The sequence below is a fragment of the Vreelandella titanicae genome (assembly GCF_014697095.1).
Lineage (GTDB): Bacteria > Pseudomonadota > Gammaproteobacteria > Pseudomonadales > Halomonadaceae > Vreelandella > Vreelandella titanicae.
The window spans coordinates 4,535,911-4,593,581 of sequence record NZ_CP059082.1 but is presented as its reverse complement, the minus strand read 5'-3'; the positions used below and the strand labels follow the sequence as shown (position 1 = coordinate 4,593,581).

Annotated in this window: 42 protein-coding genes (1 of these 42 running past the window's edge); 34 read left to right on the top strand and 8 right to left on the bottom strand. The window is 52.3% G+C overall.

Features of this window, described 5'->3' with window-relative positions; translation table 11 throughout:
• From HZS52_RS21105 to HZS52_RS21000, 22 genes are all read left to right on the top strand, one after another.
• Positions 1-1,292 carry the 3' portion of a DUF4214 domain-containing protein gene (locus tag HZS52_RS21105; RefSeq protein ID WP_190373598.1) on the top strand. 1,048 nt of this gene lie to the left of the window's left edge, so the window shows 1,292 of its 2,340 coding nt (coding positions 1,049-2,340); the start codon falls outside the window, past its left edge; its stop codon occupies positions 1,290-1,292.
• Between the two features lie 156 nt (positions 1,293-1,448).
• Positions 1,449-3,203: a type I secretion system permease/ATPase gene (locus HZS52_RS21100; protein ID WP_089690579.1), complete on the top strand. Its 1,755-nt coding sequence runs from the start codon at positions 1,449-1,451 to the stop codon at positions 3,201-3,203.
• Between the two features lies 1 nt (position 3,204).
• Positions 3,205-4,584: an HlyD family type I secretion periplasmic adaptor subunit gene (locus HZS52_RS21095; RefSeq protein WP_159176459.1), complete on the top strand. Its 1,380-nt coding sequence runs from the start codon at positions 3,205-3,207 to the stop codon at positions 4,582-4,584.
• Positions 4,584-6,035: a TolC family outer membrane protein gene (locus HZS52_RS21090; protein WP_089690583.1), complete on the top strand. Its 1,452-nt coding sequence runs from the start codon at positions 4,584-4,586 to the stop codon at positions 6,033-6,035. The genes HZS52_RS21095 and HZS52_RS21090 overlap by 1 nt, the downstream gene beginning before the upstream one ends.
• A gap of 10 nt (positions 6,036-6,045) precedes the next feature.
• Entirely contained in the window at positions 6,046-7,422 is a 1,377-nt protein-coding gene (locus tag HZS52_RS21085) for an undecaprenyl-phosphate glucose phosphotransferase (RefSeq protein WP_089690585.1), read from the top strand.
• Positions 7,423-7,434: 12 nt separating this feature from the next.
• Positions 7,435-9,285 (top strand): DUF6311 domain-containing protein, encoded by a 1,851-nt coding sequence (locus tag HZS52_RS21080; RefSeq protein WP_190373597.1) that lies wholly within the window; start codon positions 7,435-7,437, stop codon positions 9,283-9,285.
• 8 nt (positions 9,286-9,293) lie between these two features.
• Positions 9,294-10,253, top strand: a complete 960-nt coding sequence (locus HZS52_RS21075) for a glycosyltransferase family 2 protein (RefSeq protein ID WP_051052147.1) — start codon at positions 9,294-9,296, stop codon at positions 10,251-10,253.
• The gene (locus tag HZS52_RS21070; protein ID WP_022519996.1) at positions 10,228-10,611 is read left to right on the top strand and encodes a GtrA family protein; all 384 of its coding nucleotides are present in this window, start codon (positions 10,228-10,230) and stop codon (positions 10,609-10,611) included. The genes HZS52_RS21075 and HZS52_RS21070 overlap by 26 nt, the downstream gene beginning before the upstream one ends.
• 47 nt (positions 10,612-10,658) lie before the next feature.
• The gene (locus HZS52_RS21065) at positions 10,659-12,098 is read left to right on the top strand and encodes a mannose-1-phosphate guanylyltransferase/mannose-6-phosphate isomerase (protein WP_039860171.1); all 1,440 of its coding nucleotides are present in this window, start codon (positions 10,659-10,661) and stop codon (positions 12,096-12,098) included.
• Positions 12,099-12,415: 317 nt separating this feature from the next.
• Complete coding sequence (locus tag HZS52_RS21060) at positions 12,416-13,567, top strand: glycosyltransferase (protein ID WP_223827985.1); 1,152 nt, start codon at positions 12,416-12,418, stop codon at positions 13,565-13,567.
• A gap of 49 nt (positions 13,568-13,616) precedes the next feature.
• Positions 13,617-13,868, top strand: a complete 252-nt coding sequence (locus tag HZS52_RS21055; protein WP_089690594.1) for a hypothetical protein — start codon at positions 13,617-13,619, stop codon at positions 13,866-13,868.
• Complete coding sequence (locus HZS52_RS21050; RefSeq protein ID WP_190373596.1) at positions 13,861-16,815, top strand: glycosyltransferase; 2,955 nt, start codon at positions 13,861-13,863, stop codon at positions 16,813-16,815. Before HZS52_RS21055 ends, HZS52_RS21050 begins: the two co-directional genes overlap by 8 nt.
• Entirely contained in the window at positions 16,799-17,650 is an 852-nt protein-coding gene (locus HZS52_RS21045) for an ABC transporter permease (protein WP_223827984.1), read from the top strand. Before HZS52_RS21050 ends, HZS52_RS21045 begins: the two co-directional genes overlap by 17 nt.
• A 92-nt stretch (positions 17,651-17,742) precedes the next feature.
• Positions 17,743-18,945, top strand: coding sequence for an ABC transporter ATP-binding protein (locus HZS52_RS21040; RefSeq protein WP_190373594.1), 1,203 nt, complete (start codon positions 17,743-17,745; stop codon positions 18,943-18,945).
• On the top strand, positions 18,932-19,732 hold the full coding sequence (locus HZS52_RS21035; RefSeq protein ID WP_009288100.1) for a hypothetical protein: 801 nt from the start codon (positions 18,932-18,934) through the stop codon (positions 19,730-19,732). Before HZS52_RS21040 ends, HZS52_RS21035 begins: the two co-directional genes overlap by 14 nt.
• The gene (locus HZS52_RS21030; protein WP_089690598.1) at positions 19,729-20,757 is read left to right on the top strand and encodes a glycosyltransferase family 4 protein; all 1,029 of its coding nucleotides are present in this window, start codon (positions 19,729-19,731) and stop codon (positions 20,755-20,757) included. Before HZS52_RS21035 ends, HZS52_RS21030 begins: the two co-directional genes overlap by 4 nt.
• Before the next feature lie 637 nt (positions 20,758-21,394).
• Positions 21,395-24,805 (top strand): DUF4214 domain-containing protein, encoded by a 3,411-nt coding sequence (locus HZS52_RS21025; protein ID WP_190373593.1) that lies wholly within the window; start codon positions 21,395-21,397, stop codon positions 24,803-24,805.
• A 130-nt stretch (positions 24,806-24,935) separates the two neighbouring features.
• The gene (locus tag HZS52_RS21020; protein ID WP_190373592.1) at positions 24,936-25,688 is read left to right on the top strand and encodes a SapC family protein; all 753 of its coding nucleotides are present in this window, start codon (positions 24,936-24,938) and stop codon (positions 25,686-25,688) included.
• Positions 25,689-26,002: 314 nt separating this feature from the next.
• Positions 26,003-27,673, top strand: coding sequence for a DUF4214 domain-containing protein (locus HZS52_RS21015; protein ID WP_190373591.1), 1,671 nt, complete (start codon positions 26,003-26,005; stop codon positions 27,671-27,673).
• A gap of 122 nt (positions 27,674-27,795) precedes the next feature.
• Positions 27,796-28,377 (top strand): hypothetical protein, encoded by a 582-nt coding sequence (locus HZS52_RS21010; RefSeq protein WP_190373590.1) that lies wholly within the window; start codon positions 27,796-27,798, stop codon positions 28,375-28,377.
• 91 nt (positions 28,378-28,468) lie between these two features.
• A complete protein-coding gene (locus HZS52_RS21005; RefSeq protein ID WP_022519984.1) occupies positions 28,469-28,681 on the top strand; it encodes a DUF6447 family protein in 213 nt (70 codons plus the stop codon).
• A 387-nt stretch (positions 28,682-29,068) separates the two neighbouring features.
• Entirely contained in the window at positions 29,069-30,589 is a 1,521-nt protein-coding gene (locus HZS52_RS21000; protein WP_190373589.1) for a M14 family zinc carboxypeptidase, read from the top strand.
• A gap of 192 nt (positions 30,590-30,781) precedes the next feature.
• Here HZS52_RS21000 and HZS52_RS20995 read toward each other — a convergent pair whose 3' ends face one another.
• Entirely contained in the window at positions 30,782-37,000 is a 6,219-nt protein-coding gene (locus tag HZS52_RS20995) for a DUF4347 domain-containing protein (RefSeq protein WP_190373588.1), read from the bottom strand.
• A 913-nt stretch (positions 37,001-37,913) separates the two neighbouring features.
• Here HZS52_RS20995 and HZS52_RS20990 point away from each other — a divergent pair.
• Complete coding sequence (locus tag HZS52_RS20990; protein WP_190373587.1) at positions 37,914-38,459, top strand: phage tail protein; 546 nt, start codon at positions 37,914-37,916, stop codon at positions 38,457-38,459.
• Between the two features lie 63 nt (positions 38,460-38,522).
• Positions 38,523-38,843 (top strand): DUF6916 family protein, encoded by a 321-nt coding sequence (locus HZS52_RS20985; protein WP_190373586.1) that lies wholly within the window; start codon positions 38,523-38,525, stop codon positions 38,841-38,843.
• Between the two features lie 20 nt (positions 38,844-38,863).
• Here HZS52_RS20985 and HZS52_RS20980 read toward each other — a convergent pair whose 3' ends face one another.
• From HZS52_RS20980 to HZS52_RS20970, 3 genes are all read right to left on the bottom strand, one after another.
• Positions 38,864-39,364, bottom strand: coding sequence for a GNAT family N-acetyltransferase (locus HZS52_RS20980; RefSeq protein ID WP_223827983.1), 501 nt, complete (start codon positions 39,362-39,364; stop codon positions 38,864-38,866).
• 85 nt (positions 39,365-39,449) lie between these two features.
• Positions 39,450-39,980 carry a FlgO family outer membrane protein gene (locus HZS52_RS20975; protein ID WP_035538611.1) on the bottom strand — a complete coding sequence of 177 codons (531 nt, stop codon included), beginning with the start codon at positions 39,978-39,980 and terminating at the stop codon, positions 39,450-39,452.
• A 64-nt stretch (positions 39,981-40,044) separates the two neighbouring features.
• Positions 40,045-40,710, bottom strand: a complete 666-nt coding sequence (locus tag HZS52_RS20970; protein ID WP_240550038.1) for a hypothetical protein — start codon at positions 40,708-40,710, stop codon at positions 40,045-40,047.
• 210 nt (positions 40,711-40,920) lie between these two features.
• Here HZS52_RS20970 and HZS52_RS20965 point away from each other — a divergent pair, with 210 nt between their 5' ends.
• The 3 genes from HZS52_RS20965 to HZS52_RS20955 all read left to right on the top strand — a co-directional run bounded on the left by HZS52_RS20965 (position 40,921) and on the right by HZS52_RS20955 (position 44,796).
• A complete protein-coding gene (locus HZS52_RS20965; protein WP_317890272.1) occupies positions 40,921-41,931 on the top strand; it encodes an OmpA family protein in 1,011 nt (336 codons plus the stop codon).
• 652 nt (positions 41,932-42,583) lie between these two features.
• On the top strand, positions 42,584-43,501 hold the full coding sequence (locus HZS52_RS20960; RefSeq protein ID WP_027959601.1) for an HAD-IIB family hydrolase: 918 nt from the start codon (positions 42,584-42,586) through the stop codon (positions 43,499-43,501).
• 74 nt (positions 43,502-43,575) lie between these two features.
• Complete coding sequence (locus HZS52_RS20955) at positions 43,576-44,796, top strand: glycosyltransferase family protein (RefSeq protein ID WP_009288458.1); 1,221 nt, start codon at positions 43,576-43,578, stop codon at positions 44,794-44,796.
• Positions 44,797-45,431: 635 nt separating this feature from the next.
• Here HZS52_RS20955 and HZS52_RS20950 read toward each other — a convergent pair.
• Both HZS52_RS20950 and htc2 read right to left on the bottom strand, forming a co-directional pair.
• Positions 45,432-47,048, bottom strand: coding sequence for a methyl-accepting chemotaxis protein (locus tag HZS52_RS20950; protein WP_190373584.1), 1,617 nt, complete (start codon positions 47,046-47,048; stop codon positions 45,432-45,434).
• Positions 47,049-47,551: 503 nt separating this feature from the next.
• Positions 47,552-49,168 carry a methyl-accepting chemotaxis protein Htc2 gene (htc2, locus tag HZS52_RS20945; RefSeq protein WP_190373583.1) on the bottom strand — a complete coding sequence of 539 codons (1,617 nt, stop codon included), beginning with the start codon at positions 49,166-49,168 and terminating at the stop codon, positions 47,552-47,554.
• 199 nt (positions 49,169-49,367) lie between these two features.
• Here htc2 and HZS52_RS20940 point away from each other — a divergent pair, with 199 nt between their 5' ends.
• The 7 genes from HZS52_RS20940 to HZS52_RS20910 all read left to right on the top strand — a co-directional run bounded on the left by HZS52_RS20940 (position 49,368) and on the right by HZS52_RS20910 (position 55,025).
• Positions 49,368-50,234 (top strand): MBL fold metallo-hydrolase, encoded by an 867-nt coding sequence (locus tag HZS52_RS20940; RefSeq protein ID WP_190373582.1) that lies wholly within the window; start codon positions 49,368-49,370, stop codon positions 50,232-50,234.
• A gap of 29 nt (positions 50,235-50,263) precedes the next feature.
• Positions 50,264-50,731, top strand: coding sequence for a YeeE/YedE family protein (locus HZS52_RS20935; protein WP_190373581.1), 468 nt, complete (start codon positions 50,264-50,266; stop codon positions 50,729-50,731).
• Positions 50,732-50,754: 23 nt separating this feature from the next.
• Complete coding sequence (locus HZS52_RS20930) at positions 50,755-51,174, top strand: DUF6691 family protein (protein ID WP_190374952.1); 420 nt, start codon at positions 50,755-50,757, stop codon at positions 51,172-51,174.
• 127 nt (positions 51,175-51,301) lie between these two features.
• Complete coding sequence (locus tag HZS52_RS20925) at positions 51,302-52,003, top strand: response regulator (protein WP_190373580.1); 702 nt, start codon at positions 51,302-51,304, stop codon at positions 52,001-52,003.
• A complete protein-coding gene (locus HZS52_RS20920) occupies positions 52,000-53,319 on the top strand; it encodes an ATP-binding protein (protein ID WP_190373579.1) in 1,320 nt (439 codons plus the stop codon). The genes HZS52_RS20925 and HZS52_RS20920 overlap by 4 nt, the downstream gene beginning before the upstream one ends.
• Positions 53,320-53,346: 27 nt before the next feature.
• Positions 53,347-54,012: a c-type cytochrome gene (locus HZS52_RS20915; protein ID WP_190373578.1), complete on the top strand. Its 666-nt coding sequence runs from the start codon at positions 53,347-53,349 to the stop codon at positions 54,010-54,012.
• The gene (locus tag HZS52_RS20910) at positions 54,009-55,025 is read left to right on the top strand and encodes a c-type cytochrome (RefSeq protein WP_190373577.1); all 1,017 of its coding nucleotides are present in this window, start codon (positions 54,009-54,011) and stop codon (positions 55,023-55,025) included. The genes HZS52_RS20915 and HZS52_RS20910 overlap by 4 nt, the downstream gene beginning before the upstream one ends.
• 576 nt (positions 55,026-55,601) lie before the next feature.
• Here HZS52_RS20910 and HZS52_RS20905 read toward each other — a convergent pair.
• Both HZS52_RS20905 and dsbG read right to left on the bottom strand, forming a co-directional pair.
• Positions 55,602-55,895, bottom strand: a complete 294-nt coding sequence (locus tag HZS52_RS20905; RefSeq protein WP_022519796.1) for a GIY-YIG nuclease family protein — start codon at positions 55,893-55,895, stop codon at positions 55,602-55,604.
• A gap of 977 nt (positions 55,896-56,872) precedes the next feature.
• The gene (gene dsbG, locus HZS52_RS20900) at positions 56,873-57,655 is read right to left on the bottom strand and encodes a thiol:disulfide interchange protein DsbG (RefSeq protein ID WP_190373576.1); all 783 of its coding nucleotides are present in this window, start codon (positions 57,653-57,655) and stop codon (positions 56,873-56,875) included.
• Positions 57,656-57,671 lie beyond the last annotated feature (16 nt).

The following is a 57,671-nucleotide window of genomic DNA, read 5'->3' as shown; positions in this document are numbered from 1 at the left end:
ATGAAAACTCTTCTGGTATCTACGCCTCTACCGATGAACAGGTAGAAGCGCTGTGGGGCGACCTGGAAAGCGCCTTTGCTGAAGGCACCAAAGGGGATGTGGCCAACGACCTAGTCGGCGCCGTAGGGGAATTCGTTGCTGAACAAGACGGCAACATCCTTGGTTTAACCGATGTTTATCTGGTGGGGGAGCGGGGCGCAGTGCGTACCGAAGAGACCAACCTGGGTAACCTGACTGCCGACGCCAACCTCTGGTACGCCAAACAGCTGGATGCCGAGGTACTGGTATCGTTTAAGAACGGCGGTGGTATTCGTGAGCCGATTGGTGATGTCGTGGTGGAAGGAAGCGATAGCGAGCCCAGCTATCAGGTGCCGGGCGCCAACCCCGCTATCGGCAAGCCGGAAGGGGGTGTATCCCAGCTGGATGCAGCGTCATCGCTACGCTTCAATAACGACCTGACCATCATTACCGTCACGCGTAGCACGCTATTGGATATCCTGGAGCATGCGGTAGCAGCGTCAGCGCCGGGTGTCACTGCTGGTCAGTTTGCCCAGGTGGGCGGTATCCAATACAGCTTTGATGTAAGTCAACCCGCTGGCGAGCGCATCCAAAATGCGGTAATCGTTAATGAGGATGGCAGTGCAAACGATGTACTGGTCGCCAATGGCCGCTTGGTAGGTGATGCTGAAGAGAGCATCAAAGTCGTTACCTTAGGCTTTTTGGCCGATGGCGGCGACGGTTATCCGTTAGATGAAGGCAGCTATCAAGACCGCGTGGATCTTATGGACGCGTTTGTAGATGATGGCCAGTTTACCTTCGCCGATAAGGGCACTGAGCAGGATGCCTTTGCTGAATACATGGCCAGCATGTTCAGCGAAACGCCATTTAGCGAAGAAGAAACCCCTGCCAGCGAAGACCTGCGCATCCAAAACCTTGATGAGCGTAGCGATGCAGTCTTCAGCGCGCCTGTTGACCCACTATTGCGCCTTTACGATGCTGCCTTTGATCGCGATGCGGATGGTAAAGGGTTGGGGTACTGGTTGGAAATTAAGGAGACTACTGGTTTAGGTGATATTGCCAACAGCTTTATTGCGTCAGCTGAGTTCAATAGTCAAAACGGGAATCTAGAAGACGACGCCTTTATTGAACTGATGTATTCAAACGTACTCGAGAGAACGTCTGATTCGGCAGGTAAAGAGTTCTGGTTGGATCAGTTGGATAATGGTGCCGAGCGAGGCGCCGTTATGGTTGGTTTTACCGAGTCAGATGAGAGCATGATGCTGTTTGGTTAACGGTTTATTTGCAGACATTGGGTTGGGTATAGATAAGCTCGACCCCCTTCCTGACAGTTTTTACTCTCATAACGCCCCTACCCTAGGCAGGGGCGTTTCTGTTATGCTGCCGCGATAATCTTCGCGTGACTTCTTTGATTCAACGGTGATCCCTCCATGGCAAAGCAACAGGAAGCAACGGATCTACAGCGTGCATTAAGCGCCTGTAAGGGTTCGTTTGTATCGGTGGGCTTTTTTAGCATGTTCGTCAATTTGCTGATGCTAGTTCCCCCCATGTACATGCTCCAAGTGTATGACCGCGTGCTCACCACGCAAAGTCTCGATACGCTGATCATGTTGACGCTCGTCGTCGTATTTCTATTTATGGTGATGGGCGGGCTTGAACTGGTACGTTCAAGGATGTTGGTGAGGATAGGAAACCGTTTAGATACCACTATCAATCAGCGCCTCTACAGCGCCATGTTTCGACGTAGCATAATGTCCCCTGGCAGCCAAAGTGCCCAGCCACTTAATGACCTGACCAGCTTGCGACAATTTCTTACCGGAAATGGCCTGTTTGCTTTTTTTGATGCCCCTTGGGTGCCGGTTTACCTAGGTATTCTGTTTATTTTCCACCCCTGGCTCGGGGTGTTTGCTACCTGTGCGGGTATTATTTTATTTGCGCTAGCGGTGGCTAATGAGAAGTCTACAAAAACCTTGCTTGCTGAAGCTAATAGTGAACAGATTCAAGCGCAAAATCTAGCCAACTCTAACTTACGTAACGCTGAAGTGCTTCATGCAATGGGCATGCTGCCTGGCATTATGGGGCGCTGGTCAAAGCGCCATCATGAGTTTCTTGCTAAGCAGTCGCAAGCAAGCGATCGAGCAGGCGCGTTAACGAATACATCTAAAGTGATGCGCTTACTGTTCCAGTCATTGATTCTTGGCCTGGGTGCGCTCTTAGTGCTCGAAGGTGAAATGACCCCCGGTATGATGATTGCGGGTTCTATCCTTATGGGACGTGCGCTGGCCCCTATCGATCAAATGATAGGTGGCTGGAAAGGCTTTGTATCGGCGCGTGGTGCCTATGGCCGGTTAAACGAGCTTCTAGTACAGATTCCAGGCGAACAGCCCCACATGTCGCTGCCTGCTCCACAAGGTGTTGTTGATATAGAAAACGTAGCTGCTGCTCCTCCAGGTACGCGTATGGCCACCATCCGAGGCATCAATTTTAGTGTCGCTAAAGGTGAGCATGTTGGCATCATCGGCCCTAGTGCGGCAGGCAAATCAACGCTTGCCCGCGTGTTGCTGGGGATATGGCCAACACAGGTGGGCGACGTAAGGCTTGATGGCGGAGCAATTAATCAATACAACCGTGACGAGCTAGGGCCTTATATCGGCTATTTACCGCAAGATATTGAATTGTTCGATGGCACCATCAGCGAGAACATTGCCCGGTTTGGCAATGTTGACCCAGAGAAAGTCGTTGCAGCCGCCAAAAAAGCAGGCGTTCATGAAATGGTGTTGGAACTGTCAGATGGGTACGACACGATTATTGCCTCAAATAGCGGTGCACTCTCTGGTGGTCAGCGCCAGCGCTTAGGGTTAGCACGCGCCTTATATGGTAACCCAGTGTTGGTAGTGCTAGACGAGCCAAATGCCAATCTCGATGACGCTGGTGAACGAGCGCTGAGCCAAGCCATTGCTCAATTAAAAGCAGAAGGTACAACGCTATTTGTAATAAGTCATCGAACTAGCGTACTAAAAACAATGGACAAGCTTTTGGTCATGAAAGAAGGCCAAGTCAGTATGTTTGGCCCCCGAGACCAAGTACTTGCCCAGTTTGCCAAAAAGCCACGCCCTCAAGTAGGCCAACAGGGTTCAGCTCGCCTCTCCGCCATTTCAGGTGGTCGTGGTAGTGAGGAGTCGTAATATGAGCAGTCACAAAGATCAGCTCCCAGCCAAAAGCGAAATTGATGTAACGCCACAAGGCCCAGCTACCATTGAAGGTGAGGCTCAAGAGAAGTTACCAACCAGTGATAAAGGCTATCGTAAGCTCGGTTACGCTATTCTAGGTATAGCGCTTGGCGGGTTCGTATTGTGGTCTGTGACAGCTTCATTGGCGGTAGCTGTGGTAGCCCCAGGTAATGTATCCATGGAGTCGTTTAAGCGCACGGTGCAGCACCTTGAAGGTGGCATTGTGCGAGAGCTTTTGGTGGAAGATGGGGACAAAGTTGAGGCTGGGCAGCCGCTGGTGATATTGAGCGATACTCAGGTGCGCTCGCAGCTTGAAATTGCTCAATCTCAATACTATATAAACCGAGCGATGGAAGTGCGCTTACTAGCAGAACAGCAAGGCGCCGAAACGCTTGAAATGCCCGAAGAGCTGATGTCGGTGGATAACGATAGGATCCAACAGGTAACGGCTGTTCAGCAAAGTTTATTCCATGCGCGCCGTCAATCGCTGCTCAGTACACTAGACTCAATGGATCAGCAGATTATTCAAATGCAGGAGCAGATTGATGGTCTAGAAGCGCGTGAAAGAGTTAATAATCAGCGTATCAGCTCGTTGCGTTCAGAAGCGGAAGACTTCCGTTCGCTGTATCGCGAGGGGCTGGGCGATAATCAGCGTCTGCGTGAACTCGAACGACAAATACTGCAATACCAAGGTGATAATGCAGAGTTTCAATCTAATATTGCTCAGCTTCGTTCGCAAATCAGCGAAAACCGTATGCAAAAAGAGATTACTCAGCAGGAATTTCAGGCCGAAGTAGGTGAACAGCTGCGCAATGCTCAAGCGCAAATAGCGGAAGCGGAGGAGCGCATTACCTCGCTGACCGACCAAGTCAATCGAACCGTTGTGAGCGCCCCAGTTTCGGGTACCGTGGTGGGCCGCCAAGTTCATACAGTCGGTGCCGTTATTCGACCTGGGGATCCCATCATGGAAGTGGTTCCGTCAGATGACGGCTTTGTGGTGGAAGCGCGTGTTCCAACGCGTGATATCGATAACCTATTCATAGGCCAGCTTGCTGAAATTCGTTTTTCTGCTTTCAACCAGCGGCTAACAAATATAATTGATGGTGAGATTATTCACATCAGCGCCGATAGTTTCGAAGATGAGGCGACCGGTCAGAATTACTATAAAACGCGCATTCGGGTAACTGACGAAGGAAAAGAGGACATGACGGAGCAAATGCACCTGCTTTCAGGTATGCCTGCTGAAGTCATGATCCGTACTGGTGAGCGTACTTTTGCTAGTTACATCGCCAAACCAGTTACTGACATGCTATCGCGCGCTATCCGGGAGGATTAATGACACGGACGACACCTTTTAACCTGAGTGCGCTTGTACTTGCAGTTGCGTTGCTTAGTCAGCCGGCATTGGCACAAAGCGATGTTACCGCAGATGATCAAGCGCTTACTGAACTAGAAGCGTTGGCTAATTCGGAGTCACAACCCCAAACGCTGCCATCACTGCCTGAGCTATTTGCCCGGGCACTGCGTCACGACTCAGACCTTACTCGTCAGCGATACGAGCTAGATGCTACTCAAGAAGAAGTACCTATGGCCCGCTCACAGCTGCTGCCCCAAATTAGCGCAACTGGAGGGTATTTATGGCAAGATTCTACAAATATCCAAACCGTTGGTGATGAAGATTTGGGTCAACCCGCAACAAGGCCCGGCGAAATTGATGAAACTTACTATCAAGTTCAGCTACAGCAACCACTTTTCAGCCTAGAGCGCTGGAGGAAAATGGATGTTGCCAGTGCTCAGGTAAGTGCTGCTGAACTACAGCTTGCCGTTGTAGAACAAGAGCTGGCGATACAGGTAAGCGAAGCTTATGTAAAAGCCTATTTAGCTGCACAGCGTTCTGGGCTGCTGGAAGCCCAGCAAAAGTCACTTGATCTGCAAGTCCGCCAAGCAAGTCGTGCGTTTGATTTAGGGGTGGGGAATCGAGTAGACCTATTGGAAGCCCAATCCAGGTATGATCAGGCGGTATCCGATGCTGTTGAGGCAGAAAACGAGCTAGATAATGCTTTAAGCGAATTAGAGCGCCTCACTGGCGTGATGCCCGAATTTCAAAGCTCTGCGCCTGGCGAACTTACGACGGTTACCCTCAATAATGATATTGGTGATCCCGAAGCGTGGATCGCCCGCACTAATCAAAACTTGAATGTCCTATATGCTAGCGAAGAGCAACAGGTCGTCCAGGCTGATAGTAGCGTCAGGCGCTCTGGTTACTACCCCGAGCTAAACCTAAATCTTAGTTATTCAGATCGGGTCAGTGACGATGAACTGAGAGAAAGCGAAGACTACCGGGCGAGCGTGGAATTAAGCGTACCTATATATCGTGGTGGCTACACTAATGCCAGCGTTCGGCAAGGTGAAAAGCGTATAGAGGCAGGGTTGGCTGCTCTCGATAATGAACGCAACCTTGCGATCCAAGAGGTGCGGCAGCGTATCAGAGCACTTAACGGTGGCGAACGTCGCTTGGAGGCGTTGAATCAAGCTATTTCATCGAGTCAACTGTTTTTAGATGCCGCCGAACGAGGTGAACAATTAGGACTACGCGATCTTGTCGATGTGCTTGATGCTCGTGCGAGTCTTTATGATCAGCGTATTCAGTACGTTGATACCGTGGGTAATTATGCCTTGGATACGCTGGCGCTGCATGCTGCAGTCGGGAGCTTGGAAAGCGATGACTTGGCTCGCATTATGGCGCTACTGGCCTCAATGTCCACGTCAGCGCAGGTAGCTCGGTAGCCATCATACTATGGCCGTTATAAAAACAAGCCAAGGTAGTGAGTGGTTGCGTCGCGCGATGCGTTGCTTTGATGCGGGTATAGCCACGTTAGTAGCATTGGCTACTCTTTGGCTGATGCCCGATATCGACCACGATGGCAATGACTACCTTTTCTTGATACTTATTGGCAGCCTATTGCTACCCGCTGTAGGTGAGCTATTCGGGCTTTACCAGCCTTGGCGTGGGCGCAGCCTTTACACCATGCTCGGTATTTATCTTGTGACCTGGATAGCGACTATTGCCCTGCTCAGCCTATTGCTTGTTGCCATTAAAGGCACACAGAGTTTCTCTCGTTTGTGGATGGGTGTTTCTGCATTATCGGTGCTAGCAGTGGGCAGTGTAATGCGTACGTTGCTGTACGGATACTTGAGGCGCCTGCGCGCACAAGGGCATAACTTAAAGCGAGTGCTGTTAATTGGTAAAAAGGATAATATCGCCCTATTAGAAAAAAAAGTCATTGAAACACCCCATGCGGGGTATGTAGTGGTAGGTCATTATATTGATGAAGACGACACGACTTTTTTTCACAAAATGGCTGCTTTCGCCCAAGAGAACATTTTTCAGCGCAATTTTGACGAAATATGGATAGGTTACCCCCTGGTTCAAGGTAATCGCGTGCGCCACTTAATGCGTCTGCTTGCCGGTATTCCCTCTAGTATTCGCTTTTTCCCCGACTTACCTGATATACGCTTGTTGAACCACCGTATTACGCAGGTGGCGGGCCTCTACTCATTAGAACTTAATTACACCCCGCTTAGTGGCTCCATGCGTTTTATTAAAGCACTGGAAGACCGCGTGCTAGGTCTAGTGCTCTTTGTGCTTTTTAGCCCGATAATGTTAGCGGTTGCAGCGGCAATTCGTTGGCAAATGGGTGGGCCGGTATTATTCAAGCAAGAGCGGCATGGCCTAGACGGAAAACGCTTCAAAATTTATAAATTTAGAACCATGCGTCTGCACAAAAGCGATACAACGCAGCAGGCTGCCTACGATGATGACCGTGTAACGCCATTGGGGCGCTTTTTACGACGTACCAGCTTAGATGAGTTTCCCCAGCTTTATAACGTACTACAAGGCCGAATGTCGCTTGTTGGCCCAAGGCCCCACGCCATGGATCACAACGACCACTATAAAGACCACATTGATATCTACATGCAGCGTCATCGCGTCAAGCCGGGTATGACAGGTTGGGCCCAGGTAAACGGCCTGCGGGGCATCACGGACGACGTCAAGTTGATGGAAAAGAGGGTAGAATACGATATTTATTATATAGAACGGTGGTCGTTGGGGTTTGATCTCAAAATACTCGCCATGACCATCACGCATGGATTTGTGAATCGACAGCCTTAGAGTAAGCGACCAATGAAGACGACAGGGACGTGGCGCTGGTGGTACGAAAAGCACGGGGCGATCACGGCAGTTGGTGCTGGCATTCTATCAGCACTGTTAGCTGTTTATTTTTACCGTGGCATGCTGGACCCTCGCGATGCTGATTGGCTTTTACACGAAGGTGACTCTTTTCAACATTACATTGGTTGGCAGTTTTTCCGTCAGGAGCCGTGGGGTTGGCCCCTAGGGGCCGTGAAAACGCTAGCCACTGAACTATCCACAAGTATTGTCTATACTGACTCAATACCGCTTTACGCTATTCCTCTAAAATTGTTCCACCACTGGCTGCCCGACACTTTTCAATATTTAGGGCTAGCCATTGTCATTAACTATTGTTTGAACGGTTTAGTAGCTTGTCGGTTACTACTGAGCGTCGGTGTTCCCGCCTATGCAGCGCTAGCTGGCGCATTGCTCATCAGCAGCTTGCCCATCGTTATTTTGCGCGGTATCGGTATTCAAGGCCACGAAGCCTTAACTGCGCATTGGATAATTCTAATCGCCATTGAGCTTACGCTGACAACCGAAAAACAACGCCTCAAGGGGGCCGTTTGTTGGCTGTTACTGCTCACAGTGGCTGTTTTGATGCATTTCTATCTTTTTTTTATGGCAGGCGTGTTTTGGGCGGTTTGGTGGTTATCGATTAGCTATAGGGTGGTGAAAGGGGCGATTGATGCAAGAGGCAAGCCAGTACGACAGCATATGATGAGCGTGCTCTACAGCTATCAAGCGTGGTGGCTGATGGGGGTGGCGACACCCTGCATTATCCTCGTTGTGATGTGGGGGGCAGGCTACTTTCATTTAGATAGCCAAAGCGCCGCGTCGGGTGGCTACGGCTTTTATTCCGCTGAATTACTGACGTTTTTCAATCCGCGTTCATCGGCATGGTTTTTTAACGACAATTTTACGTCACTATCAGTGCTTTTTCCCGGCTGGCAGCCCGCTAAAGAAGGTCAATACGAAGGTATGGCCTATGTTGGCGCAGGTGTTTTGCTGCTGTGGTTAGCGCTGATAGTCAGCACCTGGTTTAATTGCGGGGTAAATCTAGCAAGCGTTAATGCAGTAAATAATGATGGCTACCATCAAGAAGCGTTAGTTGATCACCGCTGGCTACCAGCTTGGATAGCCTCCGTTGGCCTGTTTGCATTCGCTATGGCTGGAGAAGTATCGATAGGCCAAGGCAGTATTCCGCTCTATTACGACATGTTGTTTGAGCCGTTCAAAGATTATCTACGGTCAAGCGGTAGAATGGTATGGCCGCTACTTTACTTACTATTGGTTATTACGTTTATCCAGCTTGCCCAAAATATGAGAGCATGCTGGCTGTTACCGTTGCTGGTTCTAGCCATGGTGGTGCAAAGAGAAGATTTGCGCGAGCTTTACAGTTTCATGCGCAACAAGGTTAAAAATCAAGTCGAAGCCAGTCGTGTTGACCCCCGTGCTTACGACGTATTGAAGGATGACGAGTTAAGTCAGGTATGGGCATCACACGACAGCTTGATCGCCTTTCCAGCACATGACCTTGATGCCATTAAACCCTACTTGTGGTTGGCAGCAGAATACCATCTCTCGATCAACGTTGCCTACCTTGCCAGGGCAAATCAACAAATCATCGACGCAGCAACACAAACTTATCGCCGCCATTTGGCACAAGGTGAATTGCCCGAAGGGCATGTGTATTTGATAACCGACCACGAGCTCTCGCAACAAGCGTGTCGATTAGCCAGCTGGGCCTGTGTGACGCATGAAAACGTCACCATTCTATGGCAACCCGTTGCGGTTTCGTCAGGCCGTTACTCACCGTTGTCATCACAAGCCACCCAATAAAGGTTCGCATGGACGTTAATACTCCCCCTCTCATTACGCTTGTCGTTCCAGTGTTTAACGAGGTCGATACCGTAACGACCTTTGTTCAACGAGTGCACAGCGTGCTGGCCGACGCTCCGTGGCAGTGGCGTATTTTGATGGTTGATGACGGTTCAACAGATGGAACCCAGCGCGAGATAAAACGGCTATCTGAATGCTACGAAAGCGTTGGGTTTATTGCGCTAAGCCGCAATTTCGGTAAAGAAGCAGCGCTCTCGGCTGGCTTGCTCAACGCACATGGCGATGCGGCGGTGCCCATTGATGTGGATCTCCAGGACCCGCCCGAACTCATTCTGGAATTTGTCACGATTTGGCAGCAGCAGCGTGTCGATATGGTTTACGGTATTCGCAGCGAGCGCCCTGATGATACGGCCGCTAAGCGCCATTCGGCCAGTGGCTTCTATCGGCTTTTTAACCGTATTACTGAAACGCCAATCCCTGAAAACGCTGGTGATTTTCGTTTGATTGATCGTCGCATGATCGAAGCCCTGCGCTCAATGCCGGAGCGTAACCGCTTCATGAAAGGGCTCTATGCCTGGGTCGGTTATCGAAGTATTGGCGTTCCCTATCGGCGTCCCGCACGGCTGAAGGGAGAATCTAAATTTAATTATTGGAGATTATGGAACTTTGCCTTAGATGGCATGTTTAGTTTTAGTACGCTGCCGCTGCGCATATGGTCGTATATTGGCGGGCTCATCGCCTGCTTGGCGTTTATCTATATTATCATCATCATTAGCCAAGTGTTGTTTCTCGGGCGCGATGCGCCAGGCTATGCATCATTGATGACAGCTGTTTTATTTTTTGGCGGTATGCAGCTGCTCTCTATCGGTATTTTAGGTGAATACATCGGCCGTCTTTTTATTGAAAGTAAACAGCGGCCCTTATACATCGTGGCGGACACCAGTGACGAATACACCTCCACTCGCTGAACTATGGCAGATGCTGCGCTTCGGCCTTATTGGGCTAGCGGCATCAATGACCCATATCCTGGCGGCAGCGTTGATGATAATGGTATTCCCAGCGCTTCATGAGTTTATCGTCAATGCGCTGGCCTATAGCGTCGCCTTTGGCATCTCATTAGCAGGCCATCAGCGGGTTACTTTTCGTCGCAGTGCAAGTCTATGGCGCTTTACCGTCATGTCTCTCGCTGGATTTAGTATTAACAACCTAGTGCTAGCGGGTGCCTTAGGGGTGGGGGTAACCGGGCTTTGGGCCATCGCCACGGCGGTGGTAGTCGCTGCTGTGGCAAGTTACGTGCTAGCACGGTGTTGGGTATTCACCCAGTAATACCAGCCCCTTTTTTGATGTTTGTAAAATACGTTTTCGAGGAAAATATGGTTATACCGGTGATTTTATCTGGCGGCTCTGGTTCGCGCCTTTGGCCTGTATCGCGTGAGCATTATCCAAAGCAGTTTCTGAATTTGCATAAAGACAACGTCAGTTTGCTTCAGGAGGCGGCGCTACGTCTAAAAGGTGTCACCAACGCAGGTGACCCCATCATCGTATGTAACGAGGAGCACCGTTTTTTAGTTGCTGAGCAAATGCATCAACTCGGCTTTAAGAAGAGCCAAATCATTCTGGAGCCCTGCGGTAGAAACACAGCTCCCGCATTAGCGCTTGCCGCATTAGCAGTAGCCAAAACCGACCCGGAAGCCGAGTTACTGATAATGCCTGCTGACCATGTCATTAAAGACGTAAAGGCATTTGCTGACGCCGTAGAAAAAGGCCGCTTACTGAGTCAGCAAGATAAGTTGGTAACCTTCGGTATTGCGCCAACCTCGCCGCACACAGGCTATGGCTATATAAAACGTGGGCAGGCGCTGGAGGGAGGTTTTAGCGTTGAGGCCTTTGTCGAAAAACCTGATCTAGGGGTAGCAGAAAGCTACTTAGCCAGCGGCGACTATCTATGGAACAGTGGCATCTTCTTGTTCAAGGCTAGCAATTATTTAGCTGCTCTCAAAGCTTATGCCCCCGACATTTTGACCAACTGCCAGGCCGCTTATGAGCAGCGCTCAGAAGACATGGACTTTCTGCGTGTTGCCGAAGAAGCCTTTGCACAGTGTCGCAGCGAATCCATTGACTATGCTGTAATGGAGCATACTAATCAGGCGGCCGTTGTGCCCATGTCTCCAGGGTGGAGTGACATAGGCGCCTGGGACGCGCTCCACGAGCTGCGCTCCAGCGAGGATAAAGAGAACGGCAACGCAATACATGGTGATGTAATGCTCCATGAAACCAACGACAGCTTGGTATATAGCGAATCTCGCTTAGTGGCGGCAGTGGGGGTTAATAACCTGATCATTGTCGAAACAGACGACGCAGTGCTGGTAGCCGATCGTCGTCAGGCGCAAAATACCAAATTAATTGTTAATGCCCTTAAGGCAGCGGGACGAAAAGAGTGTCAGTCGCATCAGCAGGTTTATCGCCCCTGGGGGCATTACCGCACCATGGTGTTAACGGATAGCTTTCAGGTCAAAGAAATTGTCGTTAAACCAGGTGGCCAACTTTCGTTGCAAATGCACCATCACCGTGCCGAGCATTGGGTTGTGGTTCAAGGCACTGCCCAGGTAACCCAAGGCGAAGGTCATGGGGACGTCTCTAATTTACATAGTTTCCTGCTTTCCGAAGATGAATCCACCTATATACCATTGGGAACTGTACATCGCCTGGAAAACCCTGGCGTGATTCCTCTCAAACTTATTGAAGTGCAAACGGGATCCTACCTTGGGGAAGACGACATTGTGCGTTACAACGACAAGTATGGGCGAGAGTAGAAGGCGGGCGAAAGCATGTTCTTTACACAATCCGTCGGTGTGTTTGCCAGAACTATCGCAGTTGGAAATGACTTCTCTTGCAGTATTCGATAACGAGCGCTAGGGCAGGTTGAAGCGAAGGTCTTTCGCCCAAGGACGGTGAAAATAGCGCTCAAGAACGCGTTAACAACGCCCTCAAGGATCTCTGTCCTCAACACAGCGATGTGCAAATCACCAACGGCACTAGCTCTGGTTGTTTGCCGTATTCACTGGAGCTAGTGCCATGCTTACTTTAAGCTATGGCGCTTTATTCCGTTCGACATGGAAAGCTGTCCATCATGCAAGTAGCCCCTACACGTTTTCGGCACCTTCGCGTCGCCATTGTACATGACTGGTTGGTGGTTAATGGTGGGGCTGAAAAAGTGCTCAAAGGGTTGGCAGAAGTCTTCCCACAAGCTGAAATATTCACCTTAGTGCATACGCTTGAGCGCGCTAGCATCCCATGGTTAACCCAGCACCGTATTCATACTAGCGGTCTTCAACGTCTACCCTTCATTAGTCGTTTTTACCGCCATTGTTTACCACTGATGCCCTATGCCATTGAGCAGTTCGACCTGCGCGGCTTTGATCTGGTCATCTCCTCTAGCCACGCAGTGGCAAAAGGCGTGATCACACATCCTGGTCAAACCCATATCTGCTATTGCCATACGCCGATGCGTTACGCCTGGGATATGAAAGAGGCTTACCTGGAAAATAGCCACTTTCGGTTGCCAGGCATGACTGCGTATGTGCGTAAAACGCTTAAGCGCCTGCGCCAATGGGATTACTTTACGGCCACCCAGGTGGATTTCTTTCTAGCTAACTCCCACAACGTCGCACAGCGTATTGCCAAGTATTACCGCCGCGACGCAGATGTGCTCTACCCACCGGTAGACACCGACAGCTTTACATTACATATCGGCCAGAGGGAGCCCTACTACCTGGCGGCATCACGGCTTGTGCCTTATAAACGCATGGATTTGATCATACAAGCCTTTGCCCAGGATCCATTAAAACGCCAACTGAAAGTGGTTGGTGACGGACCTGAGTTTCAGCGCTTAAAACGGCTGGCAGAAGGAAGCCCGCACATTGAGCTTATAGGCTACCTGCAGGGGGAAAAGCTGCATCAGCTTATGCAACGCGCCCAGGCCTTTGTATTCGCTGCTGATGAGGACTTTGGTATTGTGCCACTGGAAGCTCAAGCCTGCGGTACGCCGGTCATTGCTTATGGGCATGGAGGCGCTCTTGAAACTGTAAAAGGTTTGGAGCATCACCAGCAAGCCACCGGTGTTTACTTTACTGAGCAAACTGTAGCGAGCCTAAGCGCAGCTATCGAGGCATTTGAGGCGCACGAATTCTCGCCGCAGGCTTGCCGCCTCCAAGCTGAGGCATTCAGCAATGCCGTGTTTACCCAGCGTCTGGAAACACTCGTGAGTGAAAAGCTCAACTAAACGTCCAAGAAGTACCGCTGAAACGTACCTTATTACCAAGGAGTGACGTGTGATTCAGATTGCCGTCAAACGAGTGCTGCGCCCCGTAGTGAAAAAACTGATCAGCTATCCACTAATTAGGCGCTTGGGGCTGCGCATACTTCAGCCCTTTCCAAAGCTAAAAGGCTGGGTGATTCGTCTAGTCCAGGCAGGTACATTCGGAGGTGGAGTAACGCCAAATCGCACCGAAGGCTATGGAGAACGTCAACAGCGTTTAATGAACGGGTTGGAACAGCGTAGGAAGCCGCATCTGCATGAATAACGATACCCTTTATATAGTTGATGCCCGTAAGAAATCACAGTTCAACCAGCTAGAGGATTGGCTGGTGGCATTGTCAGAGGTTTTCACGCCAGATAATCCTGCTGGCAGCGCTCACGTTTTGCTGCTTGGTTTTGATGAAGTTAGTCTGGTTGCCTGCCACCGCCATCTGTTTCGCCTTGGCGTGGCTCCTAGAAGGTGTCACACGCTGTTGCCCGACCAGGAAGAAACGCTGGCATCGGTGAGTGCCGCTTTGCCTGATATCGTTGTACAGCATATGATTAATGCGTTGATGCCCTCAGCGGTAATAGATATTGCCACGGGTGAAAGGCGACTGACGCTCGAACTGACGTCTACGCCTTCAAGTATTGATGCTGACAAACCGACACTGGCCTTTATTTCGCCACTGCCGCCTCAAACAACGGGCATCGCCAACTACAGTGCAGAATTACTACCTTATCTAGCCACGCATTTTACTATTACGCTGGTAGTTGATCAGCCCGAAGTAGATCGCGAGCTAAGCAGTGTTTTTGAATGTATCAATGCTGACACTTTTCTGCAGCGAGCTGAATCCTTCGATTACACCCTTTATCAGGTGGGGAATTCACTTTACCATGCCTACCAATTCGGTTTGCTACAGCGGCATCCTGGGATTGTGGTCTTGCACGATTACTTCCTGTTTGATGCTGTTTGGTGGCTTAACGAAAGCGGTTTGAAGCCTGACGCGCTAGTACAGCAGCTTTATATTGATCACGGCTACCCGGCACTGCTGGCACATGCCGAGGCGGCACAAAACGCGCGTGGAGCGGAGCAATACCCAGTGAATGGTATGGTAACTCGCCCAGCAGGTGGTTTGATTTACCACTCCGCCTTTGCCCGCTCATTGGCCGAACGATGGCAGCAAGGGCAAGCCGGGCCAACGTATTTAATTCCGCATTTACGCCAACTCCCAGCCCCCTTTGACAAGCAGGCTGCTCGCAAGGTGCTGGGAATCGCCAGCAATGAGCGAGTCATTGCCAGTTTCGGCGGCATTAACCCCAAAAAACTGTCCCATCTTTTACTGGACGCCTTTTTAGGTGATCTCGAAGAGAGCGAGCCGCCGTTAGTCAATGCCACGAGCCAGCCGGTGCGACTGGTCTTGGTAGGTGCGCAGCACAGCGGTGAGTACGGCCATACGCTAGCGCGTCGGATTAAGCGCCATCCCTTTGGTTGCCAAGTGACTGTCACTGGCTATGCTTCTCGCCAGGAATACCAGCGTTGGCTGCAAGCCGCCGATATCGCCGTACAGCTACGCACCCAGTCTCGTGGTGAGACATCAGGCGCTATTATTGATGCGATGGCCCATGGACTAGCAGTGATTGCCAACGCCCATGGCAGCAGTGCGGAACTGCCCTCGCAAAGTCATTGGCAGTTGGCCGATGACCCCGAGCAGCAACTGTTAGCACCGCTGCGTCAAGCGCTTTGTCAGCTAATTGCTGATGATGACGAGCGTGAACGGCTGGGACAGGCAGGGCGGGCTTACGTGACCACCATGCTGGCACCAGAGCGGGTGGCCGAGCAGTATCGGCATGCGATTTTGGAGGCACCACTGATCGCGCCCCGTTACCAGTACGAACGATTTCTTGACCAACTGGCAGCGCACGAGCCGCTAAGTGACAAGTTGCAAGAGGCTGAGTCTGCCAAGCGACTAACAAAAGTGCTAAGCGAGGTGGATACCACTCCCGATGAAAACGCACCGCGGCTACTGTTTGATGTTAGCACTATTGCCTGGGAAGACCTTAAAACCGGGATTGAGCGCGTTACCCGCCGAGTAGCCGACTATCTTCTTCGTTACCCACCTGCCGGTTGGCGGATAGAGCTGATTCGCTGGGGGGGGGATGATTTCTATCTTGCCCGCGGTTTTGCCAGCCAACACTTAGGACTAGCGCCACCGGGCCCCGATGTGCCAGTAGAAGCACGCCCCGGCGATCGCTATGTGTCCTTGGAGTGGGCGCCGCCGCTACTCAAGCAGGCAGGTCACATTATGCGCCGAATGCGTGCCAGCGGCGTTAGGTTTTATTTTACTGTGCATGATTTACTGCCTTTATCACTGCCTGCATGTTTCCCTGAACATATTCCAGCGACGATGAAGGAATGGTTTACATCGGTCAGTGAGCTGGCAGATGGCATTACTTGTGTCTCTCGCCAAGTAGCCGAGGAAGTTGATGCCGCGCTCGATCGGCAGGGCTTTCAGGAAGGGCAGCGGCCCTGGGTCAAGCACTTCCACCTTGGAGCCGATTTTCAACCACCTACGAGCGCGGTATTAAGCACAGCAGAGCAACAATGGTTGCAACCGCTGGCCAGGTGTCGTGGGCCGATCCTATTAATGGTGGGCACCATTGAACCGCGCAAGGGGCATCAACAAGTGCTAGACGCGATGGAGCAATGCTGGGCGGAATGCACTGATATTAATCTGGTGGTGGTGGGCAAGCAAGGCTGGCAGGTAGAAGACCTGATTCGCCGCATCAAACGGCATCCGAGGCGTGGCCAGCAGCTGTTTTGGGCGGAAGGTGCCAGCGATACGCTGCTGGAAGAGCTCTATCGGCGAAGCGATGTGCTTGTGGCAGCCTCTTACGGTGAAGGGTTTGGGCTGCCACTGATTGAGGCTGCTCGCCAGGGTATTGCTATTTTCGCCCGAGATATTCCGGTTTTCCGCGAGGTCGCGGGTGACTATGCGACTTACTTCGACGCCGATACACCTCAAGCGCTAGCGCAGGCGCTGCAAGACTGGGCTAGCGACTGGCGGGAAGGTCATACGATTGCTTCTGATGGCATGCCTTATCTCGGCTGGCAGCAAAGCAGCGAGCAGTGGTTAGCTGCGGTGCTTGGAGACCAATTATTAACCGAACAATGTTCGTCAAAAAACACAGCGACCTATCCAAGGAGCCATGCCCATGGCATTGCCAGGTAACCGCGAGATGCGTCCGTTATTGAAAAAACGAGTACGTCAAACCCTGAGCTGGTGGCGGCAGCATTTACCACTGATTATTCTGCTAACCCGCCAAGAGCTGGTGGATCGCCACAAAGGCTCGGTGCTGGGACGAATCTGGACGCTGCTCTCACCGCTAATAAATATTTTGGTCTTTGTGCTGATTTTTTCTGCCATTATGGGCGCACGGCTTGAAGGCTTTGGTGCCGAGGTGGAACGCTTCACCTACAGTATCTATCTGATCAGCGGCATTCTCGCCTGGACCGCCTTCGCCAAAAGCCTAAGCACCATAACCAACCTATTTATCGAACGCGCGGGCATGATCACCAAAGTGAATACATCACTAGCCGCGCTGCCGCTCTCGGTACTATTGGCTGAAATTGTTATTTACCTGATCAGCATGGGATTCTTCGCGGTATTCCTGCTAATGATCGGTTTTCCCATCGATTGGCACTGGCTGGCAATACCCGTGGTACTCACCCTACAACTGGGATTTACCTATGCGCTCGGCTTTTCGCTGGCAATTCTCGCCGTATATTTAAAAGATATTCGCGAAGGCGTTGCGGTGTTACTGCCGGTATGGTTCTGGCTGACACCGATTGTTTACGTTGACGACATTATACCTGACTGGGCGCTGGGGCTGATCAGCTTGAATCCCATGTTTCAGTTTATTGATGCCTATCGAGAGCTGATTTTATACCAGCGTCTTCCTGGGGCTACCGGGCTGCTGGCCATGCTAGCGGTAACACTTGTGTTACTGTACGTCGGATTTTGGTTGCTAAAACGCACCGAGCGCGACCTGCGCGACTCGCTTTGACGACGACGCCTATAGCACGTGTACAAGTACTTGAGTTAGCGACGTGTGTTAGCCATGTGTGCTAGCCGCGTGCAGCGTTTCTGGAGATAACAGTGATTGTTGTTAAAGACCTGCATAAATCCTTCAAATTGTTTGCCTCACCGCGCGAACGCTTGAAAGAAGCCCTTACTGGCAAGAGTCACCATACCCAGCATACCGCCTTGGACGGCGTCAGCTTCGAGGTGGCAGCGGGTGAAGTGCTTGGCGTATTAGGACGCAACGGCGCGGGCAAGTCGACGCTGCTAAAACTGCTCACTGGCGTATTGATGCCTGACGCAGGCAGCTTACAGATCGATGGTCGAGTAACCGGGCTTCTAGAGCTTGGTACTGGCTTTAATTCAGAGCTCAGCGGCATCGACAATATCACTATCAATGCACTGATGCTGGGTATGACGCATGGGGACATCGAGCGTCACAGAGACGCCATCATCGAGTTCTGTGAGCTAGGCGAGTATATCCATGAACCACTGCGGACATACTCCTCCGGCATGGTCATGCGGCTAGGCTTTGCCATTGCCATTCACGCCGATCCCGCCTGCTTTTTAGTCGATGAAGCACTTTCGGTTGGAGATGGCTACTTTCAACAAAAGTGCATTCAGCGTATCCGCCAATTTAAGCAAGAGGGCGGCGCTATAATGTTTGTGTCCCACGACCTCAATGCAGTCAAAGTACTTTGCGACCGCGCGATTGTATTAGAAGGAGGGCGTTTAATTCATAACGGCGACCCGGAAGGCGCTGTTAATCATTACAACCGAATTATGGCCGAGCAGGCAGAAGGCGATGACCTGCGAGAAGGTGAATCCGGTGCCTTCGGTACCCAAGAAGTCGTGGTAACCCACTGCCATGTACAGGGGCAAGATAGCCAAAGCTCAATGCTTGCTAGTGGCGAAACACTGGAAATTCATTTGCGCTTAAAGGCCCGCGCTGCACTTGATGACATCGCCCTTGGAGTACTGTTGCGCGATCGTTACGGGCAGGATGTGTTCGGCCAAAATACCCATCAGCACAAGCAAACGCTGGTCATGAGTGAAGGTGAGGAGCTCGATGTAGTAGTGCGTATTAAGGCCAACATCGCACCTGGCAAGTACACCCTCTCTGCCGCACTTCATTCAAGCGACCACCACCTGGAAAACTGTTACTGGTGGCATGACAGTCTCGATACCTTTGAAGTGGCGGGCTACCGGTTCAGCAAGTTTTCAGGTATGTGTCGCCTAGACTGCGCTTTTGAAATAGGCCGCCAGCATGACAAATGTTGAGCAGGATATAGATACGTTGGTTAAGCGTCTCAAAGATCAAGCGATGTTGGCGGATACACAAGATTCGCTGGCAATTGAAAGCTGGCTCTGGTTATGGCAGCAGCGCCTTGTGCCTATTTTGCAAACACAACAACATCGACTTTACGATCCTCGTGCGCCGCGCCTAGCCGAGCTATTGAGTGCTCATCTAGATGACCAGGCATTTGTCGAACGCGCCTATAGCTTCCTAATGGGGCGTATGCCAGACCAGCAAGGGGCTCGTTATCATAGCGAGCTTGCAGCCCGTGAAGGTCGAGTTGCCACGTTAATGATTCTGCTGCAAGCGACTGAAACCCAAGACTACATAAAGCAGGAGCGGCTAGAGTTGCCCCGTGGACTGCTCCGGCTCAACCGCTGGCATCGGCGGTTAACGGCGCTGTCTGGCGTTTGCCGTAGGGGGTTGTGGGGGTGGAAAGTGATTGTCAACTTACTGTGGCGCCGTTATCAACAACGCTGGAAAGAAGAGGGCGAATTTTATGATATTTTAGTTCATCAAGGGCAGCGCCGTGAGGAGTATCAAGCGTTAGCTATAACGCTCACTGAAATGGCTGATATACAACAAAAAATGATGACTCTAGGCATTGCACTGCCAGATACTTCACGACCGGGAGCATCATTATCACAAGCGGCATCATCGCAAGCAAAGCCACCGATTAAATGGCTAAGCGACGAACAGGCTGCTGCCATGATTAAACTGTTGCGCGATGCTCTACGAGGGTTAAAGGCCAACCACAAGGAAGCACCGTGAAGCTACTCGTGACAGCTAACCATACGCCTTTTATCGCCGGCGGTGCCAACTATCATGTGGAAGGATTAGTGGCGGCGCTAAGGCGATATGGGCACCAAGTGGAATGCCTACGCCTACCGTTTCACTATGGCGAAACACAGATTGAACGCCAAATGATGTTTGCTGAGCAACTCGACCTTACTGCTCCAAACGACGTGTTGGTTGATCGTGTTATCAGCCTGCAATTTCCTACCTATGGCTTACACCACCCCGCACATGTGGTTTGGTTAATGCATCAGCACCGCGTTTGCTATGAGCTTTACGACCCCAAGCAGGCAAGTCCCGCACTGGCCGCATTAAAACCCCAGGTAGAAGCGTTTGACCGGCGCCACCTTAGTGGGGCCAAACACCTGTTTGCCAACTCCCCCCGTGTGGCCGAACGCTTGCACTATTATAACGGCTTAATGGCGGAACCGTTGTACCATCCTCCTCACCAAGCTGAACACTTTACCTGCGGTGATGACTGGGGCTATGCATTTTACCCTAGCCGACTGGAGCCGCTGAAACGTCAGATGCTATTGATAGAGGCCATGGCGAACACCCGGACGCCCATAAAGTTATTGCTCACCGGTGAAGGCAGTCAGCGTCGCCAGCTTGAAGAATTGATTGAGCGCTTAGGCTTGGGTAACCGAGTGCGGCTATTAGGGCATATTTCCGAGCAGGAGAAGCGCACATTATACGCCCATGCGTTAGCTGTAGCGTTTCCTTCCTTTGATGAAGATTATGGTTATGTCACATTAGAAGCAATGCTAGCCTCCAAGCCCGTCATTACCTGCACTGATAGTGGTGGCCCCACAGCATTTGTTGAGCACGGCGTGACTGGCTGGAAATGCGAACCATGCCCTCAGGCACTCGCTGCGGCGTTGGATGATGCTTATGCACACCGCGCTCAGGCTAAGCAAATGGGTAAGCAAGGTCGTGAGGCCTATTGCGCGAAGAAAATTTCTTGGCATCAAGTTGTCACAAAGCTGGTATACAGTGAATAAATGGGGCGAACAAACGGTTGGGCGCTGAGCTCAAAGCGAGAACTGGATCGGTAGCTCGATACCGCAGCAGTGATTGCGTTGGGTCAGTTATTTGTCAAAAAAAAGCAATAAAACGCCCAGGAAAATTTGACCTAAAGGCTCAAGCAGCTATTTTGATACGAGTTTATTCGCCAGGTTAAAGAGGGCGCCTTCTCAATCTAAGTATTGCAAGAATTGCTCGCATCGCTTTATACTGATTATTAGCGATCAGTGTTCGAAAACGTGGAGTTCAGCAAAAAAACTTCACGAGAGGGTTCTGACACAGCTGGCTTGACGTTAGCGCGAAAACCTAAAACAGGTTCCCTGTAGTAGGTTTTGACGTTGAGTGCTTATTGTAGTAGGTGCTCACACAGGTAGCGGTAGCCTGTGTTGCTTTTGCAACCTTGTCACGGTCATAGCAATTGACTTATCTTGATGTGTGACATTACATTAGGCGTGTTCCAGTTGATGTTAGTAGTGTAGGAGGATCAGCCAATCTGCTTAGTCAGTACGCTGAAAACTATGCTATTTAAGGAACCTAAAAATACCTTGAGCGCTCAAGGTGATAAGAGCCGCCTTTGTAGGTGGTATCTTTCTTAAGCAAGGAGACTATAGTCCCATGGCAACACAAGAGAATTTGAATCTGGCTCAACAATTATACGTAGCCTATTATGGCCGCCCTGCTGATGCAGAGGGTCTAGAGTTCTGGGCAGAGGAAATTGAAGCCCGCGGCGCGCAAGCAGTTGTTGGTGCTTTCGGTACTTCCGAAGAGTACACCACTCGTTTTGGCGACCTTGAAAACGAAGAACTGGTAAACGGCATTTATCAGCAGTCTTTTGGTCGTGATGCTGACGCTGAAGGCCTGGCTTTCTACGTAGAGAAGTTGGAAAGCGGTGAGCAAGATTTGGCGAGCATTGCATTAACCATCGTCCAGAATGCAACCAACACTGATGAGCCAGATGCCGATACGCTGGCAAATAAAGTTGCTGCAGCCGACCTCTATACCGAAGCGGCAGGTGATGATCAGTCAGGCACCGCAGCTGATAACTATGCTGCTGAATTCCTAGCCGGAATTGACGCTAGCACTGACCTTGGCGAGTTGGACATCGCTGAAGTTGTTGCAGGTATTCCTCAGCCGACTGAACCTGAAGAGCCGACTGAGCCTTCTAATCCTGGCGAAACGTTCGTCCTGACTGAAGGTCGTGATAATTTAACTGGTACTGACGCAGACGACACCTTTGTGGGTCTCGTTGGTCAAAACCAGAACGGTGCCGTTTCTAACGCACTGTCTACTGGTGACATTCTCGACGGCGGCGCTGGTCGCGACAAGATCGAAGCTAGCCTGATTAACGACCAGAAAGTAGATGCTGGAGACGTTAATTTCGGTACTGATGCTTTATATGTCGCGCCGCGTACTACTAACATCGAAGAAACACACATCGAAGCATTGGATGGCGTGGTTCTGGATGCTGGTCGTATGGACAGCGTTGAAGAGTTCTGGTCTGACAACAGCGATCGTTCAGGTCTCTTCATTGATGACGTGCGTCTGGGTAGCAAACTGTCCGTCACCAAAGACATCACCTTCGGTATGCGCAGTGTTGACACTGATTCCGACCTGCGTGCCGCATTCGATACCAACTCGCTGACCAAAGAAGGTCCTCAGCAGAGCAACTCTCAGTTGATGGTTCGCGTTGCTGACGTAACCACCGCAACACCTGAGACGCCGCTGGCTAACGTTGAACTGACTATCGGCTTTAGCGTTGATGGTGAAAACTACGTTCTAGAAGACGTGCGCTCTACTGACGGCACTTATGCTGGCTTGCAAGAAGCGGTTAAAGCACAGTTGGACGAGCTGGGTCTTAACGGCTACAACGTTGAACTGGCTAACCCTTACAACCAAGTAACCGTTGCCGGTAACACTGTGAACCTGCCGTTCACTGCCCAGGAAATCCTGGTTACCGATCCGGAAGGTAACGCTTTCTCTAACGTTAGCTTCGACTACAACAGCGTTGAGTCTGTTGACGATGAATTCCTGGTAGCCGGTACTGCACAGCCGGTTGAGCCGGACGTCAGCACTACCTTGATCGAAACCAATCTGATTCTCGACAACGCTGGTCGTGGCTCCACAGCTGGCGATGCCATCATCGGTGGTATGTCCAACTCTCAGAAAGTTATCGAGAAGCTGAACCTTGAAGTTGATCGTAGCAGCAAGGTAGACAATGTTCTTACTGCTCACGGCATGACTGCAGCTGGTCAATCTGAGCTTGTTGCTTTCGAACAGATCGAAGTAACTTCTGGTGCTGCTGAAGGCGACCTGTCTATCGAAAACGTAGGCAATGTCTACAACTTCGACGCGACTGCTTTTACAGGCGAGAACCTTTCTGTAGCTGGTCAAGCAGGTTTGGATTCAACTGCTAATGACTGGGCGCCGAACGCTGAAAACAAGGCTCACGTCTATAACACCAGTGCCAGTAACGACAGCATCACTGTAGATTACTCCCTCGACAAAGCTGCTGAGTTCAACGGCTTCTCACTGGGTATTAATACAGGTGCGGGTAACGATACTGTTCACACCATTGCTCAAGGCGCTGACGACTTCAGTCTGCCTAACCAGCAAGATCTGCAACACAACGTTGTGGTCAACACTGGTGAAGGCGATGACGTTGTTTGGACTGAAGGCGCAGGCGGTGTATTGATCAGCACTGGTGCTGGCAACGACACCATCTACAGCGACAACAGCGGTTTGTCTCAAATGAACAGCGATTTGGGTGCCACTTGGTTGGTTAACACTCAGAACACTGCATTTGATGACCTACGCGGCAATGCGGCTGGCCTCTCCTCTGGTCAAACCACACCTGCTGGCAACGATATTCCTGCTGTGCTTTACGGCGCTCAGCTGACTGTAACACTGGCCGGTGCTAGCCTTGGTGGTGCAGTAACTTCTGCTGCAGCTGATTCTTTCGACAATGGTTTCGAAGGTATCATCAACCTGAACGATATCCTGGGTGACCGCGTCTTCGGTGATCAGCGTGATATCAATGCTGCAATTGCACAGGTTGTTAACAACCATAAAGTGCTTAGCAAGCTGCTGGTTGCTGAAAACGGCCCAGACAACAGCCTCGTGATCCGTTCACAGGTTGATGGCCAGTTTGAAGCCGATGATCTGCAAATCACCTTGTCACCTGCTGGCGTAAGCGGCATGAGTGATTCGGCTAAAGGTCGTCTCGAGTCCGCCATCCGTGAAGAGTCTAATGACTCTAACTTCGACGGCACTGACGCTAACCTACAAGCCGTATTAAATGGCTCTACTAGCGCTGCTCACGGTATTAACGGTATCGGTACTGGTGGTGGCGTTCAGGCTGACACCTATACTGGTACAGCCTCTACTGCTGACAACACTGGCAACGAAATCAATGCTGGTTCTGGCAGCGATGTTATCGTTCTGTCTACCAACGGTGACAGCAACGAAACCATCGTATTTGAAGATAACTTCGATCGTAACACCGTTGTTAACTTCGACGCTGACGGCACTAGCGCTGGCGCTGATACTCTGGACTTCACTGCCTACCTAGGTAACGAAGAATTCCAAGGCAGCACTTCTGCAGAGTCGCGTGATACGTTCCCGACAGTTGGCTTTGACAGTAGTACTACTTCTGCCGTTACCGCTAACAACGTTATCACCATCAACGACTTTGCCGCTGGTACTGGTAATGCTGCAGATGAGACTTGGGGTGGCTTGACAGCAGAAAATCTGTTGGCTGCTATCCAAAACGGCAACAACGCTGGTTACGGCAGCATCGTCGACGGTACTCTCGACGTATCCGCCAATGTAGCTGACCTTGTTGGCAATACCGTTAAATCTGTAGTGATGATCGAGAACGATAACAACGCTGGCGAATACAAAGTGTTCGAACTGACCGGTTCTGGTGTCAACGACGCCAATACCGCCAACGAGTTCACTGATGCGTCACTGGTTGGTATCGTTGATTTCGGTAACGAAATCGATGCTTCTGCTGTTAACCTTGCGTAATAGCGGACGCACTCCAGGTGTCGGTTTTGTACCGACATCTGGTTCCTAAACGTTATATCTTTGTTGATATACGTATGGGATAAACTGAACCCCGATCCTTGGATCGGGGTTTTCTTGTAAAGGAGATAGCATGTCAAATTGGGTTACTTTATCGCGTCAACAGCATGCATCCATGCGTTATTCGCCGCGCCAGAACTATCGGTTCACCGCGGATCAGGCAGTAGCACCGATTCTGGCAGGAGAACTGCGACAGGCTTTGACGCAGTTCGTTATGGGTTTTATTAAGCGTGAAGAGCGCTATCATCTTGTTGCGTTGCTTGGTCGAGCAGCGCATTCACACCACTATATCCACCCCGAGGATGGTCGTTGGCTAGGGACGTATGTTCCCGCCCATTTTCGTGGTTATCCTTTTGCAGTAGCGAGGCGGCAGGACTCAGATGAAATGGTGCTGCAAGTCCATGCCGATCATCTGTTGCAACAGGGGGGGGAGCCACTGTTCGATGAGCAGGGAGAGCTGACAGAGTCGGTAAGGCAGCAACTCGACTTCGTTGGTGAGTGCGCCAAGAACCGCCGCCTTACTGACACTGCCTGCCAGACACTTGCTGAGCAGGGCATCTTGAAGCCATGGCAAACTACTGAAGACGGGCCAGGCATTAAAGGGCTTTATAAAGTCGAAGAGGAGGCCCTGAATAGATTGACAGCGCAGCAGTTGCATCAACTGCAAGGAGTGCCTTTGGCGGTAGCCTATGGTCAGATGTTTTCCATGGCGCAGCATGACCAGTTGGCACAGCGTGCTGCACTGCATGCCAAAATAGGCGTGACTGAATCAGTCGATGAATTATTTGCAGACGATAGCGATGATCTGCAATTCGATTTTGGTTAGTAATTTAATTGTATGCGCTTGTTTCTACATTGTTTGAGTTTACTTATTAGACATTCAAACAATGTATGCTATACAGCTAACGTTTTGTCAATTATAGACACGCAAAGATACAATGTTGGTAATGCCCAGTACGGGATAACAGCATAATTGGGTTGCGGTGAATAATTAAGCTCATTCCGAGAATATCAGAAAAAATTTTATTGGCTTTTAACGAAAAGTTATGAGGCGGCATCTCGCAGCGTAGAAAATATTCTTAGCAGTCCAATGTTGCTTTATAAGGTAAGCCATTACTGGCTTGTTAAAGAGGTTTATCCATGACCCGTTATGTTGGTACTGATAGCAATACCTTTCCTTTCTCAGCCGTGGCTTACTTAGAAGCTACCTTTCATGATGGTACACGGGTCTCAGGCTCGGGTACGTTGGTCGGTCGTAACGATGTACTGACGGCTGCCCATGTGCTTTATGATCCTGTATTGGGGGCTGCTACTGATGTAGAAGTGGAGTTTGGCCGCGATGGTGGGGCACGCCCTTATGGCACCTTTCAAGCGGCTGGGCTTAATTATTATGAGTTAGATGTTGAAGAACCAGGGTTTTTGTCACCGTCCGAAAGCGAGTATGACCTTGCTTTAGTCTCGTTAGGTGATGCCATTGGTGATGATATTGGTTGGTTTTCATTGGGGGATTATGCCTCTGGAGAGACCTATCGTGTGACAGGTTATCCCGGCGTATATCGTGATGCCAGTGGCCCAAGGCTCATGGAAGACAATAGCGCCACAACACTTATGTCTGGTTATGACTTAATAGACCTCAAGAACTTTGAAATTAATCCTGGCAATAGCGGTGGGCCAGTATGGTACTCATCAAGTGATGGCCCAGTGGTAGTAGGCGCCGTTTCGACTGATGAATGGGCGGCTGACGTGAGTGCTCACTTAGCAACACTTGATCAATGGATTAAAGATAATGACAGCTTGATTTCTCCACTGCCAAGCCAAGACGTTGAGAATAGCGCGTCTTATGTGGAGACGTTTGAATCCCTGCTAGCTGCAGCGGGTTGGGAGTGGTCTGAGACGCTTGATCAAGCGCTGCAAAGTCGAGATGAACTACTTCGCTACCCTGGTTTAGAAAGCACTATCGATCCAGTGCTACGACTCTATACAGGTCTGCTAGGGCGAGAGCCGGATAAAGAAGGCGTTGAGTATTGGGTATCACAATTCAATGCGGGAAGTAGTTTACGCGTTTTGGCGGATAGCTTTGTGGTATCGGAAGAGTTTACCTACTTGTCAGACCAGCTAGGCGGTGGAATGCAGGGGCGTATTGAGGCGCTTTATAACAGTGTCCTTGGCCGCGATCCGGATTCAGCGGGTCAGGCATACTGGTTAGAGCAGCTCGCAGGGGGGCAAGTAGAGCTGGCAGACATTGCGTTAGCGTTTACCAACTCGGCAGAGTATGTGGATAGTAGCTACTCTCTGGTTCAGGGGGCAAAGCTGTTAATGTGGGGCGTTGATTTGCAGGCTTTAGACCCAGAAGCGCTTGGGTTTGACAGTCGGCCGACGGCAGCTGAAGAGGAATTGGCTACTGCATTGGTACGCTTGTATACCGGTGTGCTAGGGAGAGAACCTGATGAGGAAGGCTTCGACTATTGGCTTGAAGCGTTAGCAGGTGGCAAATCACTTACGTCCACCGCTGCCGACTTCTTTGCAAGCAGTGAGTTTTTGGATAGCCAAACTGAGACGACGTCAGAGGTGCTGATCGACTCCCTCTATGAGCAGGTTTTAGGACGTGCCCCAGATGCAGAGGGAGCCGTCTATTGGCAGACGCAACTACAAAAAGAGGCATTTGATGGGGGGGATTTGGTGTTAGCGTTTACGAATTCTGATGAATACATCAATGCAACTCAAGCTAATGTTGATGCATACGTTCAACAGCATTATGAACAGGGTCTTATTGGGGTGCCGGAAGATATCGAGACATACCTACTGGGCTAGAAAGCATAGCGACTGAATGAATCCGACGGACTAACGCCAGAGGCGCAGGACGAATCTTTTTACCGTGCTGATTGAATTGAGTACAATGCCGCGTTGATTTTAAGCGACGAGATTGGGAAGTGATGGCGAAATTACCGAAAAGCATCGTTATTGAAGGGCGTCGCTACCCCACGTGGGCATTAAGTGCCAAAGCGCGAAAACAGCTGGTAAATATAGGCCTTGTAGATGCGCACATTGCAGAGCTCCATCAACGGCTGGCGCATCACCATGTCGCTCGCAAGCATTATCAATTACTGTTGGCAAGCGCGTTGCCAGATCCTCAGCGACAGCCTTCGGTATCCGAATCCCCCCGATACTTCTGGCAAAGCGTTTCAAAAGAATGGGCGCAAAAGCATTGGCCCATCAGAATGGCTACATTTCGCCTGAGCGATTTTGAGTCGACTAACGATTACCGGCAAGATGATCGAGTACTATGCTACGTGAAAGGTCATGGGGTAGTGGGCTGGGGAGTGGTTGAGGAGGACACTCACTCAACCAAAAGGCATTTGGTCTGGCAAGTCGGCGTGCCAACGCTGGATGCCGCACTGCCTGCTAAAACGCTAAAAGAATTTTCGCTACGCCACCCTAGTCGCCCATCTCAGGCGTTGCCAGCTACGGCCGATATTGATGGGCTGTTGACAGCACTTGATACTAAAGCAGCGTAGTAGAAGGTTTGTTAGGTGCACACCGCTTCGACATTTATGCGCGTAGCTGCAATAATTTACCGCTAATTTGTATTACCCTAAGGAGCTTTGTATGGCGAAGGATAAAGCACAAACCGTTACTATCGACGGCAGTGAATTCAATGTGTCAGATCTATCTGAAAATGCACGTAATCAGCTACTCAACCTGCGCGTGACTGATCAAGAAATTCAACGTTTGAATCAGCAGTTAGCTATCGCCCAAACGGCTCGTACAGCCTACGCGCGTGCGCTAAAAGATGAGCTTCCTGAGCAAAAGACACACTAAAAGAAGACATTGGTCAGGCATGGCCATCTTGCTCTACAAGCCAGTCAGCTAATGTTGACTGGCTTTTTTATTGTGCTTCTGGGTAGGTGGAAGCCAGCCATACTGTAATGAAAAAGAGGATAGAAATACTCGTACTGGAGCATAGAGGTCTCTGACGATGACTTAGCCAGCACATAAGCCCAGGGTGAATATTGACAAATAGGGTGCTTGTCTCTATTCCTTAAAGGGGTGTGAAAAGGATGGCTGTCACTTTCAGTCTTCTGCGTGAAAAATATAAAGGTGCTTAGTAAAGTGCTGTGACTAGCGGTAGCTGCCTATTTTCAGCTTCGCTAATGACGCTCCACCGGCGATACAGGGAACGATATGTAGTGATGCCTGGAGGCATTAATGATGACAACTCTTTCCATTGAAAAAAATCTACAAACTCTTTATTTGGGTATCCTAGGGCGCGCGGCTGATCCAGACGGGTTTCATTATTGGCTGGAGCAGATAGAAAGCGGCTCAGTGGATATGGATGGTGTGTCGGCGTTTATGTTGCAGTCTGAAGAGTTCCAGGCAAGGCGCATTGAACTGTCAGAGCTGGAAGATAATGAGTGGATAAACGAAGTTTATCAAAGCTTGTTTGCTCGTGAAGCAGAGACAGAGGGTATTGAATATTGGTCGGAGCAGGCTAGTGCTGGGCTCTCTCCCCAAGCGCTGTTACAGGCTCTAATTGGGGGCGCTAGCCCGACAGATGCAGAGGCGCTCGAAGCCTATGCCTCTATTGCTAATTTTTATTCGTCCAGTGTTGATGCTGATAGTTACGATGCAGAACGCCCTCTTGTGCAGGATGGCTTTCGCAGCAACGAACAGCTTTATCAAGACCTGGAAGCGCTAGATGCCATCTATGATACGTTGAGCTTAGAGCAGGTTGGTGAGTCGCTGGAAGGCAGGCCCTTATATAGTGCCACGGTAGGCGAAGGGGCGCGCCAATTAATGATCGTGACCCAACAGCATGGTGATGAACCAACTGGGACAGAGGCGGCCATGCATTTTCTAGAGTGGCTGAGCGGTGACAGTGAAGCTGCTCAAGCATTGCGTGAGCAAGTGACGTTAACCGTGATGCCACGAGTAAACCCTGACGGTTTTGAGCGCTGGGAGGGGCTCGTTGCAGGTGAATTAGACCCTGAAACAACCATCGATCCCCGTCGTAACTCCGAAGACATTGACCTTAACCGTACCTGGGATTCTAGTGAAGTTATTGATGCATCATTAATCCCAGAAACCACCGCTGTTAGGCAGGTGGTCGAAGCGATTCAACCTGAATTAATTCTTGATTACCATAACCAAAATAACTACATCAACGAGTCAGGCAAGCTCGACACGATGTCAGTCTTGTGGCCAACCAATGATGACGTCGATCCCACCATTACCGCAACAGCACAGCAAGCGGCGGTAGCTATATCACAAGGGCTCGATGATTTTGATTATGGCTACTTGTCACTGTTTCCCGGTGGCGACACGCCACAAATAGCACGCAATGGAATTGCTATTGATGGTGTGCCTACGCTCCTCATTGAGCAACGGGGCCTGGAAGAGCTGAGCTTAAAAGCGCTGGAAGGGCTAGAGCTAGATTTTGATGCGGTTTCTAGTGCCATAGTACTTGAGGGCGTACTGAGTATGCTAGGCGTTGTCGAGGCTATGGGGCAAAACAGTTTTGATAGCATTGATCCTGCTTTGGCAACACTGATACCTGAGCGCGGTGAGCGAATTGAATTTGACGAGATTTACGCTGAAGAGATCGAATGGGCAGGCGAGGGTGAAGAGTCTCATCAAGGCGAGATAGTCGCAGGGCTGGATACGCTGATGGAAAGTACGCCCATTATTGGCACCTCTCAGCCTCTTCACCAAGAATTGCTAGTGGCTTAAGGATAGATTTGTAGCCCATTAGGATTGAGTATCAAAAAAGCTTCCCCATAAGCTCTGAGTTTGAGTAGGGGAAGCTTTTTTATTACCTCACCAAGCCACTTGGCTCTCAAAAAAACTGCATGTATTGAGCGACGGGAGGAAATCGGCACCGCCACTTACTTAGTTGCGGTGCCGTTGGGTTAGTCCATAGCCCTAGCCGAACAGGTAGGACTCAAGGTCAGTTTCGACGCCTACCAGGTTGGCGGCATCAAGATAATTATCCACTTCTGAACGACTGAGCTGCTTGTGCTCGTTTGAGTCAGTAAACGCCATCACCATTTCAGTCAGGCTGGCATCTCCGTTTTGCAGCACCTCTTGCCAATACTGCTCACCTGCGGTGTCCGGTGAGCGATTTAGCACCCGCTCATAAAGCGTATCGATCAATATCTCAAAATCTATCGGTTCTCCGGTGGTTAGCAAGTCTTCGCTTTCCAGTAGGCTTGCCGCTAGTGCTTCTGGCGTTTGGCCACTCTCCAGCCATGCATTAAACGTCGCCTCATTAGGTGACTCTCCGGCTAAGCCGGTATAAAGCCGGACTAACGTCTCCGCTAAGTCGTCTTGATCGGCCGTTACGCCGGTATCAAAACCCAGCGAGCGCATTTCCATTTGTTCTAGGTTCACGCCCCAGGCCAGCAGCTTATTGCCGTTCACTAGAGGAAGGTTGGCGTTGATATACTCCTGTGATTGGACAAACCAACGGGCGACCTCACTACGATCCCCGTTGTTGCTCTCAAGGATGTCTACCCAGTAATCGCGGCCGCTCTCATCCGCGGCGCGGCCTAGTGCGGCTTGATAAAGCGTATCCACAAAGGTGGCATTATCGCTGCCCATGGCTTGTAACGCGGTGCTCACCTCTTCTGCTAACATAAAGTCCTGAACAATATCGTTGAAGCTGCCTTCTGCATTTTGCTGCGCCACCCAGTACTCCAAGCCTTCCCGTTCAGCAACGCGATCAAGAATGCCGTTGTATAAACGGATAATGGGTGTCAGCACCGTATCGAACTCAGGGTAATGCACAAAGGTGGCGGTATTACGTAGCTGTTCCAAGAGCTCAGATGGCAATTCCCATCCCTTTTCAGTGAATATATCAACAAAGTTGGCGAGCTCAATTGGCTCGGGTTCAGGCTCTGGCTCGGGTTCAGGTTCGGGTTCAGGCTCTGGTTCGGGTTCAGGCTCGGGCTCGGGCTCTGGCTCTGGCTCGGGTTCAGGCTCAGGCTCCGGTTCTGGTTCTGGTTCTGGTTCAGGCTCAGGCTCAGGTTCTGGTTCAGGCTCAGGTTCTGGTTCAGGCTCAGGCTCGGGCTCCGGTGTTGCTTCCACCGTAAAGGTCACAGTTCCAGAGACCCTTTCCACACCATCCTCGCCGCCATCAGCCAGGGTAAAGTCAAAGCTGGCATTGCCCGCACTGCTGCCCGCGGTAAATGTCACCAAGCCATTGTCGATGTCTTGTTGGGTAAACGTCTCGCTCGCGGCTAAGGCGGTACCATCGAGCAATAACGTACCGGACGTTGGCAGGGTGTTCAGTGTATAAGTGAGCTCATCGCCAGCATCATCCGGATCGCCTTCATTCAGGTTGGCCGTCGTTAATGTGACGCTACGGCCGGCTTTTACGCTGGGGCCTGCGTTGGTGGCGATGGTAGGTGCATTATTGATGCCTTCCACTGTCACGCTAAGGGTGGACGTGCTGGTATTGCCTGCGGTGTCTTGAATGTCGACGGTGACATCGGTGGTAAGCGTGTCACCGTGGGCAAGGGCTTCAAACTCACCATTGGGGTCGAAGCTAGCCGTGCCATCGGCTTCGATAATAAAGCGCCCGCCGTTGCTGCCCGCCACCGCGCTGCCCAGGGCATCGGCACGGTCATTCACAGCGGTGATAGGGGCCGTGTCGTCTGCGCCTGTGTCGTTATCGGTGAGCTTATCGCCGGCTCCGTTAACGTTGGTCAGCAGGGTCTCCCCCGCGTCTTCACGTACCGTGGCCGTTGTATCATCATTGGCGGTGGGCGCGGTGTTATCCAGGGTTAGCGCAAGACCCGCTGATGCGCTGCTGGTATTACCTGCGCTATCGCCAACCAGCGTATCGATCGTGTTGAGGCCTTCGCTCAGATCGCCTTCGGCCAAGGTGAAGGCCCAGTCACCGCTGCCATTGGCGGTGGCGCTACCCACGCTGATGCCGTCGACCCGTATTGTAACGCTGGCTCCCGCTTCGGCCCCGGTGCCGGTCAGGGTGGGCGTTGTGTGGTGGGTGAGATTATCGCTAGCGCTCACGCCGCTATCGGAATCCGCCGCGAGCGTGGGCGCTGAAGCAGCAGGCGAATTGGCATCAATCGACAAATCCGTATTGTCGGCAAGGTTTTGCCCATTGGGCAGCGTATCAAGGTCCGCCGCTACGCCGTTATTGTGGGCGACCAGCGTGGCACCGCCGGTCAGGGTTAGCGAGGCGACGTTAAGCCCATCGGTGTCCGTCTCACCCTCTTGCACCGTATAACGGCCACTAAACTGCGTTTGGTTAGCGGCGTCGCTATTGGTGAGAAGGATCGTTGCGCCGGTGTTGAGTGTAGCCGTTAGCGCGCCGCCGTTGGCAGTAAAGTCGACCGCTTTATCGAACGTCACGGTGATATCAATGCTGCTGCCCACCGCAAAGGTGCCATCGGCGGTGGGCGAGGTAATCGCCTGAATCGCCGGGCTGGTGGCGGTAACCACGCTGAAGAGGTCGTTTTGCGTTACGGCGGCAAGCGTATTGCCCGCCGCATCCTGAGCATCGCTGACTCGCACATCCACGTTATTGATCACTTCATTGGCATCGGCGGTGTCGAAGGTGGCGATATAGGTCTTGGCATCCGTCCAACTGCCGGCGTTAAAGGTAAGCGTGTTTGTGGGATCTTCCGTTGGGAAGGTGATCGTGGGTGCGACGCCAGTATTCATCGCTTCGTTGAAGTTCAGCGTCAGGGTAAAACCGCCACTGCCGATCTGGTCGTCCGTAATGGTGGCGAGCGACGGTACAATAGCGCCATCCAGGGTGGGGCGAGCCGCGTCGATGACATCAGCACTCTGGCTGATAGCAGTAGTGTAAGCACTAGAGCTATTGCCTGCCGCATCGAACAGCACAAAGTTAACGGGAATATCGTCGCCTGGGGCGCGGGATGTATCCCCCTCCTGTACCGTGTAAGTGGCGGTATAGCTGCCGCCGCCCTGATCGGTAAAATCGGTGACCGCTACCCCGTTCACCGTACCGGCGTCCAGCGACAAGCCTGGCTCTCCCGCGGTAATAGCGACGGTCACGGTATCACCGATTTTATGACTGCTATTCGGAATAGAAACGCTGGTGATGACGGGCGCTACGGCATCAATGACGATGTCTTTGTTGGCGCTGAGCGAGTTGGCAGTCCCCGGTGTGGGCAGGGTGAGTTCGCTGTCGTTGCCTGCTGCATCGCGAATTGAGCCGCCATTGAGAATGATTCCAGCGTTGGTCAGCGCCAGATCACTGGACTCATCCCCCGCCTGGACGGTATACGCAAACGTCAGCTCGTCGGTACCTGAGCCAGCCACGTAATCTATGGTGCGATCCGTTGCCCCGGTTTCCAGCGTCAACTGCGGTGTACCGCTGACCGTCACTGCTTCGCTGAACGCTAGGGTGATGTTAACGGTGTCGCCCGCTTTATAAGTACCGTTGGCATTCGTCGAGGTGACATTGGTTACACTCGGGTTCATCACGTCAACGGTATGTGCAGTGCCGCTGGAGAAGCCCTCCGAGGCATTGCCTGCACCATCATTGATGTCGGTGCCGTCGTTCAGGTCAAGGCGCAAGTCGCCTTCGCCAGTAATGGTATCCACAGTGACGGTGTAGCTACTGCCGGAACCTGAAATGGAGGCGATATTACCCGAAGCGCTGCCGGTGGTGTTGAGTAGGAAGTCATCGATAGAAACATCGTCGACGTCTTCGCTAAAGGTAACGGTGTAATCCACTGAGGAAGCATTGGCCGCAGGTGAACCACTGGGCGCAATACTCGTAACGCTGGGCGCGACGGCATCGATGACAATGTCCTTGTTAGCACTTAGCGAGTTCGCGTCACCCGGTGTGGGTAGGGTGACCACCGCGTCGTTGCCTTCGGCATCCTGAAGGGTACCTCCATTGAGCAGGATCTCGCTGCCCGCCAGCGCCAGATCGCTGGTTTCATCGCCTGCTTGAACGGTATACGCGAACGTCAGCGTGTTAGTCCCGGAGCCCGCCGTATAGTCAATGACTCGGTCAGTTGCCCCGGTTTCCAGCGTTAGCTGCGGCGTCCCGGTGACGGTCACAGCTTCACTAAAGGTCAGCGTAATATCAACGGTGTCACCCGCTTTATAAGTACCGTCGGCCGTCGGTGAGGTGACGATGGTGACGCTCGGCTTGACCAGATCAACGCTGTGAGCCGTACCGCTGGTGTAGCCTGCCGGGGCATTGGTGGCCCCATCGTCGATATCGGTGCCACTGTTAAGATCCAGGCGCAGGTCACCTTCACCGCTAATACCGGTAACGCTGACCGTATAGCTGTCACCGCTGCCAGCAACCGCACTAATCGTGCCAGAGGCGGTGCCGGTGGAGGTAAGGGTGAAATCATCGGCAGAGACATTGCTGACGCTTTCGCTAAAGGTAACGGTGTAATCGACGGATGCAGCATTGGCATCGGGTGAACCGCTTGGGGCAATACTGGTAACGCTGGGAGCCACATCGTCGGTGACGTTGATGGTGACATCTTGCGTTGATGCGGTATTGCCATCGGTGGCTTGTACGCTGAGCGTATAGCTACCGGTCGCGCTGGCGTCGAGCTGGCTGGTGTCGCTCAGGGTAATCTCGCCCGTGGAACCGTCGATAGTGAAGGCGTTGCCAGTGTTGCCGGACGCGATGGAGTAGCTCACCGAGTTATCGTCACCGGTAGTGGCGACCGTGCCCAGGGAAGTGCTGTTGGTATCGCTCTCGTTAACGCTAAAGGATTGGCCGGCGGTGATGGCCGGGGCGATATCGTTGACCGAAATAGTGATGTCTTGGGTCGCGGTGTTGTTGCTACTTTCACCGTCATCGGCCTGGATAGTCAGGGTGTAGCTTGCGGTGGTTTCATAGTCGAGCGCTGCTGCACCGGCGGCATTTAACGTGACTTCGCCGTTGGAAGCATTGATATCAAAGTAGTCTTCCCCTGTACCACCGACAATCGAATAAGTGACCGAATCAATTCCGCCACCGTCGCCATCGTTCGCTTCTATATCGCTATCCGCCAGCACCACGGTGCCACTGATGGCGGTTTCATCGATATCAGCATTATTAGCGGTGGTGAATACGGGAGGGGAGTTCGGCGTGACCGCGTTGGAAATAACGATATTGTCGTAGTTGGTTCGCGCTGCGAAGCCAGCGACAATTCGGAATTCGTCGATATTCTGAAAATCCGTGCCAAAGTTTGCCGTGGTCACATCATTTCCAGCAACATCAATTGTGACCGCAGACCCGACTTGAATACCACCGGCAAACGCTTGGACGTCAAAGGTGTTGTCAGTGTTCGCAAGATACTCGAACTCAAATGAATCGAGTTGAAATTTCCCACCACCATTCGATGTAAACCGCACATAGTCAATGACACCCTCGTCTGGTGGCGAGTACGCTCTCAGCGTCAAATCGCTTCCATCATCCGATATGCCCGCCTCCCGGGCAAGATCTATCCGCGACTCCCCAGATATCATAACAATTTCAACGTCCAGACCGGATCCTTGTACATTCGTTGCAGTCGGGTTGGGTGATTGTGCAGCAATATTGGAATCCGCCTCCGCAGTCCCAAACGTGATGGTTCCTGCAGCCGGCGTGAGCACTCCAGAAAACCCACTGGTAGCAAAGTTGTTTACTAGGCTATTGGCCGAGATGACACCTACATTGGTCTCCAAGTCCCAATCCCCGCCAAGATTACTGGCACCGGTTAAGTCATCGGAAGCGGCCACATCCGCCCCGGTTACCCGTGCTAGCGCTTCCACAAACCGCAGTCCCTGCTCGCCCGCACCAACATCACAGCCGTAAATAAGGATGTCGCCGTTTGGCCCCAATGCTTCGCCCCATTGTTCCAGGAAGCTGGCATAACCCGGCAGAGTCTCGCTATCAAGCGTGCTGTTACCAAGCGCTAGGCGCCCTTCACTGCCGTGGGAAACCAGGTGGATGGCGTCAAATTCGCCGCGCTGTGCTAACGACTGGGCGATTTGTTCAACGCCGCTGGTGTTAGGGTCTAACAGTATGACCTCGGTATCGTCGGCCACGCCGTTAAGCAGTGTCTGGTAATCGTCAACTCGGGGGTCGACGAAGATGACTTCGTTACGACCAGTCGATTGGCTTGGGGACGTTTGGCGGGTGGGAGTATTCATAAAGAGCACACTCTTTAAGTTGTCTAGAGATTTGGTTATATGTTTATGTGTGTTTTATCTGTAGGTATTTGTTTATACGCCTTTTTTATATGGATTTTCTTATACGGCGTCGACCCGGCAATAAGCAAGTGACAGGCTGGAGCTGTCGCCGTCAAAGATAGCAACCCGAAGCGCTGTAATGTCCATTTTAATGCTCCTTGCTTAATGCTCCTTGCGCAGTTCTTTCTCACTCAGGATCTTTCGAAAGCATGTCGCTGACAAGGGGTTGCGAGAAGCTGATACTGAAGTGATCCGTTGTGCTGTGGGTGGCCACTCTAGTGATTTCGGTGATACCCAACTGATACTGTGATTCTGCGGCATTTAAGCTGAAATGCTGAGTATGACAGCCGTCACTGAGTAAGCGACACTGTCTGTGATTGATATAAAGACGCTCACAGGGTGAAAGATGCATACATTGGATTTCCCTATTTCAACACAGTTTTCAACACTGCTGGATGATCTGGTCGCTCGATTAGGCCCATCTTTCCACGTTCAGAAACACGTGATCGCGCTCTTCGCTACATCAAAGGGCCCCGCTGCTGTGTGAAGTATCCTAAGCTATCATTCAATTTTTCTTTTTTAGCTTTTTCTTACTTAAATTACCTTGCTGCTTATGCAGTTTTTGGGTCTCTTACTACGGAAAAACAGTTGTTAAAGTTTATTGAGGCAATTACCAAATAAGTACTAAGATTATGGTCGCTGGCCTAAGTGTATGCAAGATTTTACTGCTAGGTTTAATGAGGCTATGGTACTAGGGCGTGTAGCAGGCTTGTCAGCGGTTAGTGGCCTAAGCTAGTGGACAAGTAGTTGCCGTAAGCATTAAGCGACGCCTTATTAAAGGCATTTTTATTACAACAGTAACAAGGAGTGCTTTATGGATCCATTTGTTGGGGAAATCAAAATGCTAGGCTTTGCATGGGCACCGGTGGACTGGGCTCTATGCAATGGTACCCAGCTATCTATTGCACAGTATCAGGCTCTCTACTCTTTGCTCGGCACTGTTTACGGTGGCAACGGCCAAACCACCTTTAACCTGCCAGATCTGAGAGGGCGAATGCCCAGAGGGCAAGGTCAGGGAGCGGGCATGCCAAATGTCACTATCGGTGAGCAGGCTGGAGCGGAAAACCGCACACTGACTATCAATCAAATGCCTCAACATACCCATGCCGCTGGGGCAATGACCACACCTGATGACGCCAATGAAGACACGCCTGCCACAGGGGATTATCTAGCCAGCGGAAAAGTTGGCTTTGGTGATCCGGTGAGCAATTACTTCCGTGGCACCCCCTCTGGCACGGTTGAATTAGGTAATGGCCAAACGGGCATTACCGGAGGGAGCCAACCGTTTAACGTTATGAACCCTTATCTCGCCCTGAACTTCAGTATTGCATTGCAGGGTATCTATCCATCCCGCCAATAGGTAGGGCAACAAGTGATGGTGGCCGAACGTTTGGAGGTTCGGCCTCTTATCGTAGGAGTCACAATGTTAGGCACCATTACGGCGGCGGACTTTCAGCCGCTACAGGGAAAAGAGTGTACCTTTGAGGCGACCTCTGCGCTTTCGGTGAAGTTAACGGTCGAGCAAATAACAAGCCGCCCCGACTGCCAAGTGCCTGGGGCAGGCGAAGCGCGGGAGCCTTTCGGTGTTCTTCTGTCTGGGCAGCAAGATGAGGTTGGTTTTACCAGCGCCACCGGGGTCTTGCGCTTAGGCGACGGAGCAACGCTGGAAGGCGTCTACATTAACCGTGTGTTACCCCCAATGGGTGGCGACCCGCGGCCCTGGTATCAACTGGTTTTTAACTAATATTTTTAACTAATAGTTGACTAGGGCGTTTGCGGATACCAGACCCAGCGCTCTACTGCCCCCATTAATCCTTCAAAGCGGAACCCTAGCTGCTGGTAAAGCTGTTTGGCATAAACATTAAATGGATCGACGGAAAGGGAAACGGGGCTCATAACTTGAGCCCCTGCTGCCTGGACTGCCTTAAGAACGACAGCACCATAGCCCTTGTTACGTGCCCCCTTGATCAGCGCGAGGTCGAGAATATGCACTTCGTTGGCACCGAAATCCACAGTGACACGGCCGATCCGCTCACCCTGTTTCTCGATGATATAATACAAGGCATTGGGGTAGGCGGTTCCATAACCGATTGCTTGGGCCTTAACCTGCATCTCAAGCAGCGCCTCAATCATATCTTGATCAGCCAGCGCTAGTTGCAGGTCTTGCCGGATATCTCGATAAAGCGCTTCAAGAAAAAGATGATCTGAATCTCTAGAGGGTCGAAGTTGCAACCCATCGTTTAAGTGCCCGCCAATACCTGCCATTCGTTTGCCATTGCCCAAGGATATAAGTTGATTGAATCGCCCACCACTACAAGATAAACGTGAGCTTGCCAAAAATCGTGAGTGCTCACCAACCCCCTTGACCCTCTAACAAGCTTCGGGTGTTGTTATTGAGCGGTAAGCGGAAATCGGCGCTGCCGAGTACCATGGCATCACCTGCTCGCACGACCCGAGCACTTACATAGACGTAGTCCTGGCCCTGTGCATAGGTGCCCATTAAAATTGAACGGGCGTTGTGCTGAGCGGTTAGGCGCTGAACTTGCCGTGATAGAATCAATTCCCCCACGCTCTCTTCGATAAACATGCTGTCGCGCATTTTGACTTCGCGTACCTGCATACCCTGACGGGCCAGTGCGGAGGCCATAATTTCAGAGCTAATACGCCCAAGCGTAGACGACTGGCTTAGATTGTCGATGCTCACAAAAGTGGCGGCAATCATGGGGCTATAGCGCGTGAGCTCTGGATTGCTGGCAACCATCTGCTCGGCAGCGGCATGAACCAATTCAGAGAGATCGGGTTCCGGTTCAGCGGGCGTGTTGTTAGCATTGCCCAGCGCGCTGCAACCAGCCAGTAACAGTAGCGTTATGCCCATGGTCATCCCACGGGTAGCATGGCCGATAGAGCGAGCGCGCCAAGTAGTTAAAAGTGTCATCAGCATGAAATTACCACGTATCAGTAAGGGGAACGGAGGGAGTGGTAGGTGCCTGAGGCACGCGATGAGGGGCATATTGACGACGGTCACCGGCATTGATGTAGTAAATGTTGGACGAAGAGTAGAGAATTCGTTCGCCGTCGATAATTTGCGTGGTCACGATGATCTCTTCGTCACCGGTGTATGTCCAACTACCGCTGGTGGTATCGGCAAGCATGCCGGCGGGGATTAATCCCAGCGCAGGTTCGCTCCACTGATTAAACGGAATCGTGGCTACCGCAATGCCCGCGGTGAGTGCGGTAAAAGCGCCAACCGGTGGGCGGATAAAGCCGCGGTCACGGTGCTCGACAACTTCGACGTCGATAGTGATATTGGCGCTGTTTGCAGTGGGGACGGTGGTAAGGTTAGCGCCCCGTGACACCAGTTCGCTGGTCAGCAGTGCGCGAAAGCCACGCCCAAATTCACCGCCACTGTAGGCGTGCAGTGCTTCACTGTCTGACTCGCTGATGTGTAAATCGCGATTGCGAACGCGCTCGCGTTGTAAAATGCTGGTAGCTTCATGGCGGGCCAGCACATCCCAGTGGTGAGCTGCCTGCATACGTTGCTGTTCGGTATAGGGGTAGGTAGTGGCGATCGGCGCTTGAGATGTGTTGGCATAAAAGCAGCCGCTAAGCATTAAGCTTGCCAGCCCCAAACTAACAGGACGTATGAAATAGGGTAATGGAAATAATCGGGGACGGGTGCGCACCTGCTGGTTCCTTTTTCGCTACAAAACGGCTTTTGATAGACTATGTGCTTTGCTTAGTTTGCCATGCCTAATTCGACGTATCTAATTCATCATACCTAGCAAGATCGGCCACGAGGTTAAAAACTTGAATGAGCGATAATGCCAATGCTTGAAGATCACCGCGGCGGTCCGCGCCATGATTCGCTGATGTCGGCCTATCATGAAAGTGATAGCGGTAGCGGTTGGATGATCAGTTATCTCGATATCATGACCTTGTTGGTGGCTCTGTTCGTGGTCATTATCGCCGCTGCAGGGCCGGTTATTCCTCAATTGAACCAGAAGGATAGTGTGAGCGAGGACGCGGGCACATCCTCGCCTACTTTGGGAGTCCCCCTGCCTGAAGCATTGGCCCAGGTAAGCCATGAGCGTGAGAGTGTCGCCCGGTGGAGCAGTGCAGGATTGAACCCCATGGCGATTAGTGCGGCACTTGGCGTGGCAGGGCTGCCCAAGCTGGCCGATCTTCCTCGACGAGTCAGCTTCGGTGTTCCACCGCTTTTGGCAGCACCATTGCCGCCTGCTGAGCCGGTTATTTCCTTACCAAAACTACTGATGCCCGCGGGCAGCGATGATTTTACATCGCCCTTAGCTGACTACATGGTGGTGTTAACCGACCACCCCCCGGCAAATGTACAAGTGGTGAGCGATGAGTCAGTAGCGGGGGCGACTGCGCTAAATCAGGCGCTTTCGGAACGCGTTGAAGAGTCTACCTATTTGCCCGACCTGGAGGGTGTTGAAGTATCGCGGGTGGCTGAGGGGATTAGCCTGCGTGTACAGGATCAACTGCTGTTTCCCTCTGCCACGGCTGAGCTAACCAACGATGGGTCGTCACTAGTGAGCAGTTTGCTCGAGACTATTCAGCGCTACGATGGCGAAGTGTGGGTGGAGGGCCATTCGGATAGCCAGACCATTAGCACCGAGGAGTTCTCATCTAACTGGGCGCTGTCGAGTGCTCGTGCCATTGCCATTGTGGAAGCGCTGGAAGCGGCGGGCGTGGATGCTGAACGCCTTCGCGCAGTCGGCTTGGCAGCAACAAAACCGCTAGAGAGCAACGCCACCGCGGAAGGGCGTGCACGTAATCGGCGGGTTGAGGTGGTGATTCATGTGGAGTAAGGGGCAGTTAATAGAGGAGTAAATAGCTGCTCAGCTATAAGGAAAATGTCATTGCGAGAAGCGCAGCGACGCGGCAATCTGATTTGTCAGTGATAGCTAACCCCGAGATTGCTTCTCTATGTTTGCAATGAGACGGCAACATGATCGCCACGCTTCGCTCGCGATGACATAAGAGGGGCAATGACATAGAAAAAAGCCCGCCGGGGGAGGCGGGCATTAAAGGGCTTGGCTCACTGCAGTCCACTGGCATCAGGTGAGGGGTGTACAGGATTGCCAGTGGGTACAATATCAGTATAGCTATTTATTAAGCGTTGCCAAGTGCGGTAAAGCTTTTTTTACTTTTTATCATCTTAGTTATCGCTAATGCTTATTCTGAAAGGGGCTGTACAAAGCGCACCGATCTGCTTCATGCACCTTTGTGGTGTGTTTTAACTGCCTCTTTTTGGTGCTTTCAAGTACTCTGATTTATTTATCCCGTCAAATGCCACGTAACCCTCTGTTGAATAGACACTTCTCTGTTTTGGCTTATTAATTGCTATGCTTTACGTAGCAATTAATAGCTGGTCATAGTAGTTAATAGCTGGCCATAGCTATTTAGGCGTTCTAGACATGACGTCTTAACGAAGCGTTAAGGCCGAAGAGAGGTAGTGCTATGCCTGAACCCGCTCGTCTTTCAGCGTCAACCCCTTCGGTTGATCCGGCTCTGCAGCCGCGGCTTGTCTTGACCGATTTAGATGGCTCACTGCTCGACCATCACAGTTATGACTTCAGCCCTGCTGCTCCCTGGCTTGCCCGCTTAAAGCAAATGGGGGTGCCGGTGGTTCCGGTGACCAGTAAAACCCGTGCCGAACTGATACCGCTGCGCGAAGCGCTGGGCCTCACGGCAACCCCATTTATTGCTGAAAATGGTGCGGTTATTGGTCTCCCCCCTGGCTGGTGTCATGCACGCTTAGACCGTCCAGGCAGTGGACGTGATGGTGTCGTTATCAAACATCCTGGTGTGGATATTGGCTTTATACGTGCCCGATTAAAGGTGTGGCGTGAACGCTTGGATATTCGCTTTACCCGCATGGGAGAGATGAGCGTAGCTGAGGTGATGGAGCTTACCGGGCTCGACGCAGTTCGCGCCCGGGATGCTCGGCAGCGGGAAGGTAGCGAACCGTTGTTGTGGGAAGACTCGGCCGCGGCCCTTGAGACGTTTCGCGCCGCTTTAGAGGGGGATGGCTTACAGCTTACTCAAGGTGGGCGCTTTTGGCATGTAATGGGGCGCTCCGCCGATAAGGGCAATGCCGTCGAGTGGCTGGTTAAACGCTTCACGGCATTAAGAGGGCGAATGCCTCTTTCATTGGGTTTGGGAGATGGGCCAAACGATATCACTATGCTCGAAGCAGTGGATCAAGCGGTCGTGATACGAGGTTGTCACGACTTAGCCGTAGAACCCCGCAACGCTTCGCTCTATCGCACGGATGCCACAGGGCCAACCGGCTGGGCTGAGGGAGTGGCCTACTGGTGGGGGCGAGATGACCGCCGTTTAGCGACGGCGGAAAAGGGCGATGCCGCTGTCCTTTGAGTACAGTTCTTTGAGTACAGTTATTTGAGTCCAGTACTTTGACCCCAGTTCTATGAATCCAGGGAGGTAAGTGAATGAGTGACTTTCATCAAAACGGAATTATTACCGACTTTCACAACCTTACCCGGCGCTCGGTGGAGGCGCTTGAACAAGAGCTGTGCCAGTTTGCTCGACGACGTCCAATGGGGCTGATTCTACCGTCGCTGTTTTCGGAGCTGGAAGGGCCAGCGCTGTCGGCGATCGTCGATGAGCTGGTTAAAGTCCCTTATCTCAACGAGATTGTCATTGGCCTGGATAGAGCCGATCGCGAGCAATTTTTATATGCTCGGGAGTTTTTCTCACGCCTGCCGCAACACACGCGCATCTTATGGAACGATGGCCCACGGCTGCGCGCCCTGGATGCGGAGCTGGAAGAGCACGGTTTAGGCGCTTTAGAGCCTGGGAAAGGGCGCAATGTATGGTATTGCGCAGGCTATATGCTGTCGTCTGGGCGCTCGACGGTGGTAGGGCTTCACGACTGCGATATTTTGACCTATGAGCGTGGGCTGCTTGCGCGCTTGATGTATCCGGTGGCGCACCCCAATTTCAATTACAGCTTCTGCAAAGGTTATTACCCCCGTATTGCCGAGGGCAAACTGAATGGGCGCGTCTCACGGCTGTTAGTCACACCGCTGCTGCGGGCGCTTAAAACTGTCTGTGGGCCGATGCCCTACCTTGATTACCTGGATAGCTTTCGCTACCCACTGTCAGGTGAGTTTGCGATGCGCAGCGAAGTGCTAGAGGGGATTCGTATGCCTGCGGATTGGGGGCTGGAAATTGGCGTTTTGTCGGAGTTACAACGCAACTACTCCCTGCGCCAGCTCTGCCAGGTAGATATTGCCGATGCCTACGACCACAAGCATCAGCCGGTTAGCGAAGATGATCCTGATAGCGGCTTAAACCGCATGAGCCTGGATATTTCAAAAGCGCTCTATCGCAAACTAGCCACCCAGGGGGTTACCTTTAGCAGCGAAGACTTCCGCACGCTTAAAGCTACCTACTACCGCTTTGCGCTGGATTTGATCGAAGCCTACGACCACGATGCGACGATGAACGGCCTAAGCCTTGATCGCCACAGCGAAGAGCAGGCCGTGGAGCTGTTTGCCAGTAACCTGCTCGAAGCGGGCAATCTTTTTATGGATAACCCACGTGAGCGACCCTTTATCCCCAGCTGGAACCGTGTTCAGGCCGCGGTGCCAGATCTGCTCACGCGTATGCACGAAGCGGTAGAGCTGGATAACCAAGGTAAGGTTTAGCGCCTATTCATATGTCATTGCAAGGAGCCTACTCATATGTCATTGCGAGGAGCGCAGCGACGCGGCAATCTCGATCTGCGATGGCAGGTAACCTCGAGATTGCTTCACTGCGTTCCCAATGACAATACCGAGATCGCCACGCTTCGCTCGCGATGACACCCATTTGTCATTGCAAGGAGCCTACTCATATGTCATTGCGAGGAGCGCAGCGACGCGGCAATCTCGGTCTGCGGTGGCAGGTAACCCCGAGATTGCTTCACTGCGTTCCCAATGACAACACCGAGATCGCCACGCTTCGCTCGCGATGACACCCATTTGTCATTGCAAGGAGCCTACTCATATGTCATTGCGAGGAGCCTACTCATATGTCATTGCGAGGAGCCTACTCATATGTCATTGCGAGGAGCGCAGCGACGCGGCAATCTCGATCTACGATGGCAGGTAACCCCGAGATTGCTTCACTGCGTTCCCAATGACAACACCGAGATCGCCACGCTTCGCTCGCGATGACACCCATTTGTCATTGCAAGGAGCCTACTCATATGTCATTGCGAGGAGCGCAGCGACGCGGCAATCTCGATCTGCGATGGCAGGTAACCCCGAGATTGCTTCACTGCGCTCGCAATGACAAGACATCAAAAATCGCTGTGCTGGAGAGCTGCACGCGGAGCCGATGACGAGGCGGGTAAATTTGCTTGTGCATGTCCCGTGCTCTGGTTAATGCGGAAGTGGGCAACCAGTTGACGCAGCTGAGCACTGAGCTGTGCGAGCGTTTGGGTGGCGTGGTTACTCTCTTGCACCAGGCCGGAATTTTGCTGGGTCATTTGATCCATCTGCGTTACCGCCTGATTGACCTGCTCAATGCCGCTGCTCTGCTCAATGGTGGCTGCAGAGATTTCCTGAACCAGTGTACTGAGCTGTTTAATGTCATCGACCATGCCATTGATCTCATCGCCGGTGTCATGCACTTGACGGCTGCCTTCCACCACTTTGCTATCCGACGCTTCGATCAGCGTTTTGATCTCTTGGGCGGCGGCAGCCGAACGGCTGGCTAGTTGGCGAACTTCATTGGCGACAACGGCAAAACCGCGCCCCTGCTCGCCGGCTCGGGCGGCCTCCACAGAAGCATTAAGTGCCAAAATATTGGTTTGGAAGGCGATGCCGTCAATGGTGTTAACGATGCTGCTCATTTGGGTGGCGCTTTCGTTAATCGTCGCCATGGTGGAGATCACCGTGGACATTGAGTCACTGCCGCGTTGAGCGCTGTCAGCGGTGCGTGTGGCAAGTGTTCGCGCGTGATCCGCATGTTCGGCATTTTGTTTAACCGTGGCGGTAAGCTGCTCCATGCTGGAGGCCGTTTCGGCCAACGACGCTGCCTGCTCTTCGGTGCGTGTGGAAAGCTCTTCATTAACACCCACAATCTGCTCTACGCCACTGTTAACCTGGTTTGCGCCGTGGTGAATATCGCCAATGGTATTGGCCAGGGTTTCACGCATCCGGTTGATATCAAATAGTAAGCTCTGCTGATCCTTTGGCGAAAGCTGAGTGGTTTGGGTCAAATCTCCATCAGCAATATGGCGTACTACGCTAGCTGCATAGCGTGGGTCGCCCCCCAGCCTGCGAGCAACATCACGAATGACCCAGCCCATTAGCAGCGTTACAGGAAGGCCTATAATCAGCAGTACCATTACCGAGTAAATTAAACGTGTAATAAAAGCTTCGTTTATATCATCTACATAAACACCCGTGGCCAGCGACCACTGCCATTCGGGAAGATAGGCCACGTAACTGATTTTCGGTACCTGCTCATCACCAGTGATACGACGGGAGTAGTAGTCAACGTGCCCACCGCCAGCTTGAGCTGCTTCTCGAAAAGCAGCGTAAAGATCCATGCCGCTGGCATCCTGGTAAGCGCTCATGTCTTCACCGCGGGGGCGCTTGGGGTGGGAAACGATCTTTAGGTCATCATCGAAGGAGAAGATATATTCTCCACCGCCAAAACTGACGCTAGACATATTGTCGATGGCACGCTGTTGAGCTTCTTCAAGGCTGAGCTCTCCAGCAACTACCCGCTCTTGTAGCGCTTCAATTTGGCTCTGTACGCTTTCCACCACGTATTGAATACTGTCTCGGCGTTCACTCTCAATCGTCTGGCGATTCTCCCAGGCCAACCAGCCTACCAGCAGTAGCATGGCAACCCAGATAATACCCAGCGTTCCCCAGAGTTTTTGCGTCGTCGTTAAGCGAGTCATTTTTTTCCTAGCCGATGTAAGTAAGCAACGTTGTTCCCTATCGGCCTAAGGCACCAATACCTTAGCAAAATTTAAAGTAAATGCTGCCGCGGCAATTTCGCTTGCCGAGGCAGCATATTCTGAGATGTGTTTCACGTCGCTCGCAATGACACCCAGTTGATCATTGTGAGGAGCCTACTCATATGTCATTGCGAGGAGCGCAGCGACGAGGCAATCTCGATCTGCGGTGGCAGGTAACCCCGAGATTGCTTCACTACGTTCGCAATGACAGGTGAAGGATTTCAATGATATCACCTACGTCATTGCGAGGAGCGCAGCGACGCGGCAATCTCGATCTGCGGTGGCAGGTAACCCCGAGATTGCTTCACTACGTTCGCAATGGCAGGTGAAGGATTTCAATGATATCTCCTACGTCATTGCGAGGAGCGCAGCGACGCGGCAATCTCGATCTGCGGTGGCAGGTAACCATGAGATTGCTTCACTGCGCTCGCAATGACAAAACATCAAAAATCGCTATGCTGATGAGCGGTCTGCGGGGCGGGTGAGGAGGCGGGTAAGCTTGCCTGTGTATGCTCCGTGCTCTGGTGAATGCGGAAGTGGGCAACCAGTTGGCGCAGCTGGGCGCTGAGCTGGGCCAGGGCTTGAGTCGCGTGAGTGCTTTCTTGCACCAAGCTGGCATTTTGCTGGGTCATTTGATCCATTTGCGTTACCGCTTGGTTGACCTGCTCAATGCCGCTGCTCTGTTCAATGGTAGCCGCAGAAATTTCCTGAACCAGCGTACTGAGCTGTTTGATATCATCAACCATGCTGTTAATCACATCACCGGTGTCGCGTACTTGGCGGCTGCCTTCAACTACTTTGCTGTCCGACGCTTCGATCAGCGTTTTAATCTCCTGTGCCGCAGCAGCTGAGCGGCTGGCAAGTTGACGAACCTCATTGGCGACAACCGCAAAGCCGCGCCCTTGATCACCTGCTCGGGCGGCTTCAACTGACGCGTTCAGTGCCAAAATATTGGTTTGGAAAGCGATACCGTCAATGGTGTTAACGATGCTGCTCATCTGTGTGGCGCTTTCGTTAATCGTCGCCATAGTGGTCGTGACGGACGACATCGAGTCACTGCCGCGCTGAGCGCTATCGGCCGCTCTGGTGGCAAGCTTACGCGCATGGTCAGCGTGTTCAGCATTTTGCTTAACAGTCGCGGTGAGCTGTTCCATACTGGAAGCGGTTTCAGCTAGTGATGCTGCCTGCTCTTCGGTGCGGGTCGAAAGCTCTTCGTTTACGCCCACGATCTGCTCTACGCCACTGTTGACCTGGCTTGCGCCGTGGTGGATGTCACCAATCGTCTCGGCAAGAGCTTCACGCATCCGGTTGATATTAAAAAGTAAGCTCTGTTGATCCTTCGGCGAAAGCCGTGTGACCTGGGTCAGGTCGCCGTCGGCAATATGACGTACTACGTTGGCTGCATAGCGTGGGTCTCCACCTAAACGACGAGAAACATCACGAATAACCCATCCCATCAGCAGCGTTACCGGCAGGCCAATGATCAGTAGTATCACGATCGAGCGAATCAAACCGGCAATAAAGGCGGCATTAATATCATCGACATAAACGCCGGTCGCCAGTGACCAGCCCCATTCGGGAAGGTGTGCTACATAACTGGTTTTCGGCAGCTGCTCGTCGCCACCCGCGCGGGTAGAATAGTAATTGACGTGACCACCACCTGCTTGCGCGACACGCAGCAACTCGGGGTACAGCGCCATCCCGCTGGCGTCTTCATAATTGGTCATGTCAGTGCCGGGTGTACGGCTAGGATGCGAGATAATCAGTAAGTCATCGTTGAATGAAAAGATATACTCGCCCGCCCCAAAGCTAACGCTAGACATATTATCGATCGCACGCTGCTGCGCTTCTTCCAGGCTAAGTTCACCGGAGGCTACCCGTTCTTGCAGGGCTTCAATTTGGTTTTGCACGCTTTCCACTACGTATTGAATGCTATCGCGGCGTTCGCTCTCAATCGTCTGGCGGTTCTCCCAGGCAAGCCAGCCAACCAATAGCAGCATGGCAACCCAGATAATACCCAGCGTTCCCCAGAGTTTTTGTGTCGTTGTTAAGTGAGTCATGTTCTTCCTAATTTTTGTAATTGAGTAACTCCTTCATTATCGGCCTAAATGGAGCAGACCTTAGCAAAAATAGTCTTGAACACTCTTTTGGGATATATAGCACCCTTATATTCTAAAATAATCTAAATATAGAACTTAAAATGCACTATGCTGTCTTTATAGCATGAGATTGAGATCACCACCCCTATGGGAGGCAACGATGCAACGCCCAATCGTTACGCACTTTTTTGATGAGCCTACGAACACCTTTAGCTATGTCGTCCAAGACCCTGATAGCCGTGCCTGCGCAATTATAGATTCGGTACTCGATTTTGATTATGCCGCTGGGCGAACCGACGTGCGATCTGCTAACACCATCATCGCTTTTATTCGCGAACACGATCTCGATGTAGTCTGGATTTTGGAGACCCATGTACATGCAGACCACCTCTCGGCAGCGCCATACCTACATGAACAGTTAGGGGGTAAAACCGGCATTGGTGCCAACATAGTGAAGGTGCAGGAGATATTCGGTAAGGCATTCAATGCGGGCAGTGAGTTTGCTCGGGATGGCAGCCAGTTTGATGCGCTGTTTGAAGAAGGGGATACGTTCACGGTTGGCCAATTACAAGGTCGTGTGCTGCATACTCCAGGGCATACGCCTGCTTGTTTAACCTACGTAGTGGGCGATGCCGCCTTTGTAGGCGATACACTATTTATGCCGGATTATGGCACCGCGCGGTGCGACTTCCCCGGTGGAGATGCGCGCACTCTTTATCACTCTATTCAAAAAGTATTGGCGCTTCCCGAGCAGACGCGGCTGTTCTTATGCCACGACTATAAAGCTCCCGGTCGCGATACCTTTCAGCATGAAACCAGCGTTGCGGAACAGCGCAGTGAGAACGTCCATGTTCATGAAGGTATCAGCGAAGACGAGTTCGTGAAGATGCGCACTGAGCGCGACGCCACCTTAGGCATGCCACGGCTCATTATTCCTTCGGTGCAGGTCAATATGCGTGCGGGGGAACTGCCTCCTGCGGAAGAGAATGGCACTGTCTATCTCAAAGTGCCGCTTAATTTTTTCTAACGGTTTAAGTGCGAGCTGAGGAGTGACCCGTGGATTGGACAGCAGGCTTACAAGGGCTGGTTGGGGGTGTGTTGATCGGGCTTTCCGCTACCTGGTTGATGGCAACGCTGGGGCGTATCGCAGGTATCAGTGGCATCGTGGGCAATTTGATAACCCAATGCCCCAAGGGCGATAGCGCTTGGCGAGTGGCTTTTCTGTTAGGGCTGATAAGCGGCCCGCTTCTGCTTATGGCGCTAGGTGGTGGTTTAGGCAACGTTGCCGAAAGCCCTGGTGAGGTGATTGGCGCGCCGGTGGGAGGCGTAGGGTTAATGCTGGTGGCTGGGCTGTTAGTGGGCGTAGGCACGGGGCTGGGCAGTGGCTGTACCAGCGGCCATGGCGTGTGCGGGCTGGCGCGCTTGGCACCACGCTCCATGGCGGCCACCGGTATGTTTTTGCTGACGGCGCTAGTGACCGTTTATATATCGCGCCACATGCTAGGCCTAGGCGGTGGAGTATGAGTCAGTCAAACAAGAGTCATTGGATGAAAACAGCGGCAGGCTATGCGGCGGGGCTACTTTTCGGTATCGGCTTAGCTGTTTCAGGCATGACCGACCCCGCGCGAGTAGTGGGGTTTCTAGACGTAGCGGGCGCCTGGGATCCAACGCTAATGTTCGTATTGGGCGGGGCCGTCATCACCACCTTTGTTGGCTATCGGCTGGTATTCAAGCGTACTGCACCATTGTTGGGTGGCGTCTTTCAGTTACCGACCAAACGAGAGTTAGACGCGAAGTTATTAGGGGGCGCTGCCCTGTTCGGCATCGGCTGGGGGCTTTCCGGCTACTGCCCAGGGCCAGCGATTGCCTCCATTGGCGGTCTTTCCTTACCGCTATTGGCCATGCTGGTGACCATGGTGTTGGGTTGGTTTTTTGCGAGGCGTTTTACTGCTAAGCGTCTCGCCTAGCCATTCGTCCTTATTCGGCGATTGCCATGTCCGCGCCCTTGCCATCAAAGCAAGGGCGTTTTTATTTGTCTTAACGCTGGGTTAATGCCCGTCCTCCATGCTGATGGGTAATAAATAGGAAACCGCTATGCACGTCTTGTTGATTGAAGATGACCCGCTGGTTGCTTCGGGTATTCGCGCTGGATTAATGACCTTCGACTTTGTGGTCGATCACGTCTCCACGGGGATCGCTGCCCGTCAGGCGATGCGAACGGTGGCCAGTGATGTGGTCATTCTTGATCGCGGATTGCCCGATGGCGATGGTCTTCAATTGCTGGCCGAGTGGCGCGAGCAGGGCAACGACGTTCCCGTGCTGGTGTTAACCGCAAGGGATGCGGTGCGTGACCGAGTGGATGGACTACAGGGCGGCGCCGACGACTATCTGGTGAAACCTTTCGATTTAGATGAGTTGGTAGCGCGTTTGCACGCCTTGTTACGCCGGGTAGCAGGGCGCAGCAGCGGCCTGATTGCCCATGGCGCACTCTGCTTAGATCCAATGGCTAGGGAGGTCTACGTCGATGAACAGCTGATTATGCTGTCTCGCCGGGAGCTGGTGCTGCTTGAAACCTTCCTGCAATCGCCACGCAGCGTCCTGTCAGCCGACCAACTCAAAGATAGCCTTTACGGTATGAACGACGATGTTGAGAGCAATGCGCTGAATGTGCATATCCACCACCTGCGCCGCAAGTTGGGGAGCGGCGTGATTGAAACAGTGCGCGGGCTTGGCTATCGGTTGGGCAAACCCGAGGCGGTACATGCGGCTGGTACGCCCTATAAGGGGCAGCTATGAGTTTACGTGCGCGCTTGCTGCTGACTCTGGGATTAACGCTGGCACTGCTCTGGGGTGTGGCGGCGGCGTGGCTGATGCGCGACCTGGAAGAGAAGTTTGTGGAAACCCTGGATCAGCGCTTAGCGCAGTCGGCAAGAATGGTGGCCGGGTTAGTCCTGCAACTGCCGTTTGACGTATGGGAGGATGCCGAGCATCCAGTGCTGTCTATTCCACCCATTGAGGGTCTGGCCTGCCAAGTGCACTCGCCCCAAGGCGAAATCATGGCGCGCACCCATGCCGATATGGACGCTATTCTCGCCCCGGGAGAGGGCGGCCACACTTATCGCCAGGCAGGCGACGTGACTTGGCGGGTATTTACCTACGAGCGCGGTGGCATCGTGATTACCACCGCTGATCGTATGGATGAGCGCGATATGCTGCTCGGCGGCATTATACGCATGACCGTGGTGCCCTTTATCGTAGCGCTGGTAGGCAGCATGTTTGCGCTTTGGCTGGGGGTTTGGCGTGGCTTAGCACCGCTAACACGGCTGCGCGAATCGCTGGCCAATCGCCACCCCGATGCACTGGCCCCTGTCGCTACCTATGGCCTGCCTAAAGAGATTCGTCCGCTGATTGAAACCTTAAATACGCTTCTTGAGCGTGTACAGCAAACCATTATCCGTGAGCAGCGCTTTACAAACGATGCCGCCCACGAACTGCGCACACCGCTTACTGCGATCAAAACCCACCTGCAAGTGGCTCGCCGGGTCGAAGGTCAGGCCGCAATAACATCGCTCAACTATGCCGAAGAGGGAGTGGTGCGGTTGAGCTCAACCCTTGACCAACTGCTCACGCTGGCTCGCGTAGAGGGGCGTGTGCGCTTTGATGATGGTGAGGCTAGTCGCGTCGCAGATGTGGCCGAACACGCCCTGGCGGATAGCCAGCACAACAAATCAGCCCGCTTTGTAGTGTCGCCCCATTGGCCCGATGTCGCCCTTGCGATGCCCCGCGAATTGGCTATCACCGCGCTGCGTAATTTGCTCGATAACGCTATTAACCATGGGCCCGCCGATGCCCTCGTTAACTTTGATGCACAGTGGGAGCCAGGGGAGCGCCATCTTACCTTTAGCGTTAGCGACCAAGGCCCAGGTGTTGATGGCGCGACGATTGAACAATTAACGCAACGATTCTGGCGTGCCAGTAAACAGCAAGGCAGTGGACTGGGGTTAGCCATTGTGGCTGCTATCGCCGAACGTTTTGGTGGCGAAGTGACGTTTGTCAGCCCTGCTGAAGGTGGTTTTACCGCCCGTCTGGTGGTGCCAGTGGCGGGTAGCTAACAACGATAACGCAAGGGAGAAACCGAGATGAATAAAAAATACTTAAGCAGGTTTGGCCTGCTGATAGGGGTTAGCTTAGTCTCTGGAGGCGCGCTGGCGCAGCAGGGTGACGCGGAGCGAGGCCAGGCTGCAGCGGCTACCTGCACAGCCTGTCATCAGGCCGATGGCAGCGGTATGAATGTGCCCAATGGTGAGTCATGGCCGCGCTTAGCGGGGCTGAATGCGGACTATATCGCTAAGCAGTTGCACGACTTTAAAGCCGGGCAGCGTCAAAATGCGACCATGATGACGTTTGCCAATATGCTCGACGATCAGCAAATAGCCGATGTTGCCGAATACTATAGCCAAATGCCGGTAACGCCGGGGCAAGGCGGCGATGAGGCCGACGAAGCGCTGCTGGCGCGGGGTCAACAGCTTGCCGAACGCGGCGATTGGAACGCCTACATTGTTTCCTGCCAAAGCTGCCACGGGCCCGGTGGTACGGGCGTTGGCAGCACCTTCCCAGGTGTCGCCAGCCAGCATGCTGGCTATATCAGCGCTCAGTTGAGGGCGTGGAAAAACGAGACACGCATCAACGACCCACAGAATCTCATGGGGGCCATTGCCAAACGCATGAGCGATAACGACATTCAGGCGGTGTCTGCCTGGTATGCCACGCAACCCGGTTCAGAAGAACAGGAGACAGCACAATGACCATCTGTCGTCGCTCCCTCGTCATAACCCTGACCGGCTGCTCGCTGGCGTTCGGTACCGTTTATACAGCCACGGTTTTTGCCCAGCCAGAAGAGCGTCCAGACGCTGCGCTGAATATGCTGGTACACGAGCCCCCCACCATGGAAGACCTTGAGAATTCCGAACTTCATCCGGAGCTGAAGAAAGTCATCCGCTATGGGCATGATCTATTCATCAATACGCAGCAGTTGCGTGGTGAGAACGTGTTCAATGATATGAACTGCTCTAGCTGTCATTTGGGCGAAGGGCGAGTGCCGTTCAGTGCGCCAGTGTGGGCCGCGGCTATCACGCTGCCGGATTTTCGTGGTAAGAATCAGCATGTGAATAACCTGGAAGAACGTATCGCAGGTTGCTTTGCTTATTCCATGAATGGCGTGCCACTGGAGTATGGCAGCGATGAAATGCTGGCGCTGAGCGCCTACCATCAATGGCTGGCCACCGGTGCGCCGATGTATCCAGACAAACCGATCTATGGGCGTGGCTTCCCCGCGCCGGATGAGCCAGCTGAAGAGCCCGACTATGCTAGGGGCGAAGCGGCTTACCAGGAAAACTGTTCGATTTGCCACCAAAAGGATGGATCGGGCCACTATGAAAACGGCGAATACGTATTTCCAGCCCCTTGGGGCGACGGCTCTAATAATTGGGGTGCGGGAATCGCGCGAGTAGAAACCATGGCGGGCTTCATTTACCAAAATATGCCGCTTGGTCAGCCGCGGTCGCTCAGCGATCAAGACGCCTGGGATATTGCTTACTATATAAACAGCCAAGAGCGCCCCCAGGACCCCCGCTACACGGGCGATGTCGCCGAGACAGCCGAGCGCTTCGGCCCGACCTTTCATAACCGTTCACTGTATGGGCAAACCCGTGAACACGATGGCCATGTGCTCGGTGACCACGACAACTTCGGGGAGAAGGGCGACCTTAAACCCTGGAACGTCGGGATGCCACGGTTTGAAAACCTTTCCGAGGAGTAATACCGTCACGAAATGTGATTATGAGGAACTTTCATTTTTTGTCATTGAGAGGAGTCCTCTTTATGTCATTGCGAGGAACTTGCGACGAAGCAATCTTTGGCGGCGGTGGCAGATTAACCCCGAGATTGCTTCACTACGTTCGCAATGACAGATGAAGGATTTCAATGACATCACCTACGTCATTGCGAGGAGCGCAGCGACGCGGCAATCTTTGGCGGCGGTGGCAGATTAACCCCGAGATTGCTGCACTACGTTCGCAATGACAGGTAGCAGATTTCAATGACATCACCTACGTCATTGCGAGGAGCGCAGCGACGCGGCAATCTTTGGCGGCGGTGGCAGATTAACCTCGAGATTGCTTCACTACGTTCGCAATGACAGGTAGCGGATTTCAATGACATCACCTACGTCATTGCGAGGAGCGCAGCGACGCGGCAATCTTTGGCGGCGGTGGCAGATTAACCTCGAGATTGCTTCACTACGTTCGCAATGACAGGTAGCGGATTTCAATGACAGGGAGGGCCCACAATGAAAGAGAGGCTCACGATAATAAGGGGTGTGGCACTCAGAATGATATTAGTATGGGGCAAGCTCAACCCAATCAGGATTAAGGGAGTCAATTAGAGCATTTTTACGTTGACGTGAACCCGCTTTAAGCTGTTTTTCGCGCCTGATGGCATCTTCTATACTATTTGACTCCTCTAGCCATACAAGTTTGTGGCAACGGTACTTTTTGGTGAATCCTGGCATTAAACCTTGGCGGTGTTCATAAAGCCTGCGCTCCAAGTTGTTTGTAACTCCTATGTAAAGAACGCGGTGAGTGCGGTTAGTCAGCATATAAACATAATAAAGATTGTTTGTTGTCGACATGAACCGACCTTTCGGTGATGGATTTTTATTAATCTAACTTCATTTTATTAGCAATGGTAGGGGCGCATCATTGCAGTCAGTATCCTTATTTTGACTATGAAAAGTGAAACGACCTTAGCTTGCAGTGGTAGATTAACCTAGAGATTGCTTCGCTTGCGCTCGCAATGACAGGGGGCGGGCTCACAATGTCGGGTTGCTCGCAATAACAAATTAGATGCTATTGCGAGTAGCCCTATTCATGTCATTGCGAGGAGCGCAGCGACGCGGCAATCTTTGGCGGTGGCAGATTAACCCCGAGATTGCTTCACTACGTTCGCAATGACAGGTAGCGGATTTCAATGACATCACCTACGTCATTGCGAGGAGCGCAGCGACGCGGCAATCTTTGGCGGCGGTGGCAGATTAACCCCGAGATTGCTTCACTACGTTCGCAATGACAGGTAGCGGGTTTCAATGACATCACCTACGTCATTGCGAGGAGCGCAGCGACGCGGCAATCTTTGGCGGTGGCAGATTAACCCCGAGATTGCTTCACTACGTTCGCAATGACAGGTAGCGGATTTCAATGACATCACCTACGTCATTGCGAGGAGCGCAGCGACGCGGCAATCTTTGGCGGTGGCAGATTAACCCCGAGATTGCTGCACTACGTTCGCAATGACAGGTAGCGGATTTCAATGACATCACCTACGTCATTGCGAGGAGCGCAGCGACGCGGCAGTCTTTGGCGGCGGTGGCAGATTAACCCCGAGATTGCCGCACTACGTTCGCAATGACAGGTGAAGGATTTCAATGACATCACCTACGTCATTGCGAGGAGCGTAGCGACGCGGCAATCTTTGGCAGTGGCAGATTAACCCCGAGATTGCTGCACTACGTTCGCAATGGCAGGTGAAGGATTTCAATGACATCACCTACGTCATTGCGAGGAGCGCAGCGACGCGGCAATCTCAGCTAGCGGTAGCAGGCTAAGTTCATCAAGGTGTTTCACTGCCCATCATCTCGATCAGCCGCTCATCACTGGGCATACCCTGAATACGGTCAAGACGCACGGCCCTGTTCTCTGTTTCACGCTGAAAAACGGAAGTGGGGGTTGCATATAGGCCCAGCTCTTCGAACAACTGGTTATTGGCGTACACCTGCTCTTCAATTTCTCTCGGTTGGGCACTAGCTTCGATTTCCTGCTGGCCGCTTTCATGGGCATGCAGTGTCGCCGCTGGATCGTCGGCGCCGAGAATAGCGGCTGCTTTTCCAGGGCTGTCGGGTGCTAAGATACCTACCATGATATGGCGTAGCTGCACCTCACCTGCTTCCACCCAGGGGCGAACGTCTTGCCACATTTGACGGCAGTAGGGGCAGTTGGCATCCGTGAAGGTGTAAATCACCCGGGGGGCATCCATATTGCCGTCCTGTACCCAGTGGCTTTCGCTTAATAGCTGCCATGTTTGTGCCTCTAGCGGTGCACGTACATGCTCATCCAGTTGCGCTTCGGTAAGGTCATTCCCCTCATTATCCATTAGCGTACCCACCACAGCGTGCTCGCCATCCGGCGTCAGGTAAATCGCCATGTCCTGGCCCTGCACGCTGGCGCCGTAGCCGCGCAACCCTCCGGGGGCATCGAATTGACCATGAATTTCCAAGCCTTGGTCGGCAAGTGCCTGAATAGGGGCGGGGAGCTCATCGGCATAGCTCGCAGAGGTGCCGACCAATCCTGCCAGCAGGAGAAAACCACTTATGCCAGCGTGACGTTTTAAGTGCATTGCAGCGCCTTGTTTG

Coding starts and splice junctions, on each gene's coding strand:
- HZS52_RS21100 (WP_089690579.1), top strand. CDS start 1,449: ATGGCAAAGCAACAGGAAGCAACGGATCTACAGCGTGCATTAAGCGCC.
- HZS52_RS21095 (WP_159176459.1), top strand. CDS start 3,205: ATGAGCAGTCACAAAGATCAGCTCCCAGCCAAAAGCGAAATTGATGTA.
- HZS52_RS21090 (WP_089690583.1), top strand. CDS start 4,584: ATGACACGGACGACACCTTTTAACCTGAGTGCGCTTGTACTTGCAGTT.
- HZS52_RS21085 (WP_089690585.1), top strand. CDS start 6,046: ATGGCCGTTATAAAAACAAGCCAAGGTAGTGAGTGGTTGCGTCGCGCG.
- HZS52_RS21080 (WP_190373597.1), top strand. CDS start 7,435: ATGAAGACGACAGGGACGTGGCGCTGGTGGTACGAAAAGCACGGGGCG.
- HZS52_RS21075 (WP_051052147.1), top strand. CDS start 9,294: ATGGACGTTAATACTCCCCCTCTCATTACGCTTGTCGTTCCAGTGTTT.
- HZS52_RS21065 (WP_039860171.1), top strand. CDS start 10,659: ATGGTTATACCGGTGATTTTATCTGGCGGCTCTGGTTCGCGCCTTTGG.
- HZS52_RS21060 (WP_223827985.1), top strand. CDS start 12,416: ATGCAAGTAGCCCCTACACGTTTTCGGCACCTTCGCGTCGCCATTGTA.
- HZS52_RS21050 (WP_190373596.1), top strand. CDS start 13,861: ATGAATAACGATACCCTTTATATAGTTGATGCCCGTAAGAAATCACAG.
- HZS52_RS21045 (WP_223827984.1), top strand. CDS start 16,799: ATGGCATTGCCAGGTAACCGCGAGATGCGTCCGTTATTGAAAAAACGA.
- HZS52_RS21035 (WP_009288100.1), top strand. CDS start 18,932: ATGACAAATGTTGAGCAGGATATAGATACGTTGGTTAAGCGTCTCAAA.
- HZS52_RS21025 (WP_190373593.1), top strand. CDS start 21,395: ATGGCAACACAAGAGAATTTGAATCTGGCTCAACAATTATACGTAGCC.
- HZS52_RS21020 (WP_190373592.1), top strand. CDS start 24,936: ATGTCAAATTGGGTTACTTTATCGCGTCAACAGCATGCATCCATGCGT.
- HZS52_RS21015 (WP_190373591.1), top strand. CDS start 26,003: ATGACCCGTTATGTTGGTACTGATAGCAATACCTTTCCTTTCTCAGCC.
- HZS52_RS21010 (WP_190373590.1), top strand. CDS start 27,796: ATGGCGAAATTACCGAAAAGCATCGTTATTGAAGGGCGTCGCTACCCC.
- HZS52_RS21005 (WP_022519984.1), top strand. CDS start 28,469: ATGGCGAAGGATAAAGCACAAACCGTTACTATCGACGGCAGTGAATTC.
- HZS52_RS21000 (WP_190373589.1), top strand. CDS start 29,069: ATGATGACAACTCTTTCCATTGAAAAAAATCTACAAACTCTTTATTTG.
- HZS52_RS20995 (WP_190373588.1), bottom strand. CDS start 37,000: ATGAATACTCCCACCCGCCAAACGTCCCCAAGCCAATCGACTGGTCGT.
- HZS52_RS20990 (WP_190373587.1), top strand. CDS start 37,914: ATGGATCCATTTGTTGGGGAAATCAAAATGCTAGGCTTTGCATGGGCA.
- HZS52_RS20985 (WP_190373586.1), top strand. CDS start 38,523: ATGTTAGGCACCATTACGGCGGCGGACTTTCAGCCGCTACAGGGAAAA.
- HZS52_RS20980 (WP_223827983.1), bottom strand. CDS start 39,364: ATGGCAGGTATTGGCGGGCACTTAAACGATGGGTTGCAACTTCGACCC.
- HZS52_RS20975 (WP_035538611.1), bottom strand. CDS start 39,980: ATGACCATGGGCATAACGCTACTGTTACTGGCTGGTTGCAGCGCGCTG.
- HZS52_RS20970 (WP_240550038.1), bottom strand. CDS start 40,710: ATGCTTAGCGGCTGCTTTTATGCCAACACATCTCAAGCGCCGATCGCC.
- HZS52_RS20965 (WP_317890272.1), top strand. CDS start 40,921: ATGCCAATGCTTGAAGATCACCGCGGCGGTCCGCGCCATGATTCGCTG.
- HZS52_RS20960 (WP_027959601.1), top strand. CDS start 42,584: ATGCCTGAACCCGCTCGTCTTTCAGCGTCAACCCCTTCGGTTGATCCG.
- HZS52_RS20955 (WP_009288458.1), top strand. CDS start 43,576: ATGAGTGACTTTCATCAAAACGGAATTATTACCGACTTTCACAACCTT.
- HZS52_RS20950 (WP_190373584.1), bottom strand. CDS start 47,048: ATGACTCGCTTAACGACGACGCAAAAACTCTGGGGAACGCTGGGTATT.
- htc2 (WP_190373583.1), bottom strand. CDS start 49,168: ATGACTCACTTAACAACGACACAAAAACTCTGGGGAACGCTGGGTATT.
- HZS52_RS20940 (WP_190373582.1), top strand. CDS start 49,368: ATGCAACGCCCAATCGTTACGCACTTTTTTGATGAGCCTACGAACACC.
- HZS52_RS20930 (WP_190374952.1), top strand. CDS start 50,755: ATGAAAACAGCGGCAGGCTATGCGGCGGGGCTACTTTTCGGTATCGGC.
- HZS52_RS20925 (WP_190373580.1), top strand. CDS start 51,302: ATGCACGTCTTGTTGATTGAAGATGACCCGCTGGTTGCTTCGGGTATT.
- HZS52_RS20920 (WP_190373579.1), top strand. CDS start 52,000: ATGAGTTTACGTGCGCGCTTGCTGCTGACTCTGGGATTAACGCTGGCA.
- HZS52_RS20915 (WP_190373578.1), top strand. CDS start 53,347: ATGAATAAAAAATACTTAAGCAGGTTTGGCCTGCTGATAGGGGTTAGC.
- HZS52_RS20910 (WP_190373577.1), top strand. CDS start 54,009: ATGACCATCTGTCGTCGCTCCCTCGTCATAACCCTGACCGGCTGCTCG.
- HZS52_RS20905 (WP_022519796.1), bottom strand. CDS start 55,895: ATGTCGACAACAAACAATCTTTATTATGTTTATATGCTGACTAACCGC.
- dsbG (WP_190373576.1), bottom strand. CDS start 57,655: ATGCACTTAAAACGTCACGCTGGCATAAGTGGTTTTCTCCTGCTGGCA.